The sequence below is a fragment of the Paraburkholderia gardini genome, assembly GCF_907164545.1.
Classification (GTDB): domain Bacteria; phylum Pseudomonadota; class Gammaproteobacteria; order Burkholderiales; family Burkholderiaceae; genus Paraburkholderia; species Paraburkholderia gardini.
On record NZ_CAJQZB010000014.1, the window covers coordinates 1 to 57,671 of the forward strand.

Here is a 57,671-nt window from a genome sequence, read left to right on the forward strand (position 1 = left end):
AAGTCGCGTTCGAGATCCAGTCGCGCTACCAGACGCCCGATGAAGCCGAAGCGGATATCCGCCGGCGCGTGGAGAACAAGGAAGTGGTGATCGGTTTCGGCCATCCGGTGTACACGATCTCGGACCCGCGCAACAAGGTGATCAAGGACGTCGCGAAGAAGCTGTCGAAGGAAGCCGGGAACCTGAAGCTCTTCAGCATCGCCGAGCGGCTCGAAACGGTGATGGCCGATGCGAAGAAGATGTTCCCGAATCTCGACTGGTTCAGCGCGGTGTCGTATCACATGATGGGCGTGCCGACGGCGATGTTCACGCCGCTTTTCGTGATCGCGCGAACCGCGGGCTGGAGCGCGCACATCATCGAGCAGCGCATCGACAACAAGATCATCCGACCCAGTGCGAATTACACCGGTCCGGACAATTTGCCGTTCGTGCCGCTAAATAAGCGAAAATAGCGTCCGCTGTGCGCTCCTGAAGCGCGTGCAGTTCAAACCTGGCGGTTGCGTGGTTCGCACCGTCCACCGTTTAACTGATATTAGATAGAAAGGTTTCTCCGATGAAAAAACTGCTGATCGCCGCCATCGCTGGCGCGCTCTCCACGACGTTGCTGGTCGCCACCCCCGCCGCTTTCGCGCAGACCGCGACGGCTACCACGAAGGCCAAACCGAAGGCGCCGCAACCGAAACGCCTGATCAAACGCAAGCCGAAGGCCGCCGCAGTAGCGAAGGTCGATCCGGTACCGGATGGTTCAGAAAAATGGTCGTGCAGCGATGGTCTGTCGTTCGACATGAAGGGCGACATGAAGCGCGACCAGATCGTCACGGTTCACTGGGGCTCGAAGAACTACAACCTGCCGCGTGAAGTCACGACGACTGGCGCCGACCGTTTTCACGACGCCGCTACCGGCATGGATCTGGTCGTGATCCCGACCAAGGCCATGCTGTTCTCGGACAAGGACAGCTCGCGTCTCGCCGACGAATGCAAAACCGCTGCGATGCTGCAAGGCGCGCCGGCTCCGACGCAGTCGAACGAGCTGAACAAGACCAGCAAGTAATTATCTTCACCAGGAAGCCTCGATGTCCGCACCGATCTCCAACGTCCGGCCCGAACCGGATCAAGTTCTCGTCGATATCGTCGATTACGTGCTCAACTACACGATCGACAGCACGCTCGCGCTCGAAACAGCGCGTAACTGCCTGATCGACACGCTCGGCTGCGGACTCGAGGCGCTCACCTACCCCGCCTGCACGAAGCTGATGGGACCGGTCGTGCCCGGCACGATCGTGCCGAACGGCGCGAAGGTGCCGGGCACGTCGTTCCAGCTCGATCCGGTGCAGGCCGCCTTCAACATCGGCGCGATGATCCGCTGGCTCGACTTCAACGACACGTGGCTCGCCGCTGAATGGGGCCATCCGTCGGACAACCTCGGCGGCATTCTCGCCACCGCCGACTGGCTCTCGCGTAACGCCATCGCCGCGGGCAAAAAACCGCTGACGATGAAGGACGTGCTGGTCGGCATGATCAAGGCGCACGAAATCCAGGGCTGCATCGCGCTCGAAAACTCGTTCAACAAGGTCGGGCTCGATCACGTGCTGCTCGTGAAGCTCGCCTCGACCGCCGTGGTCGGCCAGCTGATCGGCCTCACGCGCGATGAGCTGATCAACGCGGTGTCGCTCGCGTTCGTCGATGGTCATTCGCTGCGCACCTACCGTCACGCGCCGAACACGGGCTCGCGCAAGTCGTGGGCCGCGGGTGATGCGACCTCGCGCGCCGTACGTCTCGCGCTGATCGCGAAGACCGGCGAAATGGGCTATCCGTCCGTGCTGAGCGCTAAAACGTGGGGCTTTTACGACGTGCTCTTCAAGGGCAACGCGTTCCAGTTCCAGCGTCCGTACGGCTCGTACGTGATGGAGAACGTGCTGTTCAAGATCTCGTTCCCGGCCGAATTCCACTCGCAGACCGCGGTGGAAGCGGCGATGACCCTGCATGAAAAGCTGCGCGCAGCCGGCAAAAAAGTCGAGGACATCAGCAAGATCACGATCCGCACGCACGAGGCGGCGATTCGCATCATCGATAAAAAGGGTCCGCTGAACAATCCGGCCGACCGCGATCACTGCATCCAGTACATGATCGCCGTGCCGCTGATTCACGGTCGCCTGACGGCAGCCGATTACGAAGATTCGATCGCCCAGGACGCGCGTATCGATGCGCTGCGCGACAAGATGGAATGCGTCGAGGACACGCAGTTCACGCAGGATTATCACAACCCGGAAAAGCGCTCGATCGCGAACGCGCTCACGGTCGAATTCAGTGACGGTTCGAAGTTCGACGAGGTCGTCGTCGAATATCCGATCGGCCACAAGCGGCGCCGCACCGACGGCATTCCGCTGCTGGTCGAGAAGTTCAGAACCAACCTCGCCCGACGTTTCCCGGCGAAGCAGCAACAGGCGATTCTCGACGTGTCGCTGGATCAGGCAAGGCTCGAAGCCACGCCGGTCAATGAATACGTCGATCTGTATGTGATCTAGTTAGTAGAAACGTAGCAACGTCATTTCCTCGAAAACCCCAGGAAAAAATCATGGCCCACAATCTCCACAAAACGCTCAAGGAATTCGACAGCGGTTCCGGCAAAGCCAGGTTCTATTCGCTGCCGCAACTTGGTAAGGCACTCAACGTCAAGATCGACCGTCTGCCGGTCTCGATCCGCATCGTGCTGGAATCCGTGCTGCGTAACTACGACGGCAAGAAGATCGCCGAAGAACACATCCAGCAACTGATCAACTGGAAGCCGAACGCAGCGCGCGTCGACGAAATTCCGTTCGTCGTGTCCCGCGTGGTGCTGCAGGACTTTACCGGCGTGCCGCTGCTCGCCGACATCGCTGCCATGCGCGGCGTCGCAAAACGCGTCGGCAAGGACCCAAAGTCGATCGAACCGCTGGTCCCGGTCGATCTGGTTGTCGATCACTCGGTGCAGATCGATCACTTCCGCGAAAAGAACGCGCTTGACCTGAACATGAAACTGGAATTCCAGCGCAACAATGAGCGCTACCAGTTCATGAAGTGGGGCATGCAGGCATTCGATACGTTCAAGGTCGTGCCGCCAGGCGTCGGTATCGTTCACCAGGTGAACCTCGAATACCTCGCACGCGGCGTGCACAAGAAGACGGACGGCAACGACACCGTGTACTACCCGGATTCGCTCGTCGGCACCGACAGCCACACCACGATGATCAACGGCATCGGCGTGGTGGGCTGGGGCGTGGGCGGCATCGAAGCGGAAGCCGGCATGCTCGGCCAGCCAGTGTACTTCCTCACGCCGGACGTGGTCGGCGTCGAGCTGAAGGGCAAGCTGCGCGAAGGCGTGACGGCCACCGACCTGGTGCTGACCGTCACCGAACTGCTGCGCAAGGAGAAGGTCGTCGGCAAGTTCGTCGAATTCTTCGGCGAAGGCACGAAGTCGCTGTCGCTGCCGGACCGCGCGACCATCGGCAACATGGCACCGGAATACGGCGCGACGATGGGCTTCTTCCCGGTCGACGAAAAGACGATCGACTACTTCAAGGGCACGGGCCGCACCGACGCCGAAATCTCCGCGTTCGAGAACTACTTCAAGGCGCAAGGCCTGTTTGGTATTCCGAAGGCTGGCCAGATCGACTACACGAAGGTCGTCACGCTCGACCTCGGCACGGTTGCACCGTCGCTGGCGGGTCCGAAGCGTCCGCAGGACCGTATCGAAATCGGCAACGTGAAATCGAACTTCACGGAACTGTTCTCGAAGCCGGTCGGCGAAAACGGCTTTGCGAAGAAGGCCGCTGACCTCGACGCGCAATACGTCACGTCGAACGGCGTGAACGTGAAGAACGGCGACATCCTGATCGCCGCGATCACGTCGTGCACGAACACGTCGAACCCGAGCGTGCTGCTGGCCGCCGGCCTGCTGGCGAAGAAGGCCGTCGAAGCCGGTCTGACGGTGGCACCGCACATCAAGACATCGCTCGCACCGGGATCGCGCATCGTCACCGAATACCTGACGAAGACGGGCCTGCTGCCGTACCTCGACAAGCTCGGCTTCACGCTCGCTGCTTACGGCTGCACGACCTGTATCGGTAACGCCGGCGACCTCACGCCGGAACTGAACGAAGCGATCACGAAGAACGACATCGTCGCGGCAGCCGTGCTGTCGGGCAACCGTAACTTCGAAGCGCGTATTCACCCGAACATCCGCGCGAACTTCCTGGCTTCGCCGCCGCTCGTCGTCGCTTACGCGATCGCCGGCAACATCACGCACGACCTGATGACGGAACCGGTCGGCAAGGGCAAGGGCGGCAAGGACATCTACCTGGGCGACATCTGGCCGACCAGCGACGAAGTCAATGCACTGCTCAAGTTCGCACTGGACGCCGACGCATTCCGCGCGAACTACGCCCATCTGACGAAGAAGGGCGACCTGTGGAGCAAGATCGAAGGCGAGGAAGGTCAGGTCTACGACTGGCCGAAGTCAACGTACATCGCTGAGCCGCCGTTCTTCGGCAAGGACTTCTCGATGACGCCGGCTGCGAGCATCGCCGCGGTCAAGGGCGCGCGCGCACTGGGCATCTTCGGTGACTCGGTCACGACCGACCACATCAGCCCGGCTGGTTCGATCAAGGAAGACTCGCCGGCAGGCAAGTGGCTGAAGGCAAACGGCGTGCAGAAGGCCGACTTCAACAGCTACGGCTCGCGCCGCGGCAACCACGACGTGATGATGCGCGGCACGTTCGCGAACGTCCGGATCAAGAACCTGATGATCCCGGTGAAGGCAGACGGTACGCGTGTGGAAGGCGGCCTGGCGATCCACCAGCCGTCCGGCGAACAGATGTCCATCTACGACGCCGCGATGAAGTACATCGCAGCGGACACGCCGACCGTCATCTTCGCGGGCGAAGAGTACGGCACGGGCTCGTCGCGTGACTGGGCAGCGAAGGGTACGCAACTGCTGGGCGTCAAGGTCGTGGTCGCGCGCAGCTTCGAGCGGATCCACCGTTCGAACCTGGTCGGCATGGGCGTGCTGCCGCTGCAGTTCAAGGGCTCGGACAGCGTCCAGTCGCTTGGCATCACCGGCGAGGAAACGTACGACATCGAAGGCCTCGGCAGCGACTTCAAGCCGCAGCAGGAAGTAACGCTCGTGATTCGCGGCAAGGACGGCAAAGAGAAGCGCGTGCAGGTTCTGCTGCGTATCGACACGCCGATCGAAGTCGACTACTACAAGCACGGCGGCATTCTGCCGTTCGTTCTGCGCTCGCTGCTCGCAGCGTAAGCGTTGCATTAGCGGAAAGCTTTTGCAGGTGCCGCGGCCCTTCGGGGTTGCGGCAATTTATGAAGCCCGACCTGGTCGGGCTTTTTTTTCGGTTATTCGCTGGATTCCGCGCGCCACGCGTTCGTCCTGCAAATGGGCGCTGCTTTCAAGAGCATCGGCCTTGTCGCCATTGCGACTAGAACTGTGCCGTCGCCTGCACGCCCACGGTCACACGCGAAGTTGAAAATCCCTTGGGCTTGTAGATCGGCGTACCCGCGAACAGGTCATAGGAAACACCGACAAAGCGCGACGGCAGACCACCGCGGATGCCGATCACTGCGCCCGCCAGTTGCGTCCCGGCGAGAAACGCCGTGTTCGGGCCGAACACGCGGCCATAGTCGATTCCCGCGTACAGTGCCTGTCCCGTCTGTCCGATGGGTAGTTGCAGCTCGTTGCGCCAGTAAAAACCTCTCTCTGCAGCCAGCATGGTTTCACCGTCGAAGCCGCGCACGGTGTAACGGCTGCCGATGGTCAGGTCGTCCAGATAGAACAGCGTGTCGTTGGTGAACTGGCCGTGTACGGTCGTCACGTAGCGGAAGTTCTGGCTGGCGACCGCAAACGGCACCGACAGGTTCGCATCGAGCACAGCCATGTGGTAACGATATGTGGGGCCGTCTGGATACGGGTCGGATGTCGCGCCAAGCCCGCCGATCCCCTGGCGGTAAGCAAGCGTGCCGTCGAACTGCGACGCGCCGAAGTAATGCCGGTCGGTCAGGCCCGCTTCGATGAACGTGTTGTTGCGCCGCTGCTGCGGTATGTCGGTGTCGTCAATGAAGCTCTCGCCGAAACGCTTCGATAGCTGGAATTCCACGCCGAATACATCGCTCTGGCTGCGCCTTAATACGCGCGCGAGCCTGAGTGCGGCCGTCTGAGAATTGCCGCTGGACACGAACGTCTGGTTCACGCCCGCGATATTCTGGTAGTAGGTGTTCGTGTTGCCGGACAACGTGGCCGTCCAGTAGCCCCATGGCACGGAATACGAGCCGTTGAAGCCGTGCGAACCGAGCGACTTGTTGCCGAACGAAAGGTCCTGGTTCGCGCCGACCGTGAACACATCGTTCAGACCGAGCGGATTGTCGATGCCGAGGCTCATGTTGCCTTGCCACTTGCCGGTCGCGTCCGTACCCGAGTTATCGACGGATGCGACAAAGCTCCACGGCTTCGAGCGCTTCACTGTCACCACGACATCGCTTTCGCCGGGTGTATCGGTCGGCTCGATCTTCATGTCCACGTCCTGCGACGTGACGCGCTTCATCTGCTCCAGCCCCTGCTCAAGGTCGCGCAGGTCCAGCAGGTCACCGTCGCTTACCGGGAATGCGGATTTCAGGGTGCCGCGTGTGTCAGGGTCCGCAAAGCGGAGCTGGTGCACGATGCCGGGGACGAGCGCTAAGGCCAGCGTGCCGCTGGACAGGTCCTGCTGCGGGACGAGCACGCGCGTCGTGACATAGCCACGGCTCAGGATCGCCTGTTGCAGTCCCCTGGTCAGCGTGTCAATGCCGGACTTGCCAACGCACTGGCCCCGGTAGTGGTCGAGCCATTCACCCGCAAAGGCAAATGGGTCCAGTGATAGGGCCGACGCTCCCTTGCTGCGCATCGCATCGGGCAGCGTCGTGGGAACATTGAGCGCGAACCTGCCGATGCGGAAGCATGGCGTCTCGACCGGCAGCAGTGGATGGTCCTCGAATGTGGGGACGGTCGAGCGCACTGCGGGAGCCTGCACGGTCGCGTCACGCTGCTGTGCGTCACGCTGCTGCTGGATTTGCTGGTTCTGCCCGGCGTTGGCCCGCGCGGCGGCGGCTTCGTCCGCTGGCGTGGGCGCATGCTGCGCGTTCGACGCGAGCGATACCAGGGCTGTGAGCGGCAGCGCCGCCAGCCTCGTTCGAATTTTCATAGTGGATTCAGCCAAATTTCGAAATTTATCTACGGCCTGCTAATCACTCGACTTCTTTTTTTCACGAGACCGACGAACGCATTCCGAAACGCTACCTAAGATCAACATCATGCCCAAGCCTGGAACGAGGCTCGCATAATCTTGTGAGGGTGCAGTCGCTGCACCGAACAGAAAATTAACGAGGAACACAATGCCGATCCAAGGGCGAAGAGCATATTTCACGGCGACATGAGGCGCCTCTGGCCTTGAAATAAGACACGCGATAACCGTAAAAAACAGCGACAACCCAGCAAAAAATTCGGCTCGCCCCTTGCCCATAACATACGCAATTGCGAAGTAGATTGCATACATAATCAGCAACTCGGCGACATAAATAGAAGCGACGCGAATCACGCTTTTAGAAGAATTCATTTCAGCCCATGCATTAACGAATTTAACGGGGGCACCACAATGGTAGTGGTGGTTGATTTACCTGCCCCGATCCCCGCACCGAACCCGATTCCGGGGAACGCGGACATAGGCAGCGCACCGCCTATTCCCCCGATGGTCTTGTCGTCGTTAATAGAAAAATTAGCGCCAGCCGCCGCGCCAAAGCCGCCATCCAGTTCAACGTATCCGCCTGTACTCACACCGCTGGTTAACGGTCCGTTAGTCGTACTACGCCCGAGGCTTCCGCCCACCCCGGCATATACCCCGGCACTCACCATACCATTCGCTTGAAACTGGATATAAGGCGATGTCCCGCCTAATGTACCGTCGGTTGAAATCCCCACGTTAACCCCGCCTCCGCCGCCGACAAACGGAACCATGATGGTTCCGCCTAAACTCGCCGAGTATTGTGTGTAAGCCTTGGTTGTCGAATCGTACGTGAGACCGGACGCGTTCTTTGTGATGTAGCTTTGTAGATCGGCATCGCCGGAAGGCAACGACTGCGCCCACACCTGTTGCCCGGCCTGATTGACGCCGTACGGAACCCATGTTGTGCCATCGTTCGGCTGACTGCCCACTGCAACACGGACGCTGCCTAGCTCAGTCTGACTTCCTGTAGTCAAATTCATTTGAGCCATTTGCTGCTCAATCTGCTGTTCCGTGTATCTGCCACCACTCTTGTCTGCAAGTTGCTTGGCGACTGTTTTTTCTTCCGGGTGCAGTTGTCGGTTGAACCGGTCCACGTTGTATCCCGAGAATGCACCCGCATCACCGCCCACCGCCGCGCCCGCACCCGTGGCGATCGCGTTTGCCACGATGTTGCCGAGCGCCTTGTTCATATCCGAATTGCCGGTCGGGTCCGAACCGGCAATCGCGTCGCTCAGTTCGTTCAGCCTTCCGCCGGCGATTGACGCGATGCCAGCGCCGGCCGCGCCGCCGAGCGCATTGCCGCCCGCAAGGCCAGTCACCAGCGCCGCGCCTGCCGCCTGCATTGCTGCACGATATGTACCACCTTCCTTCCACTCGCCCCCGTCGCCACCAGCTTCCTTCGCCTTCATGTTTGCGTAGTCACCGATGCGCCGCGAGACTGCTTCACCGGCTGCGCCTGCCGCCGCCATCATGTCCGCCTGACGGTCGAGCAGGTTGTTCACGTCCGGCAGTTTTGCGACCGTGCCGTTCGTGTTCGACGTGTCACGGTTCAGGTTCGCGATGTCCTGCGTCTGGCTGGCCGCATCGTTGACGCTGATCGTGCCCGCACTGATGCCGCTACGCGTGGTCGCACTGTCGCTGCCGCTGTCGTTCTGGCTCAACATCGGCGCCGGACCACCCGCATTGGGGCCGTTTGCCGTTGAACCAGCGCCATGCGTACTGTAGTTCACGCCGCCGTCACCGGTCGTCACGCCCCCGCCGAAGCCACCCGAATGCGCGTCGTAGCTGGACTGGTTCTGGATATCGCTAAAGGTCAGTGTACCCGTGGACAGGTTGTTCTTCGACGCATCCGCGTCGCTCGCAATCACCGCACCCTTGAGGTCGGTGTTGCCCCTAACATTGATGTTGAACCCGCCGTCACCCGCCTGGATGCTGGCCTGTTCATTCACGCCCGCGTAGCTGCCGTTCGCGTTCGCATTGGTGTGGCTGAAGCTCGCGCTACCACCACCCTGGCTGATGCTGAACCCACCGCCCATACTCTCCTGATGGGCGGCGCTCGACATCGTGTCCTGCACGCTCGCGATGTTCAGGTTGCCGCCGACATCGGCGTTCACCTGGCGACCGTTGACGTTCGAACCGATGATGTTCGTATCACCACCCGAAATGATCGTCGCCGTGTTCGCCGCCGTCACATGCGTGTTGTTCTGCATGGCGGCATCGCTGTTGCCATTGCCGTGCGCCTTTGACATCGACGCATCGACACCGAAGCCCTGCGTGCCATAGGAGATACCCACGCTCGCGCTGCTGGACGCGTTGCTGCTGCGCGTCAAGTCGGTATCGGTCGTGTTCACGAGATTGACCTGATTCCTTGCCGCCAGGATCACGTCGTTCGCGTTCACGTTCGACCCTGCGATCGTCAGGTTGCCGCTTCCCGCGCCATTGCCAGATGAGCCGTCGCCGGTCGCCACAAACGCGGCCGTGCCGCCTGCCGTGACGCTTGATCCACGATTGGTTGTGCTGTCTTCGGTGTAGGTATTCTTGCTGTGGCTGCTGCCGTAACTGAGTTCGACCTTTGCTTCCGGCTTCTCGCCGTCAGCAAGCGCGCCCGCTGCGGCCCCGCCTGCGCCGATTGCATCAACCGCACCGCTTGCCGCCGCCATGCCGTGCAATGCTGCCGCGCGATCATCCTGGCTATGGCTCGCTGCATGTGCCTGGTCAACCGTGTTGGACACCGCGTCAATCACCGGGGCCTTGATCGCGAGCGTAAAGCCGCTCTGTTTGACCTCATGCGTCTCATCGTGGTGCATCGTATCGACGGCAGAATCAATCGTGACGTTCGCCCCGGTGCCTGTCACGTTTTGCGCCGCGACCAGATCACTGCCCGTGACGTGCAGGTCCTTGCCTGCGGTGATGTTCAGACTGCCATTCAGCGAGCCGACCGTGCTGCCCGTGTTCGTTACCTGTGTGGTGTTGGCCGTGTCAGTCTGCGTCCTGCTGCCCACCGAAATCCCGATCCCGCCGCCCGTACCCAGCCCGGACTCCCGCTTCTGGTAGTAGCTCGATGTGCTCTGCGTGTCCTGCGAGGTCGTGATATTCACATTGCCTGCCGCCGCCAGATTCACGTCATGGGTGCCTGCGATGGTGGAACCCTTCACGTTCAGGTCGCGGCCCGCGTTGACCGTGACCGTATCGCCGGATACGGTGCTACCCACGCCGATGTTCGCCTGCGTGTTCTGCATCGTGTCGGTGGTCGAGCCATGCACGAAGCTGCCACGCTTCGATTCGGTAGCCGAGTACGAATCGTGTTCCTCACGGCCTTCGTTGATGTCCACGTTGCCGGTGGCCGCAATGGTCGCCGCGCCGCTACCCGCCGCCAGCGACGAACCCGTGAGCGTGACATCACCTTTGCCGGGATTGGCGCTCGGCGCCGCGAGCGTCGCATTGCCGCCTGCGCTGATGGTCGTCCCGACTGCCTGTTCGTCGTAGCTGCGGTCGGCCTGCTTGCGGGTTTTGTCGTCCGTCGCGACGTTGTTGTAGGTGGCCGTGTTGGTAACGGTCGTTGCCGTCAGGTTACCGCCCGCGACCACGGCCATGTCGCCACCCGCGCTGACCGTCGCGCCCTTGAGCGTCGTATCGTTACCGCTCTGCATCGCGAGACTGCCACCGGCGCTGATGTCGCTGGTCTGGTTGAGCGTGCTGGACGCTTCCCAATGATGGTCGGCATTCTTCGTCACCAACTGCGACGTGTCCGACTGCACGGCATCCACCGTAATGTCGTGCCCTGCCGCGATCTGCGCATTGCCGCCCGCCGCGATGCTCGCGCCGTGAACCGAAAGGTCATTGCCTGCCACCACCACCAGGTCCCCCGTCGATGCAATCGTGCCCTGTGCGCCGAGCAGACTCTGGCTGACCTTGCTGCTGCCGATCGCCGAACTGAAGCCCACCGTATCCACCAGTGTCGTGTTCACAATGTCATGACCGGCAAGCACGGCCACCCGGTTGCCGGTGATCCGGCCCGACGCGTTCACCACATCGTTGGTCGCGGAAACGACCGTCGTGCCGTTATCTGCGCTGCTACCGATGGAGCCGCCCCGGTTCAGGATGTTGGTCGCAGCAACGACCGTCTGCGTACCGCCCCTGATAACGCCTGAGTTCGTCGCGCTACCCGTGGCGTGAATCTCCACATCATCGGCAGCAATCAGTGCACCGGTCGGCTGCAGGTCGTTCGCGTGGGTCTGTGCCAGATAGACAACCGGGGCCAGCACCTGCTGGGTGCTGCCGTCCGGCAGTGTGACCATCTGGCTGACCAGCCACACGATATCGCTCGTGAGCGCATCCATCTGCGCGGCAGTGAGCGCCAGTCCCGGTTCAAGGTTGAATTCCTTCGCGACGTTCACACCGTTGTTCATCAGTGCGCGATATTCGTCCTCGTTGCTCGTGTAGCCCTGCAGATAGACGCGGCCCGTGAGTTGCGTGATCTGGTTGCGCACCATCTGTTCTTCATACACGCCATCGCCCAGCCGCTTGATGATCTTCGACGGGTCGAGTCCCAACGCCCCCAGCATGTAGTCGCTCGAGATGAAACTCGTGTAGCTGGTCAGGCGCGGATCGGTGACGACCAGATACGACGCGCCCTGGGCCGTGTTGAACGTGTACAGGCCGCTCGATGGCAGCGTGATGCTGAGCGCGCCGGTTGACCCTATGACGGACTGCGGCGTGCCACCGGCGATACCGGCCGACTCACCATTCGCCCCGAGTGTGCCGCCTGTCGCGCCAGTCGCGGAGTTTGCCGCTGCCACGTTCGTATTATTGATGTCGGTCGCGCTGATCTGCACTGAATTGTTCGCGATGATCGTGCCGCCCGTGCCGCCGATAGCGACCGGGGACAGGACAATCGACGGCTCGACCACCGTACCCACATCGCGCGAAATGTTCTCGTTCCACGCGTAGGTCGAAACGATGTCCTGCTTCTGATACTGGTAAAGCGTCTGGCCGGTGTTGTTCACCAGCGTGCCACCGTAGTTGCCACTTGCCACATCGCCACTCGCGTCGGCGCTGCCAATCTGGATCGAGCCACCCGCGCCGATGGCGCTGTACGCGTTGTTCAGCGTGCCCACGTTCGCGAGCACCATGTTGCCGGCCGCCATGATCTGCGCCTGCTGCGCCTGCGGGCCGGTTACCTGGTCCTGCTGGGTGGTGGTGGTCGTGTCGCGCGCGATCTCGACGCGCTGGTAGCCCTTGTGGGCATCGTTGCGCGATGCGTACTCGGTGGCGGGATCGTAGTTGACGTGCGGATCGTAGCCGTCCCAGTAGCTGACGGTGATCGTGCCGTCAGTGTTGGTCGTCAGCGTGTTGTACCAGATCGTCTGGGGCTGGCCGTTGACGTTCACTACCAGCACCTTGTCGCTAGCATTCGGCCCGGTGGTCTGCGACACGACATCCGCCCCTGACCACGTGGCGGTGATTGGCGCGATATAGCCATCGTCCCACATGGCCTGCGTACAGTAGCCCTTGTCGGCGTTCCCGGTCGTGCAGGCCATGTACTTGCTGCGCTTGGTCTGGTGGACCGTATCGACATCAGTCGTCACCGTCTCGACCGTGGGCACGGGACGCGTGTTGGTCAGCGTCTGCGTGGCAATCTCGATGTTGCCCTGTGCCTCGATGGTGGACTGGTCGTTGGTGACGGAGTTGCTGCGGTTCGTGAGCACGCCATTCACATCGCGCGTGCCATCCGCCGCGATGTTGATGTCACCGAGACTGAAAAGATTCGCGCCGCCCATGTTGTAGATATCACCCGGCGCATACAGGTTCACGACCGACGCCGCCGCAATCGCAGCAGCCGCGCCCGTGTTGGCGATGGAACCTGCGTTCAGCGTGACCGTATTACCGACGATCGTTGCGGTGTTGGTCAGCGACGCGCTGTGCGTTGTCACAGAATCGCCTTCAATGCGGCCTTCATTGATGATGGCATTCGCCGCGTTCACCGTCGTGTCTGACGCGTTCAGGTCCGCGCCGGTCTGGTTATCGACGTTCGTGGCGTTCACCGTTAGAGCATTTACCGCGCCGAGCGTGCCCTGGTTCGTGAAGGTGCCCGCTGTCGTGAAGGTCAGATCGTGGTTCGCCTGTACATGATTGGTGCTGATGAGCGTGTAATCGCTGTTGACCGTTATAGCGCCATCGTTACCCGCGACAATCCGCCCATCGCCAGTAAGCTGATTCGTTGTAACGCTCAGGTTCTGCACGCTGCCAATCGAGCCGTTCTGGTTCGTGAGCGTGCCGGCACTGACGGACACCGAGCCGCCGCTGCCCGTGCGCCCCGAAGGAAATCCCCCTGGGGGATCGTTGCCGATGCGGCCAGACGTGTTGTCGAGCGAGGCCGCGTTCAGCACAATCGCCCCGTTACCGTGGATCGAGCCACCCGCATTGATGACGCCTGCATTGGGCCCGTCGAGCGTGACGTTGTTTGCGCCCGAAAGCGTTGCGTTGGTGTTATCCGCAAGCTGGGCGATGTTCAATGCAATGTCATGGCCCGACACGAGCTGCGCACCGTTCGTATTCGACAACGTGCCTGCGTTCACAGTCACGTCGCCATTGCCGCCGATGGTGCCTGCGCCCGCGACGCCGCCCGCATTGCTGTTGGTGACGGTGACCGCACTGACTGTCGTTGCACCGGAGCCGGTGTTCGCGATACGGCCGTCCGTGTTGTCGAGCGATGCACCTGTCACCTGCAAGGTGGCATTCGTGCCATCCGCCTCGATCTGCCCGCCCGTGTTGTCGATAGCGCCCTGCGCCGACACTGACACATTGCCGCTGCCCTGGATCAGGCCCGCCCGGTTGTCGAGCACGCTGGCGGACTGCACCATTGCTGCGCCGCCTGCCGTGACCATGCCACCTGTGTTACCGATGCTGCCGCCCGATACCGACACGTCGCCGTTGCCGCCGATCAGGCCGTCGCCCGTGTTCGTAATCGCGCCACTGGCGGCAACGGTCGTCGTACCTGTGCCGCCGTTCGCGATGGAACCGCCATCATTGGCAACCGACTGCGTCGAGACCGACAGCGTGCCGTCCGCCTGGATCGTGCCGCCCGCGTTATTCAGTGCGCCCGTGCCCGTCACCGACACGACCCGCGCACCGATGTAACCCCCCGCACTATTCTCGAGCGACGCCACGTCTAGCGTCGCGATCGTCTGCGCCGCGAGCGTACCTCCGCGATTCGATACCGCACCCGAATGGACATCAAGCGCCCCGTTCGCGGCGATCGTGCCGCCGTTGTTCGAGAGCATGCCTGCGTTGACCGACAGCGTTGCCGTGCCGGAACTGGCAATCGTCCCGTTATAGTTCGTCAGCGTTCCGGTCGCGCGTGCGTCGAGCGCGCTGCCCGCGGTCACCGTCGCATCCGACAGATTCAGGTCGCCGCTCCTCGCCGCGAGCTGGAGTGAACCATTCGCAGACGTACTGCTTCCAGCAAGATTGACTGCTGCGCCGCTCAGGGTCACATTGCCGCCCGCCGCATTGCGGCCAGTGGCAACGAGCCCGCCGCTCGCCAGCACCGACAGGTCGCCCGACGGCGCAAGGCTGCCGTCTCCATTCACACCCGCACCGAGAATCCCCGTCGAAGCGACGCTGCCGGCGCCGGTAGCCACATCATGCTGCGCGGCGAGTACCCCGCTGTTCGTGAGCGTGCCTGACGTGTTCGCGCTGACGTTCTGCAGTGCGTAGGTCGTCCCGCTGTTGTCGATGCCATCGCGCCCATACACGGCGATGTTGCCGCTGGCATTCGTCTGCCCGGCGAGCGTCAACTGGCCGTTGGCACTGAGCACAAGATCGCCCGCCTGCGCAGCGAGCACGCCTTTATTCGACACTCCGACACCGTTCTCAGTACCGACGAGCACGATCCGGTTCGCGTACATGCCACCGAGATTGCTCACATCGATCGACACGCCTGGTGCGGGACCCTTGCCGGCAACCGGTGTCGCGTCAAGCGTGTCATGGTCGATGCGGTTCGCACCGGTCACGGCGTTCAGGTTCTCCGCATGGATCGCCGCGTTCACCTGTACCGCGCGCGCGAGCAGATCGACCTGGGCGGCATCGCTCGCACTGAGTCCCGCGCCTCCGATCGTGATGTTGCCACTTGTCACGTCAAAGCCCGCAAGCGAGCCGTCCGGCGCGAAGTTCGGCGTGCCCGTCGTCAGGATTGCCCTCGATGTATTGATGAAGCCGCCGCCGTTCACGGAAATCCCGCTTCCGTTAGCGATCACGACCTCAGCGCGCTGGCCGGCGACTTCGACATAACCATTGATCTGGCTCGCCGCGCTGCTATTGACCTGGTTGACAATGACGCGAGCAGACTGGCCAGCGCCGAAGTTCGGATTACCGTTGATCATGCCCGCCTGCTGCGTCTGCACGATCACCGGCGAGTTGTTCAGGATCGCGCCGCGTGGCTGCACGTCGAACCGGCCATACGTGTTGACCGAGACGCCCGCACCCGATGGCCGTTTGATATTCACCTGCGGCAGGCCGTTCTGTGTCTGGACGACTGACGGCGCGTGCGCGCCACCCGCAACGATCTGCGCGCCTGACCACGCGGGCAGCGCGCCGAGTAATGCGAGCGCGGTCAACGCAATCTGCCGGAGCGAAAACAGTGCTGCAGGATCTCCGGCATCGCAGCGACTGCAAATCGTGGTCTGTCCGGCCTTCTTCCCCGTTCCCGTTGCCGTCCCCTCGACCGCGACAATCATGTTTCTCAGCCGGCTGAATACCAGCCGGTAGTTGTTCTTGTTCATTTCCTGGATTCGTTATACGAAACAATTAATTTTTCGTAAACTAACCCGGGTTGCATCGATTGACATCAAGAATTGTAAAGATGCGTATTGGCGCAGCGAATACGGCCGATTCAAGTCTTTCTGGTGGTCAATGTCCGATTATTTTTGACCTTGTGCGAGGGATGCTACGGCCCCAACGAAGACGCAAAATAAATTGCGCTCATACTTTTCTTCGTCCCTGCGGCCTGCTGCGGGTATCCCTGAACGGCTCCAATGAACACTCCCCGAACACAAAGCAGAGGCGCGCTCAAGATCAAGGCAGGCCGTCGCGCCACGCATCGACCTGCGCCTCCATCGCCCTGACCTGCGCGACGATGCCGTCGAGCGCCTGCATCATGAAAGCCGGCGAAGCAGCACCCGCGTTTTCGAGCAGGGTCATCACGCCTCGCGCCTTGAACACGCTCGCCGAGTTACCGATGCGATGCAACAGCTTGCGCACCGCGTCAGCATCGTCGCACGCTCGCGCGGCGACGAGATGCGCCAGATCCTCATCGAGCACGCGACGCCAGTCGCGCACGAGCGCCGGCACGTCGACTCCACGGCTCGCGAGCGCGTCGAGTTCGCTGAAGTCGAAGGTCGATACCGGATCGTCCTCGTGCAAGCGGTCCGGTAGCGGCACCGACGGCCCGCGGGCCGCGCGCGGCAGCAATTGCCACAGGCACGCATGGAGCATATCGAACCGGCTCTCCTTGATGAGCACGGCATCGAACGGTGACCCTGCCGTTGCCGCGGCATGACGCATGTCCTCGCGCCCCGTCAGCAGCACGAGCGGTATCGACGACACGTCTCGTACACGCCCGGCCAGTTGCGTGCCACTCATCCCGGGAAGATGCAGATCGATGATCAACAGGTCGAAATGTTGACGTTGCAGCACACCAAGCGCTTCTTCGGCGGAAGCAACCGCCACGCACGACACGCCCCATCGACCCAGCTGCATCTCGATCGCACGGCGATTGAACGCATGGTCCTCGACAACCAGCACGCGACCAGAAAGCATTCCAGCCGGCGCCGCGCGATTCACGATCATGCGCGCGTGCTCAGTCGATCAGCTTGTGGAGCGCGGCGAACTCGATCAGCCCCGCAAGCGATGACAACCCAAGTTTTTCCTGCAGACGTGTCTTGTACGTGCTGATGGTCTTGTCGCTCACGCACAGGCGGTTGGATATTTCCTTGTTGCTGATGCCGCGTGCGAGATACTGAAGCACCTCGACTTCGCGCGGCGACAGGCTGTCGAGTCCACTGCCGCCACGTGACGAGCCACTGGCATCAGCCGGGAAGCAGTCGTAGCCGAACAGCACGGTCTTGACCGCGGTCATCAGTTCGCCGATCTCGCGGCCCTTGCTCACATAGCCGTTCGCGCCGGCAACGCGCGTGTGACTGGCCATGACCTGCTCCGGTTTGGCCGACAACACCAGAATGCGGACTTTCCCGTCCTGCATGCGAATGCGGCGAATCAACGAAAGACCGTCGAGCCGCGGCAGATCGAGATCGAGAATCGCCAGATCAGGCGCTTCGTCGAGAATCAGCTTGAGCCCTTCCTCGCCGTCGCCCGCTTCGCCCACCAGCTCCAGATCGGCATCCTCGCGAAGCACGCGAGCCAGTGTCCCCCGAATGATCGGGTGGTCGTCAATCACAGCGATTCTTTTCATGGATCTATCTATTTATTGATATGACTGGCTGCCGTCGGACGTCTCTCGCCGTCCTGATCGTGCGCATAACTGAAGATATAACGCAATCTTAGCGGTCACTCGATTAAGAAATTTCCCAATCAATGTCGGATCATTCTGTTTACGTGTCAGATTTGTCCTTCATCCACGTCAGAATTGTGCAAAAGCAGAGCGCGGATGGATGCGATCGCCGGACACGGCACGTACCCGGCGATCGCACGTTCCGGCTTAGTCCGGAGAACCCGGCACGACCTGCGTGGCCGGTCGGATGCCGTTGCTGCTGCGCATGAAGTCCAGCTCGACGCGCCGGTTCGGCGCAAGACATGCGATCAGCGCCTGATGATCATGGTCGTGACAGTCCGCGACCGGATCGTCCTTGCCGAGACCGTGAGCGGTCATCGGCACCGTCACGCCGCCGGCCTGCAGATACTGCTGCACCGTCCGCGCACGCTTCGTCGACAGCGTGCGGTTGTATGCGTCACTGCCGAGGCGATCCGTGTAGCCCACGATGTTGATGCCCGTCACGTCGCCGGCCAGTTTCAGGTCCTTGACCAACTGGTCGAGCTTCGCCTTCCCGGCAGGCGACATCCCCGCCAGATCGCTGCGATCAAAGCTAAACGTCGCGTCGGCCTGCAGCGTCATTTTCTCGGGAATCCGCGCAACAGGCGCAGGCGGCGGTGGCGTGCAGGACTTCAGCACGCCGGCGATATCGGGCGCACCCTTCGCGACCCCATCCGCGATCCGCTGACTTTCATGGAAGTTGCGCGTCCACGCTTCGTGGCCTGCGTGAATCAGTTCGACTTCCGAGCATGCCGTCAGCCGTTGTGCTTCCACGCACGACGCAAAATCCGGCGATGCCTTGGCACCGAGCACGAGCCGCCACAGATCGGGACGCACCACAGCCGAGGTCCGCAGATCCGGGTTGTCGACCGTCAGGCCGTTGCCCGTTTCCAGCGCCGTCGTCATGCGGCTCGCTTCGTGCAACGCTTCCTCGACGAAGCCCCAGCCGTCATGCTGCCTGCGCTCGTCGAGCGCGGCGTTCAGCCAGCACTGGGCCTTGTAGCCGAAGTAGTTTTCCTTGCGGGCGCCGAGTGCGTTCAGCCGTTTCTGGACATCGCGCATCACCGGTCCGGCGTCGATGCTGCTGTACGTCCCGATCCATTGCGGCGTGACCGCGCCCGAGGCCCGGTCCTGCCCTGCACTGAAGCCGTTCTGCAGAACCGTGGGGTTCTGTATCTGCAGGCTGTCGCGCGTCGCGGACGACGAACAGCCGGCGACCATCGCGGCCAGCGCGATGGCGATGATTGAATACTTCATGATTGTTTTCCATCAGAGATGGGCCGCACGGAATTGCTCCGTGCGGCCCGTTCCAGCCAGCGTCCTGAACGACTTCGTTCAGTTGCCGAGCACGATGCCAACACCAGCGCGGACGATGGTGCTATTGCCGCCGGCGGTCGATACGCCGAGGTTGTAGTTGACCGTCCCCTTCTCGTTCCAGCGCGACACGCCCAGACCGAGCGCCGCCTGGCCGCGGTAGCCCGCGACACCGGCATTCAGCGTCGTGCGACCCGGCAGGTAAGGCGTGACGATGTTCAGCGCGGAGGCCGATGCAATGCCTCGACGGTTGTCACGATCCATATCCTGCATGGACTTGTAGACGCCGTTCACCGCAGAGTTCATCTGGTCGAGGTTGACCGCATCGGTCGGCGCCGTACCGGCCGCCACGTTGGTGATCTGGCGCTCCGCGCCGGCGGAACCCACCGACACCGAGTTGGCCCGGTCCGCCACCGAGTTCGCGCCGAGCGCCACGGCGTTGGACGCCGACGCCGTCGAGCCCACGCCCAGCGCCACGGACGAATCGCCCGTCGTGTTGGTGCGTGCGCCGATGGCGATTGCCGCCGCGCCCGATGCCGACGCGCCGTTGCCGATCGCGATCGCATCCGTGCCACTGGCAATCGCCGGCGTGCCGCCCGACGAATCCCCGCCGCCATCGATGTTGATGTACGTGTTGCCGCCATCGCCACCCGACATGTTCGCCACCTTGTTTTCGAGGCTGGAGAACTGCGAGTAGTTGACCGCATCCGTTGCATTCGTACCGGCGGCAACGTTCGTCAGCGTGACCGGATCATGACCTGCGCCACCCAGCGTGACGACGTTCTTGCTGCTGTCGTCGTAGGAGACCGCATTGGCGTTCCCGCCGCTACCGCCACCGCTGTAGTTCGCGACATACGTCTGCATCTGGCCGAAGTTGACCGCGTCGGTCAGGTCGGTGCCCGCCGCGATGTTTTTCAACTGCGTCGCCTTGCCGCCGCTGTTGAACGTGACCGTCTCCTTCGACTGATCGTCATACGCGACGAATGCATTGGTCACGCCACCCGTCGACGGATCGACGACGATGCCGGCTTCCTTCAGCTGCCTGAGGTTGACCGCATCGGTGTCGGTCGTCGCGTTGGCGACGTTGCGCAGAACCACTTCGCTCTTGCCACCCGGGTTGAGCGTGATCATGTCGTGCGCGGACGTGTCGTACTTCACGCCATCGGTCGAACCGGTTGCGACCTTCGCGTCCACCGCCGCGATCGCCTGGCCGACGTCGTTGTAGGTGGTGCCGTCGAGCGTGTAGGCCGGCTTCGAGACCTTGCCGTCCGCGCCAACGGCTGCGCTGCCGCCGAGCGCGGCCGCCACGCTGCTGGCCGTACCGTACAGTTGCGCACCGTTGACGGCGTCCGTACTCGACGACGCCACCTTGCCCGCCGCGACGTTCGTCAATGCAACCGGTGCCGATGCACCCACGCCACCCAGCGTCAGCCTGTCGTGCGCCGACGTGTCGTACACCACGGCATCAGGCGAACCGCCACCGGTCGACGCCGCCGCGGCCGTGATGGCCGCGGCCACATCGTTGTAGGTCCGGCCGTCCACCACGTACGTCGGGTTCTGGATCGTGCCGTCCGTGTTGACGGTCGCGCCGCCGCCCATCGCCGCCGTCACGCCCTTCAGCTGCGAGACGTTGACGGCATCGGTATCGCTCGTACCCGCGGCCATGTTGATCAACTGACGCTGCGCCGTGCTACTGCCGATCGACACCGCATTGGCGCGATCCGCGATCGAATTGGAGCCGAGCGCAACCGAACCGGCCTGCGTCGCCGACGAATAGGCGCCAAGAGCGAGCGCCTGCGTGGCGTCGTCCGACGTAAACGCGTTGTCGCCCATCGCAACGGAGCTGTCACCGCGCGCCGAGACGTTGGTGCCGAGCGCAAGCGCCTGTGCGCCATAGACCGCGGCCAGATGGCCGATCGCCACCCCGTCCACCGCGTCCGTGCCCGTCGAGGCGTAGTTGCCAACCACGGTCGAGTTCTCCGCGATGGCGGCCGCGCTTGCGCCGACGGCCGTCGCGTTGTCGCGGGCGGCGAACGATCCTGCGCCGACCGCGAGCGATTCCGCACCGATCGCGCTCGCCATCGGACCAACCGCCATGGCGTCGATCTTGTCCGGATCGACGTGTGTTCCTTGACCGCCTTGCGTGACGATCGGGCTCACGGCGATGTAGTCCGTGACCGGAGCGGTCGCGCCGAGCAGCATCGTCGATTTGACGTTGCTCACCTGCTTCGTCAGTTGCTGCTGAAGCGCGGTCAGCTGGCCGTAGGTCGCTGCGTCGGTCGCGCTGGTGCCCGAGGCGACGTTGGTGATACGGCGTTCGGCGCCGGTATCGCCGACCGAAACCGTATTCGCCTGGGTTGCCCGTGAATTCGCGCCGAGCGCGAGCGAGTTCTGCCCCATGGCCATCGCGCCCGCGCCGATCGCAACCGCCTTGTTACTGCCGGCGAACGCGCCGCCGCCAATTGCGATCGTGTCCGGCAACGATGCCTGCGCTTCCGACGCTGTCGATGTCACCTTGATGTACTTCGTCGCCATCGAGATGTTCGTGTTGATCGAATCGACCGTACCCGACACCGCGCTGATTGCAGAACCCACGTCGTTGTAGGTCTTGCCGTCGACGGTGTACGCCGGCGCCGTTACGGTGCCGTCCGCGCCGACCGACGACTGGCCGCCCAGCGCCGCTGCGACGCTGTTCGCCGTGTTGTACAGCTGCGCGCCGTTGACCGCGTCGCGGCTGGACGCGGTCACGGCGCCCGCTGCGAGGTTGGTCAGCGTGACTGCCGGTGCGCCCACGCCCGCGCCGCCCAGCGTCACGAGGTTGTGCGTCGTGGAGTCGTACTTCACTGCATCGGCGGTGGCGGCTGCCGAGCCGGCCTGCACGGCCGTCTGCAACTGGCTGACGTTCACCGCGTCGGTGAGCGCCGCGCCTGCGGCGACGTTCGTCACGCGACGCTCCGCACCCGCCGAGCCGACCGACACTTCGCCCACCGGCGTCGCGCCCGCGATCGTACCCGTGCCCGGGTTATAGGCTGCCTTCGAGAGATCGGCGGTGGTCGTGGCGTTCGCACCCAGCGCGATCGAGTTGTTCGCGGTGGCTTTCGCATTGCCGCCAATCGCCACGGCGTTCGTACCCGTTGCCGACGAATCGGCCAGCGTCGAGTTCGAGTGGAAGTACTTCACGCCACCGCCATTGGTGATGTTGTTCACCGTACTGGAGATGTTCGTGACGTTACCGGCCACGTTCGCCACGTTCTGGTTTGTCGCAAAGAGCTGCGAACCGTTGACCGCGTCCGAACTCGTCGCGGACAGCGAACCCGCCGACAGACCCGTGATCGTCGTACCGCTCGTTCCCTTCAGCGTGATCGAGCTGAGCGTGGAGTCGTCGTACGAAACGAAGCTGCCCTTCACCTTGCCGTTGCCGTCGATGATCGCGCCCATGTCCTTCAACTGCGAGACGTTCACCGCGTCGGCGTTGTTGACGCCCGCTGCGACGTTCGTCAGCGTGACGGCCGGTGCGCTCGTCCCGCCAAGCGTGACCTGCGTATGCGCCGACGTGTCGTACTTCACGGCATCTGCCGCAGCCGCGCTCGAGCCCGCCGTCACAGCCGCCTGCAACTGGCTGACGTTGACCGCATCGGTCGCTGCAGCGCCGGCTGCAAGGTTCGTGATGCGACGTTCATCGCCCGACGAACCCAGCGACACCTCGCCCGTGGCGGTCGTGCCGGCCAGCGTGCCGGTGCCCGGGTTATAGGCGGCGGCGGAAAGGTTCGCGGTGGTCGTCGCGTTCGCGCCGAGCGCGATCGAGTTGTTCGCGGTGGCTCTCGCATTGCCGCCAATCGCCACGGCGTTCGTACCCGTTGCCGACGAATCGGCCAGCGTCGAATTCACGTGGAAATACTTGACGCCCGTGCTGCCGTTCGTGATGTTGTTGACCACGTTCGTCAGGTTCGTCACGTTGCCGGCGACGTTCGCGACGTTCTGGTTCGTGGCAAAGAGCTGCGAACCGTTGACCGCCTCCATGCTGTCCGCCGACAGCGTACCCCCCGTGAGGTTCGTGATCTTCGTGCCGGTCGCGCCGCCCAGCGTGACGCTGCTCTTCGACGAATCGTCATACGCGACGAATGTGCTCGTCACGTTGCCGTTGCCGTCAATCGAAGCGCCCATGTCTTTCAGTTGTTTCACGTTCACCGCGTCGGAGTCCGCTGCGCCGGTCGCGACGTTCGTCAGCGTGACGGGCGTGGTCGAACCCGTGCCTCCCAGCGTGACGCTGGTGTGCGACGTGGTGTCGTACGAAACCGCATCGGACGAACCGGCGCCTGCCGCGGCGACGAGGGCCGAACCGACGTCGTTGTACGTCTTGCCGCCGATCGTGTAGCTCGGTTTCAGGATCGAGCCGTCCGTGTTGACGCCCGCGCCGCCGCCCATCGCCGACGTGACGCCCTTCAACTGGCTGATGTTGACCGCGTCGGTGTCCTTCGTACCGGCCGCCATATTGATGATCTGACGTTGCGCCGTGCTGCTGCCGACCGAGACCGTGCTGGCGCGATCCGCCACGGCGTTCGAGCCGATCGCGACCGAGTTCGCCGCCGTGACGGACGAACCCGCGCCGAGCGCCATCGACTGGGTCGCGCTGCTCGATGTGAACGCTTCATTGCCGATCGACACGGAGCTGTCGCCGAGCGTGCGGGCGTTCGAACCGATCGACACGGCGTTGGCTGCTGCGGTGCGCGACAGCACACCGATCGCCACACCGTTGTCGGCGTCGTTCGTGGTCGACGCCTGCGCGCCGATCACCGTGGTATTCACCGCGCCGGCGGCCGCGATATAGCCGATGGCCGTCGAGCCGTCCTGCGCGGCAAATGCGCCTGCACCCACTGCCAGCGATTCGTTGCCGATCGCGCTCGACACCGGACCGATCGCCATTGCATCCGTCTTGGTGGTGTCGACGTGCGTACCGTCGCCGCCCGTCGTCACGATCGGGCTCACGGCGATGTAGTCCGTCACCGGCGTGCTGGTCGCGCCGAGCAGCGTCGATGAACGCAGCAACGTGTTCTGCTTCGTGAGCTGCTGTTGTAACGCGGTCAGCTGGCCGTACGTGGCGGCGTCGGTTGAGGACGTACCGGCCGCGACGTTCGTGATGCGACGCTCCGCACCTGGGCCGCCGACCGACACCGTGTTCGCCTGATTGGCCATCGAGTTGGCACCCAGCGCGATCGAGTTCGCCGCCATCGCGGTGGCCCCTGCACCGATTGCGGCCGCACCCGTAGCGCCAGCGAACGTGCCGCCGCCGATGGCGATGGTGTTCGAACCGGATGCCTGTGCTTCCGACGTCGTTGCCGTGACCTTGATGTACTTCGTCGTGTTGCTGATGTTGTTGTTGATCGTATCGACGGTTGAGCTCATTGCATCGAGTGCGGAGCCGACGTCGTGGTAGGTCGTCGTGCCGATCGTATAGGCCGGGGCCGAGAGCTTGCCGTCCGCGCCGACGGCTGTGGTGCCGCCCAGTGCGCTCGCGACGCTGCTGGCCGTGTCGTAGAGCTGGCCGCCGTTGATCGCGTCCTTGCTGCCGGTGGCAATCTGGCCTGCTGCCAGGTTGGTCAGCGTGACGGGGGTGGTTGCGCCGGTGCCGCCGAACGTTACCTTGTCGTGCACCGAGGTGTCGTATTTGACGCCATCGGCGGAGCCCGTCGATGCCTTGGCATCCACTGCAGACAACGCTGTGCCCACATCGTTATACGTGTTGCCGTCGAGTGTGTAGACCGGTTTGCTCAGCTTGCCGTCGGCACCCACCGTGGTCGAGCCACCAAGCGCATCCGCAACGCTGTTCGCCGTGCCGTACAACTGCCCGCCGTTGATCGCATCCCTGCTGCTCGCTGCAACCTGACCCGCCGCCAGGTTAGTCAGCATGACAGGCGTGGTCGAGCCAACACCGCCAAACGTCACCTTGTCATGCGCGGAGGTGTCGTATTTGACGCCGTCTACGGAGCCCGTGGATGCTTTCACGTCGACTGCGGAGATCGCTGCACCGACGTCGTTGTACGTACTGCCATCCACCGTGTACGACGGCTTCGAAATCTTGCCATCCGTGCCGACGGTCGAATTGCCGCCGAGCGCATCCGCGACGCTGCTCGCCGTGCCGTACAACTGCCCGCCGTTGATCGCATCCTTGCTGCTCGCTGCAACCTGACCCGCCGCCAGGTTAGTCAGCATGACAGGCGTGGTCGAGCCAACACCGCCGAACGTCACCTTGTCATGCGCCGAAGTGTCGTAACGCACGCCGTCAGCAGAGCCTGTCGATGCCTTGGCATCGACGGCGGCCAACGCTGTGCCCACGTCGTTATATGTGTTGCCATCGAGGGTGTAAGCCGGGTTACTGAGCGTGCCGTCCGCGCCAACAGTCGAGTTGCCGCCGAGCGCGCTCGCGACGCTGCTCGCCGTGCCATGCAGCTGCGCGCCGTTGATCGCATCCTTGCTACCCGCGGCAACCTGACCTGCTGCAAGATTGGTCAGCATCACAGGCGTGGTCGAGCCAACACCGCCGAACGTCACCTTGTCATGCGCCGAGGTGTCGTAACGTACGCCGTCCACGGGACCCGCTGCGGCCTTCGCATCGACCGCGGTAATCGCCGAACCGACGTCGTTATACGTACTGCCATCCACCGTGTACGACGGCTTCGAAATCTTCCCGTCTGTGCCAACGGTCGAATTGCCACCGAGCGCATCCGCAACGCTGTTCGCCGTGCCGTACAGTTGCGAGCCGTTGATCGCATCCTTGCTGCCCGTTGCAACCTGACCTGCTGAAAGATTGGTCAACGCGACCGGCGTTCCGGAACTCGCGCCGCCCAACGTGACATGATCGTGCGTCGCCGAATCGTACATCACGGCATCGGGCGAACCGCCGCCCGACGACCCCGCAATCGCCGCATTCATCTGGTCCAGATTGACCGCATCGGTGCCGGCCGTGCCCTTCGCCAGGTTGATGATCTGACGCTGCATCGTGCTCGAACCCACCGATACCGCGTTACCCCGGCTTGCGACCGAACCTGAACCGAGCGCAACCGATCCGACGCTCACCGCATTTGCCCCCGAACCGAGCGCGACCGACTGGTCCAGCACCGCGTTCGAATTGGCACCCAGCGCCACCGAACCCACACCCATCGCACCGGCCCCGCGCCCGAGCGCTGTCGAGGTCGCGCCGCCCGCGAGCGCCCACGGTCCGGCTGCGACAGAGTCGCTGCCCGTGGCGCTGGCATCGCTTTCCGGCGCGTCAGAGATTGAATTGGCCTTGAAGTAACGCGTGTGTTCGTATAGCTGACCGTAGTTGATGGCATCGTTTGCGTCAGTGCCGTCGGCGACGTTGACGATTTTCGTGCCGCTCATGTCGGCGCCGGCCTGGAACGTGGCGGTACCGGTGGTGGTCGTGTCACCGCGCAACGTAATGCCGCCGGGTCCGTACAGCGTGACCACGCCCGCTCCGTTGTAGGCCGTCTGTCCCACGGTGATGTAGGCGCTCGATCCGCTTACGCCACCGTTTCCCGAGTTGTACTCGCTCATGACGACACCCGAGCCGCCGCCGCACTCGCCTTCGCCCATCGAGCCAATCGCGCCGCCCCATGCCTCGCCGTTCCACGAGGAGCCGTCCGCCGCATTCATCCACTGGCTGCTGGCCGCATCCGTTCCATTGCCCGCGCAGTTGACTATCGCCCCGGCAAACGCGGCCGGCGCGACCGACACCGCGCCCGCACCCAGCACGACCGCCGCAACCCGCGCTCGCCGCGAGGACCCCTTCTTCTTCGCCGTGCTCAGTTCGGACGCGGCGACCCACGCGCCCACCGACTCATTCCAGACAGACTTATGTACCTTGTTCATCGCCTATTACAACCTCAAAAATTGCCAATGGATTCTTTTCACTTTTGCAATGCGTAATGCGCCATGCAAAAGTCCTCTTCGGGAACCGGATATAACGATTGTCTAAACGGCTTCTCGCCGCACACAGGGTGGCAATCCTGTTTATCGCGCTGCAACTTTATCGGCTGGTTCGATCCGGTTATATCGGGCGGTACTGAATCGACGTAGGAATTTTCGTCAACACCCGGTACTTTCAGGACGTACCAGAACCGGAAACTGGGAAGCGTTTCCGGGCACTGATCAGAACCGGGCGAATTCGCCCTGACTCTTTACCGGTCGGCATCGACGGGGAATAAGCGAAAGACGGATCGCGTAGAAGATTGGGAAATTTCCGCAACCGGACATCAAGGCATTTTTCTATAATTCCAGCCCGATTCGATTAAACGGATCGTGGCGGTAAATCAATTATCTGGATTTATTTATTTGCGTATCGCGGTTTTTTTAAACGGCGACGCATTTTCAATCAGCATTAATACCAGACATATAAACCATGCAAATTTCCCAGCTTCGCATTAAAAGCCGTCAACGCGGCCAGGGCATGACCGAATACATCATCATCGTCGCGTTGATCGCGGTTTCGGCAATCGGTGTTTATTCGCTTTTCGGCCAGACGATCCGTAACCAGACGTCGGGGCTCGCGCAGGAAATGTCGGGCAAGAACGCTTCTGGCGATATCCAGAATGCCCAGGACAACGCCGACTCTGCCTCGACCAACGGCAACCAGAAGAAAGACATGGGCACGTATAACGCGAATAACAACGGGGAAATGCAGAACCACTAAGTCTGCAACCCACCATGAACCGCTCTGCCCGCACGGGCAGGGCCAGGGTCGCCGGCGCCAGCGGGCAGGCGCTGGTCTCTGCCCTGATTTTTCTTCTGGTCGGCGGCATTGGCCTCTTTGTCGCCTTCAATTCCTTTCAGATGACAAGCGCCCGCATCAAGCTGCAGAACACCGCCGACGCCGCTGCGTACAGCGCCGCAGTGCTGCAGGCGCGCGACTACAACTTCGCCGCGTACACGAATCGCGCAATGGTCGCCAACCAGGTCACCGCCGCCCAGGCCGGTGCGCTGAAATCGTGGATCGACGACCTGGAGGCGACGTACGGACCGTCTGGGGTCGATGACACGGTTAATGTCTACGCCGATCATCCCGTGCTCTGGCAAACGCCCAAGCAGGCCGGACACGCCGAGATCGCACCGGTACGCGCGACGCTCGACGCGCTGCTGCCCACAGTAGCCAGCGGTATTGGCCGCATCACGCGCGCGCTCAGCGACGCGCAGCTCAACTATCACGCCGCCACGCTCGTCACCGCGCCGCAAACGGCGGACGCCGTCGCGCAGCAGAACCAGCCCGACACGCACGTGACGGCCGGCTATTTCACAAGCGCGCGCAACGCGACGCAGCTCGCCGCGTGGACGAACTACACGCAGATCGTGACGCCCGCAGGCTCGTCGGGCGCGGATCATTTCGCCGATGTCGTCACCGATGCCGACACACTCGATGCCTTCCTGAAAGACCGTTCCGCGACGCGCAGTACAGGCCCGCAATACCAGGAACTCGACGACTCGGGCGGTACCAGATGCCGCTTCAGCCCCAACGCGACCGTGAGCGTGCGTGCGTTTCACAACGGCGGCACGCAATTGCGTCAGGACAAGAAAGGCTGGGAGGCGATCGATGCGACGATGGCGTCCGTCTACGTCAGTTGCCTCGACATGACGTTGCCCGTTATCGCGGGAACCGGAGGCAGCGTAAACGGCGACGTGCGGGTGCAGGGTGTCGAAAGCTATCTGAAGTCGCCGCCTTTCGTCGCATGGTCCGACTGGCAGGGCTATGGCGGCTATTACAACTTCGGCGATCACACGACCGGCACACCGGGCCTCGGCGTATCCGAGGGCCTCGCGCAAAAAATCGGCGACGGCCCCGGCACATCGCTCGATCTCTCGAATGGCGGGCTGCTGCCGTACCAGGACATCAACGGCGCGCCGGTGACCAGCGCGGCACCGCGCATCACGATCGAAGTCGAGCGCGCAAGCGAGACCCGCGTCAAAACGCAGGGTCTGCAAGGCGGCGGCCGGATGGCCGTGACGCCTGCCGACGCAGGCGGCGTGATGCGCGCGCTCGCCAGCGCGAACGCGTATTTCGTGCGCCCCAACCCGGGCGCGCTGGACGCGACGATCAGCGGCGCCCTGCTTCACGCGAAAGACTGGCTGCGCGCGGACGGCAAGACCGAATTCCCCGACACGTTCAGCCCGTACTGGCAGGCCACGCTCGCGCCCACCAGCGACGCCGAACGGGACGCCGCGCGCACCGCGCAGATCCCGGCAAGCGAGGCGGTCCAGCCATGAAATGCACACACTTCCGACGGCCGCAGCAGCACGGCCAGGCGATGACCGAGTTTCTGGTCGCCACTGCGCTCGTCATGGGCGTACTGCTTCTCGCCGTCGCGACGCTCGGCAAGTTCAACGACGTGCGCAACAAGACACTGATGGGCGCGCGCTATGTCGCGTGGGAACGCACGGTCTGGGGCAACGGCGCGACGATGGATTCGTCGCCGGCGACATCCGGTGACGACGACTGGTACAGCCAGTACGGTTCCGGCTCGCAGCAACCCGCCAAGAGCGACATCGAACTGCAACGCGAAGTCATCCAGCGCATGCTCGCGCAAAACGGCGCGCCGATCGCGGGCGACGACCGGTTGAACAACCGGCTGCCCGCTGTCGCGCCGGCCATGTGGGAAGACCATGGCGGCCACGCGTTTCTCGGCGCAACCGATGACGTCGTCGTCAGCAGCAATCGTGGCGAAAGCCCGGCGGCGAATCTCGCGCAGTACAGCGCGGAACCGTTCGGCTCGATGTCGACGTCGGGTAGCGGCACGTTCAATGCATCGATGAATCTGGCCACGCGCAATCTGCAGACGGGTACGCTCAGCGTATCGATCGCGAAAGATAGCGACGCACTCAGGAATATCTGGCCGGGCTTCGGCGGCCTGACGTTCAGCGATACGAACGTGGTGCTCGCCAACACGTGGCTCTCCGAAGGCGCGGCGAAAGGCGAGCATCTCTTCACCGCGGCCACGCCTGCGGCGAATGCAAGCCTCGTCAGTCCATCGCTGTATATGGGCCTGAAAAAGTACGCGCCCGAAATCGACACGCTGCAGTTCGGCCGTATCGAACGTGACGTGGTTCCTGCCGACCGTCTCTCGCCATGACGATGATCCATCCGGTTCTTCGTGCTGTGGCGTTGACCTGTGCAGCACTGCTGGTGCATGCCGGCAATGCGCACGCCGCCTGCGACAAACAACCCGTCAAGGCGGAACGCGTCCAGGCGATCGGTCTCGACATGCTCGTCAACGGTGTGCCGACCTCGGTCCGCACGCTGGACTTCGCCGGAACGGCCGACGATGTGTCCAGCGCATTCCGCGAATTCTGGACGCAGGAGGACGTTCCTGCAAAAGGCGTACGCGGACCGGACGGACTCGTGCTGAGCGCACTCGACGACGCGTGCCTTTACGTGCTCACGATCCCCAATGCGCAGGAGGGTGCGCCCACGAAAGGCACGCTGAGCATCATGCAGATCAGCGAGCAGAAAGCGTCGCACGCGATTGCCGGTTCGGCGATCCCGTTGCCTGAAGGTACAACGATCAGCGATGTCGAAAGCCGCGATCCTGGTCAGGCAGGACGGACCTGGCTCATCCAGATGTCCGGCAACGCCAGCGACAACGCACGCCGCTATGCGAGTCAGCTCGCACAGCGAGGCTGGTCGACGGTTGCGCAGGCGCCCGCGTTTCAGCTCGACGGATCAGGGCGCGTGCTGGGTAGCGCGCTCGCGATGCAGCGCGGCAACGACCGGCTCGATGCGATTTTCACCGCGCGCAACGGACAAACCGAAGCCGTCATCAACGCAACAAGGAATCGTTGACATGAAACACCCCGTGCATCCAGTCCGCGATCAGCGTGGCCAGGCGAGCGTCGAATACGTCGTCGTCACGGCATGCATCGTGTCGGCGCTGCTCGTCGCGGGCGATATGCCTCTGTCGCCGATCGACACACTCACCGCAGCGTTCAGGTCGCTGTTCAGCGCCTACAGCTTCGCCCTCTCGCTTCCCTGAACGTCAGGGTTCACTCATTCGCCATGTTCAAAAGAATCAAGATTCGCTCGCTCCTCGGCAACGCGTGGGTGCTTTTTTTCTGCGCCGTACTGGTCGCGGGCGGCCTCACGTTCGTGCTCTATCGCTACCTGAACGATCGCGAAATGCGCATCAAGGCTGAGGCCGCGGGGCATCAGCAGCGCGCAGGCGTCGAAGTCGTCGTGCCGCGCCGCGACGTGCCGGTCGGCACACCGCTTTCGAGCGGCGATTTCGTCGCGCGTGAAGTCGCGGCGGACCTCGTCTACGACGACATGATCCGCGTCGCCGACTTCGACACGTACCGGACCTCACATCTCGTGAAGGCCGTGCGACGCGGACGTCCACTGCGCGCCGGCGATATCGACGCGCTGCGCGGCCGCGATTTCGCCGACATCCTGCCCGCGGGCCAGCGTGCGTTGACGCTGGAAATCGACACGGTGAACTCCACCGCGACAATGGTGAGACCCGGCAATCGCGTCGATCTGTACTGGGTCGGCAAGAATCCGGACCCACAACCTGTCGCCGTTCAATCGGGTTTGTCCAGCACGTCCGTTCAATCCGGTGACGGCAAGGCGATTCGTCTGCTGATGCCGAACGTGCTGATTCTCGCGACCGGTCAGGACATCCGCCCACGTGACGCCGGCGAGGCGATGGAACGCGCAGGCAATCCGCAATCCGTCGACAACTACAGCACGGTCACCGTGCAGGTGCCCATCGCGGACGCGCCGCGCATCGTGCTCGCGCAGAAGGTCGGTTCGTTGCGCCTGATCCTGAAGAACGCCGACGACGCCACGCCGGACGTGCCCCAGAAGCTCACGGAAGACAAACTGTTTGCGAATGCCGGCAGTGGCGGCGGTAACACATCGCTCGTCGAAATCATCACGGGTGGCGGATCGACGGCGACGACGCGGGTGCCCGGCGGGCCATCGGACGCGGCGCCGGCCGCAGCGGGTGCATCGCCGCGAGCCCGCAATCCGGTTGCATCGGCTCCGGACAATCCGCTATCAGGCGCACCTCGACCGGGCGCCTACGAACAGGCGAACGCGATCGCTCAACAACTCCAGAAACTCGATACGCGCACGACGTCGGATCGCAACTGAAAGCACACAGCAGGTTCAGAATGAAAGTCCCCCATCGTTCGACGATGTTCCGTCGTCGCGTTATCCCTTTGCTGATTGCCGGCGTCATCCTGTGCGAAGCAGCACCGGTCGCGCTCGCGCAGCGCGTCGATACGTCGCTCAACAGCGATGCAACCAGCGAGAGCAGCAACACGAGCGTGCTCGAACTTTTTCGCGGCGAAGTACACGTGATGCGTCTGCCCGGCACGATCAAACGGATCGCGATCGGCAACGGCAAGATCGTGAGCGCGAGCGTTGTCGATGGACGGCTCATGCTGCTCGCCGAAAGCGCCGGCGTGACGTCGCTCGTCGTGTGGAATGAAAAGGGCATCGCGCTGCAAACCATGGTGCGCGTCGGCAAAGGCGAGGTGAACGCGTCTGTCGAGCAGTTGCGTCGCGTGCTGCAATCCGTTTCCGGCCTGCGCATTCAGCCGGTTGGACCGAACATCGTGCTCTCGGGTGTCGTGCACCGCGACATGGTGCCGGTGATCCAGTCCGCGACCGCCGATCTCAGCAACGTCATCAACACGACCACGGTCGACGAAGGCGACGCGCTGAAAAAGACGATCCACTTCAAGGTGCAGATCATGGAAATGACGCGCACCGGCCAGGAGAGTCTCGGCATCGCGTGGGACAGCCAGTTCAATGGACCGCAGGTCGGCGGTCAGGCGCTGTTCGGCACAGGCGGCGCGGCTGCGGCGGCAACCGGCGCGACGAACTTCTTCCTTGCGGGCATCGCGTCGAACATCACGTCGAAGATCAACTTCGCGATCAACAACGGCGACGCCTATATTCTTGCGACGCCCGAACTGAACACGAAGAGCGGTGGCGTCGCGACGTTTCTCGCCGGCGGCGAAGTACCGGTGCCGAAGGCCGGCGCGCTCGGCACAACGGATGTCGACTACAAACCGTACGGTATCAAGCTGAACATCAAGCCGGTGGTGGACGCGAACAACATCATTTCGGCGAGCCTCGAAACCGAAATCAGCCAGATCGACCCTTCGGTTTCGTACGGCGGTTTTCCGGGCTTCCTGACGCGCAAGACGACCTCCGATATCTCGCTGCGTGCCGGCGAAACACTCGCGATCTCCGGGCTCGTGAGCTCGGATGCACTCGACTCGACGAACGGCATGCCGTTTCTCGGCCAGTTGCCGATCATCGGCAGACTGTTCCGCTCAGACGCCTTCCGTTCGAAGAAGAGCGACCTGGTGATCTTCGTGACGCCGCTGATTTCCGATCCATCCCTGTCGCCGAATACGGACATGCTCGCGCGCGCGGATCGTTTCGATCAGCGCTTCCGCGATCGCTATGGCGATCCGAGCCCGCTTGCGCCCGTTCAGGCAGAAGGCGCGCCTCCAGCACCGCGACAACCGGTTGCGCCCACGCCCGCACTGCCGCCTGCGCCGGTGCGCAACGCGCCGCGGCAGGCTGCTGCGCCGCAGATTGTTTTGACGCCGGCGCCAGTGCCGAACCTTCCGCCCGCTTCGAACCCGATCGGACTCGCTGAAGCTATCCGCATGCTTGATGCGCCTCCGGTATCCCAGGGCGCTACGCGCTGATCACTTCACGGACAACGCACCTCATGATCCATCTTCACGTGCAGCCGCGTAACGCACCGGCACGGACATTTCAGACCGACAGCGGCTGCTCGATCGGCAAGGACCCGGCATGCGACATCGTTCTCAAGGGCATGCTGATCGGCAAGCTGCACGCACGCGTTATCAGGGAACACAACGCGTGGTACATCGAGGACCAGGGCGGCATTCTCGCGACGCTCGTCAATGGATCGCCCGTCACGCGCTACGGGCCGCTACTGGATACCGACCAGATCGAAATCGGCACGACGGTACTTCGAATCGTCGCGGCACCCGCTGCATCGCCGGCAGTTGCCGTGACGACGGTTGCCGCGCCCGCGCCCGAAGAAGCAACACCGCTGGCCTTCGTGGCGCGAGTGGAAAACACGGCGCCCGTACACGCTCTTCCTGTTCACGCCTCGCCGCCGACAACGCCTGCGAGCATCGAACGGCCAATACCCGTCAGCGAATCTGCCCGCCCCGCGTCGCTCGCTACCCAACCGCCTTCGCTGACAAAACCGTCGGAACCCCCACGCACGCAGTTTTCGCGTACGAAAAGATCCGCGGCGCCGGCACTCGAAGTTTCGCCGATCAACAGCCCGAACGGCATTGAACTGCGAAAGCGCGCGCATATGAAGGTCATCGCGACGCTCGATCTGCGTCGCCTTAACGTCTCGCGCATGGAAGACGACGAACTGCGCCGCACTGTCAACGCCACGCTCGACGACATCCTCGGCCACGATACCAGCCTGCGCTCGCCGGACATTCCGCTCGAGGTGTTGAAGAAAAGCGTGTTCGACGAAATCATCGGGCTTGGTCCGCTCGAAGAACTGCTTGCGGATGCAAGCGTGTCGGAAATCATGGTCAATTGTCATGACGAGGTATTCGTCGAACAACACGGGCGTCTCACGCGTTCCCCGGTTGTCTTCACCGACGATCGTGCGGTGATCGGTGCAATCGAGCGGATCGTCGCGCCGATCGGCCGGCGTATCGACGAAAGCTCGCCAATGGTCGATGCACGCCTGCCCGATGGGTCACGCGTGAATGCAGTCATTCCGCCGCTCTCACTCAAGGGCCCGAGCATCACGATCCGTAAATTCTCGAAGCGCAAGCTCACCGGCGAGGACCTGATCCAGTACGGCTCGATGTCGCCGGATATGCTGGAGTTTCTGCGAACCGCCGTCGAGCAGCGCGCGAACATCGTCATTTCCGGCGGCACGGGCTCCGGCAAAACGACGCTGCTCAACGTGCTATCGGGCTACATCCCTGACGACGAACGCATCGTGACCGTCGAAGACGCCGCCGAGCTGCAGCTCTCGCAGCCGAATCTCGTGTCGCTCGAAGCACGGCCCGCGAACATGGAAGGCAAAGGCGCGATCCCGATTCGCGATCTCGTGAAAAACTGCCTGCGGATGCGTCCCGACCGGATCGTGGTAGGCGAATGTCGCGGCGGCGAAGCGCTCGACATGCTGCAGGCGATGAACACGGGTCACGACGGCTCACTCACCACGACCCACGCGAACGCGCCGCGCGACTGCATCGCGCGCCTTGAGGTGATGACCCTGATGGCGGGCCTTGATCTGCCTGCGCAGGCGATCCGCGAACAGATCTGCTCGGCCGTCGACATCATCGTCCAGCAAAGCCGCTTTTCGTGCGGCTCGCGACGCGTCACGCACGTGACCGAAGTGAACGGCATGGAATCCGGCGTGATCCAGTTGCAGGACGTATTCATCTTCAAGGAAGAAGGCTTCGGTATCGATGGACGCATCCAGGGCGAGTTCGTTTCGACCGCCTATATTCCCGACTTCTATCAGGATCTGATCCGCCGCCGTATCCCCGTGAATACCGACATTTTCACGCGTACGGACTAGCCTCGCGACCATGACCCTCGCACTTATTCTCGCGCTCGTCTTCACCGGCATCCTGGCCGTGATCTGGCTGATCGCGCGCAGCGGAAAAACCGCGCTGGCCGCGCGCTCGCAACATATGGCAAGCGAACTGGAACAGCAGCTCGCCGATGCGTTCGTGTTCGTGAACCGGCAGAAAGTCGCGACGTGGACCATGATTGCAATGGTCGCGCTGCCTGTCGTGACGTTTCTGCTAAGCGGTAGTCTGCTGGTGGGCAGCGTCGCATTGCCGCTTGCGTTGACGCTCCCGAAAAAGGTCATGGCACGCATGCGCGCAAAGCGTATCGTCGCGCTCGAAAAGCAGTTGCCTGACGCACTCCTGATGCTTGCGGGCGCGTTGCGTGCTGGTGCAAGTTTTCCGGTCGCACTCGAAAGCGTGGTCCATGAATCGACGCCGCCCATCTCCGAGGAATTCGACCTGCTGATGCGCGAAATCCGTCTTGGCATCGATCTCGACGTGGCGATGCGCAACGTCGAAAAGCGCATCCCGATTCCCGACTTCATGATGGTGACGGCGGCCATCACGATCGCGCGAGAAGTGGGCGGCAATCTCGCCGAGGCGCTCGAATCGGTTGCGCGCACGCTGCGCGAAAAGCTGCAGATGGAAGGCAAGATCCGCGCACTGACTTCACAGGGGCGCATGCAGGGCATCGTCATGACGTGTCTTCCGCTGCTTCTGATGCTCGTGCTGCGCTTCATGGAGCCCACCGCGATGGCGCCGCTCTTTGGCGAGCCCGTCGGCTGGGCCACGCTCGGCGTGATCGCCGTGATGGAGTTTCTCGGCTACAAGTCCATTTCGGCCATCACCCGTATCGACGTCTAACCATGCTGCTCTTCATTGCATTTCTGGTCAGTTGCGGCGCGGTGATCGTCGCATTCCTCGCCTTTCGCTCCGTGTCGGGTCTCACCCAGGCAGTACCCGACGAAGACCGTACATGGCTTGATCCCTTGCCCAAACCGCTCCGGCTGTTGTGGCCCGTCGTCAATTTTGTCGACCATCACTTCGGCGCATTCTTTAGCGACCGGCACGTCGCAAGAATCGAAGCGCAACTGCGGATTTCATCGCTGCTGTTTCTGATGAGCGCGCGGCAGTTTCTTGCGTTGTCGCTGCTCTCCTCGGTACTCGCCACGCTGGCTGCGCTGCTGTTGATGCTGGCGCTGCACGCGTTTTCCGTCTGGGTTCTGGCTGGCGTCGTGGTGCTCGCCTTCTTCTACCCGCGTGTGTGGATCAAGGATCTGCGCAAACGCCGCGTCTCGCAGATCCTGCGACATCTGCCGATCTACCTGGACTTTCTGACGCTCGCCGTCGAAGCGGGCCTGAACGTCAATGGCGCGATCCAGAAGGCGGTCGAGAAAGGTCCCGATGGCCCGCTGCGTCGCGAATTCGAACACGTGCTGCGCGATCTCAAGTCCGGGCTGAGCCGTACCGAAGCGCTGCGGCGTTTCGAGGACCGGCAGCGCATCAAGGAAGTATCGAACCTGGTCGGCGCCATCGTGCAGGCCGAGCGCATGGGTTCCGGTCTCGCGAAAACATTGCGTTTCCAGTCTGAACAGCGCCGCTCGGAGCGCTTTCAGCGCGCGGAAAAGCAGGCAATGGAAGCGCCCGTGAAGCTGATATTTCCGCTGCTCTTCTTCATTTTTCCGGTCACGTTCATCGTGCTCGGATTTCCAATCGTCATGAAATTCGTACAAGCAGGCATGTTGTGAAGAAGGCTCAACTGACGAGGGCCGGTGTGGATATGGGCATCCGCGTATCGATCGCAGACACGCCGCTAGAGCGCATGCGCGGCCTGCTGGGCCGCGACGGTCTCGCGCGCGACGAAGCGTTGCTGCTGTGTCCGTGCCGCTCGGTGCACACGTTCGGCATGCGCTTCGCGATCGACGTGCTGTTTCTCGACCGCCACGGCCGGCTTGTGGCGCTCCACGCCGACACGCCGGCGCGGCGCCTGCTCTTTAATTTCCACGCGACGCAAACGCTTGAAATGCCGGCAGGCACCGCGCACGGACAAGCGATCAAAACCGGCGACGTGTTTGCTTTCGAGGCTCTCCTTTGAACCCGCTTTCCTTCCCGCCGCGCGCACGCGCGGCCCGCGTCCGCCTGATGCGCCATCAGCACGGCCAGTCGATGACCGAGTTTCTCGTCATCGCACCGTTGCTGCTGTTCTTTTGTCTCGCGACCGTGCAGTTCGCCCTGCTGTATCAGGCGAAGTCCACGCTCGATGCAGCGACGCTCGAAGCCGCCCGTGAAGGCGCCGTCACGCACGGGTCGATGACGGCGATGCAGGATGGCCTTGCGCGCGGCCTTGCGCCGCTTTACGCGCGCCACGCCAGCGCCGACGGCGCGCAGGCCGCGCTGCTGAACGCACAAACCGACGTCATGACGGCAAGCCACATCACGATCGTCAGTCCGACTGCCGACATGGTTAGCGATTTCGCGCCGGCGACCTCGTTTGCCACGCAAGGCACGGCCGTCGCCGAGATTCCGAACGACACGCTGATCTATCGCAATACCGTGACAGGTCCGCGCTCGGGCGTGAACATTCAGGACGCGAACCTGCTGAAGATCCGCGTCCATTATTGCTACGACATGTACGTACCGCTGGTGAACAAGGTCCTGTATTACGCGGCGAACGTGATCGGCAATATCGGCCCCGACGGCATCCTGCCGCGCGAACCGGCCGACGGCGGTGAAGACCCGTATGGCGATCCGCAACAGCCGGACACGTGGTGCAGGGTAAAGCTCGCGGACGGCATCGCGACGGGAAAATGGCCGCTGGCGCTGGAGTCCGAGGCGCTCGTGCGGATGCAGTCCAGCTATCGCCCCTCCGCTGCAAACGATGCGACCGCAGCACGCAGCGCACCCCGACCATGAAGACGCCGCGGTCGACGTGCAACAGCATGTGTCGTGTTCGAAGTGGGTTGCTCGTGTGGGTCGTACTCATTGCGGGCGCGACCGGCATGCCGCGTTCCGCGCAGGCTTCGGACGTGGTTGTGATCGCAGGCGGTTTGAGCCACAACGACGATCGCAGTCCTGACACAAGCCCGCTCGCTGTTGTCGTCGAGCCTGCGAACCGGCAGTTGCCCTCTGTCGCGGCGCGGGATTCGCGCATCATGGCGCTCGCGCCGCTGATCAACGAAGCGGCTTACACCACCGGCATCGATCCAGCGCTGCTGATGGCGGTGATCGACGTCGAATCCGGCGGTAACGCACAGGCGGTTTCGCCGAAAGGTGCAAGCGGATTGATGCAACTGATGCCTTCGACCGCCGCGCGACACGGCGTGCTGAACGTCTTCGATCCGAAGCAGAATATCGCCGCTGGAGCGCGCTATCTGGCCCAGCTATTGCGGCAGTTCGGCGATCTGCCGCTCGCGCTGGCAGCGTATAACGCGGGCGAAACCGCTGTGCGGAAATACGGTCGCCAGATTCCACCCTTCGCGGAAACGCTTGCCTATGTGCCGCGTGTCATCGACCGGTATCAGCGTTACCGGAGCGTCGAAGAACCGCAAGGCCGCTTTTTGCTGGTGCGGCGTGGCGGTGTCCAGCAGAGCGATTGACGCGAGAGATTTCAGGCACCGGTTTGCAAAACGGTAATGTCAAACGCGTGAGCGATCTGCACGGGGCAGATTCGCAAGCCACGTATCCATTCTTTCGACCTCGTGCTCCACGCTCGCGAAGAGCACGGCTGCGCGCGCCGCGTCTCCTGCCGCGGCCGCGAATTCCATCTGCGACGTCTGCTCGACGAGTTTCCTGAAACCGATCAGTCGCGCGGAACCATTGATCCGGTGTGCGGCGCTTGCCGCCTCGCTCCACGAACCGGTATGCAACGCTTCGCGCAACGTCGCTAGCGTCGTGCAATTCGTGTCGGTCAGGATACGGACGAGTTCGCGAGCAACAGCGACGTCGCCAGCGGCCAGTTCGTGGACTTTCCTTGCGAGCGCGTGTCGATCCATGTCTTCACGCAATGCGGCAACGCCGGGCGAAATCGACCAGCTCGACGAGCGTCTTGACGCTGACTTTCTTCATGATGCGAACCTTGTGGCTACTGACTGTCTTGTTGCTGATGAACAGCACCTCGCCGATGGTTTTATTCGACAGACCTCTCGCGAGCATCCGCAGGATGGCGAGTTCCTTGTCGGATAGCAGCGCAAGCCTTTCTTCATCGGTCATCGTCTGGGTGCCTGTGCGTGCACCGGTATGATGCCGCGCGGGGAACGCGGTGTAGCCTCCGAGGACCGATTCGATATGACGTCCGATGCCGTTCAGGTCCAGCGATTTGCTGACGAAACCGCGTGCGCCGGCGCGCATCGCGCGCGGCGCGAATGTCTCGGGGTCCCCGGCGGACAGCACGAGCACACGAATCCCGGGACGAATGAGCTGCAGCCTCGAAACGACATCGAGGCCGCTGATGCGCGGAATGTCGAGATCGAGCACGACGAGATCGGGTGCGTGCCGCCGGACCATGTCGATGGCATCCTGTCCGTTGTCCGCTTCGAGCACTTCGGCGACGCCGGGAATTTGCAACGCATGAGTCTTGATCACGAACCGGAATGCAGGATGATCGTCGACGATCAGGATAGTAGCCAACCGTAATTCCCTCGATGAACGCGGCGTCGTTCGGCACCGGTACAGCAAAACGTGAAGCCCGGAATGCGTCCGCTAAAAAAAGCCGTGAGATGGTACAGCAGCGGATTCATTTACCCTCCTGAAAACCTGGCCTGCGCTGTCCGCGGTGCCTGGCATTCGGAGCGGCCGGGTGTTTGACAGACTCGGCATCGACCACGTCTTGCGCTTGCGCCGGCGACGCCGGTGCGCTGCTGTGTTGCGTCGAACACGCGAGCGTGGTCCTGGCCGACGTGCGCAACAGGTTCTCCGCAGTCGCCACGCGCGCCTCGGCCTCGCCGAAGCTGCGACGCCATGCATCATGACCCGCGTGCATCAACGCGACCTCCGCGCACGCGAGCGGCGCGGCGGCATCCGGACACGAGGCAAACGCCGGATCGCGCCGCACTACGTCGACGATCGCCCACAGATCCAGACGCACCGTCACGACGGTTCGCATCGCGGGTCGCCCGGCCGGCATCGCGGCGCCCCGCTCCATGCTCGCGTACAGGACGGCGGCGCCGATCGTTTCTTCGACAAAACCCCATTGATCGCCCGCTTCGAACGCCTCACGGCCAGCTTCGATCCAGCATTGCGCCTTCGCGTGAAAGTAGTCGTCACCGACGATGCCGTCGAGCTTGTGCTGCACGCCGGCGAGCGCCGCACGACGATTCGTGACCGGCGCGTACGTATCGATCCACTGACGGTCAGGCGCGCCCGCGGCGGCATCCTGTGTCGCGCCGAAGCCAGTTTGCGTGATAGCGGAATCCTGAATGCCGAGTCGCGCCCGCGCGGCCGGATCAGCGCATCCAGCAAGCAGCCATGCGCACGCAAGCATCGTGAACGGGAGTTTCATGACGAACCGCAATGAGGGAGGTATTTGACGAAGAACCGCAGGAGGATAGATGGGAAGGTCCGCGCAAGGGTGCGGAATTTTCCGCACTCATCGGCGGATGTTTCCGCAAACGGCATTCGCCGGGCACGAAACCGTGCAAGTGGTGTCGCGAGTTTAAAGCGCCGGTCCAGATCCCGCCCCGCGCGATCCGTCGTCAAAACATGGCGCGCGAATGAACGTTGATGAACGTTGCGCCCGGACGGGCGCTCGCGGCCGTGCCGCCTGACGCGACGACACGGCGACGCGTGCCCGGTCAGGCGATAGCGCGTGCCGCGTTGCGGCCGCGCAGCCATTCGAGCGCGAGCAGCAGACAGGTCGAGAAAATGATGAGGATCGTCGCGAGCGCGGCGATCGTCGGGCTGATGTTTTCGCGGATGCCGGTGAACATCTGACGCGGCAGCGTGGTCTGGTCCGCGCCCGCGAGGAACAGCGTGACAACCACTTCATCGAACGATGTCGCGAAGGCGAACAGCGCGCCCGAGATCACGCCCGGTGCGATGACGGGCAACGTGATGCGGAAGAACGTCCTCACCGGATTCGCGCCCAGCGACAAGCTCGCGCGCACGAGGTTGTAGTTGAAACCCTGCAACGTGGCGACTACCGTCGTCACGACGAACGGCACGCCGAGCGAAGCGTGCGCCATGATCAGCCCGATATACGTGTTCGCGAGCCCGAGCGGCGCGAAGAACAGGTACATGCCGACGCCGACCACCACGACCGGCACGATCATCGGCGAAATCAGGATCGCCATCAGCAGCGCCTTGCCGCGGAAGTTGGCCTTCGTGAGGCCAATCGCGGCGACGGTGCCGAGGACCGTCGCGAGAACCGTGGCCGAGGGCGCGACGATAAAGCTGTTTTTCGCGGCCATGCGCCATTCGTCGGAGGCGATCAGGTTCTGGTACCAGCGCAGCGACCAGCCCGGAATCGGATACACGAGGAACGTGCTCGACGAGAACGACAGCGGCACGATGGCCAGCACGGGCATGATCAGATACAGCAGCGTCAGCACGGCGAGGCCGCGCAGCGTGAAGTACCACATGCGTTCGACCAGCGACGTATGGGGCGCAAAGAGCGGTTTCGCGAGTTTCATCATGAGTCTCCGTGAACGCTCAACCGAGGCTCAACGAGGAACGCGTGAGGCGTCCGTAGATCACGTACAGCACGAGCGTCGCGGCGAGCAGCAGGCCGCCGAGCGCACACGCCATGCCCCAGTTGATCGTCACGTTCGTGAAGTACGCGACGTAGTAGCTGACCATCTGGTCGTTCGGGCCGCCGAGCAGCGCGGGTGTGATGTAGTAGCCGATCGCGAGAATGAACACGAGCAGCGCGCCCGCGCCGACGCCCGGATACGTCTGCGGCACGTACACGCGCCAGAACGCGGCGAATGGATGACTGCCGAGCGAAATCGCCGCGCGCTGGTACGTCGGCGGAATCGACTTCATCACGCTGTAAAGCGGCAGGATCATGAACGGCAGCAGGATATGCGTCATCGAAATATAGACGCCGGTGCGGTTGAACAGCAGCGCGAGCGGCGCATGGATCAGGCCGGTGCCGAGGAGCGCCTTGTTCATCAGCCCCTCGCTTTGCAGGATCACGATCCATGCGGCTACGCGCACGAGGATCGAGGTCCAGAACGGGATCAGCACGAGGATCATCACGAGATTCGCGCGACGTTCGGAAAGCGTGGAAATCCAGTACGCCAGCGGATAGCCGAGCAGCAACGTGAAAATCGTGACGGCCGCGCCGATCACGAACGTGCGGCTGAATACGGCAAGGTAGATCTGCTGGTCAGGATCGGTCTGCTCGATGTGACCGAACGCATCCTGTTTATGGTCGAGAGAGGCCAGCACGTAAAACGGCGAATACTGGCCGCCGTTTTTGGCGATCGCCTGCCAGTACGCAACATCGTTCCAGCGTGCGTCGATCTCGACGAGTTTCGCGTGAACCTGCGCGGGTGCGAGCGCGTGGCCGGCGTCATCGTTGAGCGGCATCGCGCGTGCGGTCTTCGCGACCATCGAGCGATAGCCGGGAATTTCCGTGTTCAGACGGCGTGCGAGCGCGCCCATCGATTCGCCGTCCGCGACCACGGTGAGGTCGGTGGCGAGTGCGGCGTACGCGGCGTCCGGCGGCACCGACTTGCGGTCCCAGTCATGAAGCACGCTCACGGTGTGCGGCAGTGCGGTGGCGATTTCCGGATTCTGTACCGCGCGTGTCAGCAACGCGCCAATTGGCACGACGAAAATCAGCAACAGGAAAATAGCCAGCGGCGCGATCAGCAACAACGCCATTGCGCGCTTTTTCGCTTCCGCGGCTCTCAGCTCGCGCTTCAGCCGGTTCGACGATTCCGGCGTGGAATCGGCGGTGATCGTCATGGTGGTCACACCTGTCTCCATGCAAGTTTTTATTGCTGTATTGTCCGCGTCGCTTCGAAAGGCGCGTCATGCTGCCTCACACAACATCACGACCCCGCGATCCATCTTTCGATGCGGCTCCGCTTCGCATGGCGAAGCGGAGCCATCGCGGCTTTACCGCACCGCTACCACTACCCGCTTACTTCGCGGCCCACGAAGCGAAGCGTTGCTCCAGTTCGTCACCGTGGTCGGTCCAGAAACCCGCATCCTGCAGCACGGCGTTCTTGCCGTTAGCCGGCGAGTTCGGCAGATTCGCGAGCGTCTTCGCGTCGAGCGCCTTGATCGCGGCGTCGTTCACCGGGCCGTACGCGATGTGCTTCGCGTATTCCTGCTGCGGCTTCGACGACACCGTGTACGCGATGTACTTCTCGGCCAGATCCCTGTTCGGCGAGCCCTTCGGAATCGCCCAGTAGTCGAGGTCATAGATGCTGCCGTTCCACACGACCTTCAGGTTCTTGCCTTCGCGCTGCGCGGCGTCGATCCGGCCGTTGTAGGCTGTCGTCATCACCACGTCGCCGGCGACGAGGAACTGCGGCGGCTGTGCGCCCGCTTCCCACCACTGGATGTTCGGCTTCAGCTCGTCGAGCTTCTTGAACGCGCGGTCCTGGCCCGCCTTCGTGGCGAGCACCTTGTAGACGTCCTTCGGCGCGACGCCGTCAGCCATCAACGCGAATTCGAGGTTGTAACGTGCGCCCTTGCGCATGCCGCGCTTGCCCGGGAATTTCTGCACGTTCCAGAAATCCGCCCAGCTGGCCGGGGCGGTCTTCAGCTTGTCGGCGTTGTAGGCCATCGCCGTCGACCACACGAAAAAGCCCACGCCGCACGTTTGCGGCGATTCCGGCACGAGGTCCGACTTCTTCGCGATCTTCGACCAGTCGAGCTTTTCGTACATGCCTTCGTCGCAGGCACGGCCGAGGTCGCCCGATTCCACTTCGACGACGTCCCAGTTCACGTGCTTCGCCTCGACCATCGCCTTCACCTTGGCCTGCTCGCCGTTGTACTCGACGGCCGTGACCTTCGTGCCGGTGGACGCTTCGAACGGCTCGTTGAACGCGACTTTCTGCGCGTCGCCGTTGGCACCGCCGAAGTTGACGACCGTCAGCTCAGCAGCCATGGCCTGCGCGGAACCGAGTGCCAGTGCAAACGCACCGGCGGCGACAGCACAGCGTGATTTCCCGAACTTCAACATGATGTGTCCTCTCTCTTCTGGTGGTCTGTCAGGGTTGTTGTCGTACTCAGGCGAACACGCGCAGATGCTCCGGCGCGAATTCAAGTGCGACCGGGGAACCGGGCGCGAAGGTGTCGAGCATTTCAGTGCCGAGCGGCACCTTGACGAAACACTCGTCCTGTTGAGGCAACCCGCACCGCATGCGTACGTGGTCGCCAAAATAGATGAGGCCGCGCGCTTCGCCCGCGAGCGCGTTCGAACCGTTGCGCCCGGCGCCGCCCGTCAGCTTCATGCGTTCGGGGCGAATGCAGGCGACCGCCGGCGTACCCGCTTTCGCGCCGCCGATATTGCGGCCCTTGAGGCGCGTGCCGTCGGCAAGATGGAAATCGCAGAACTCGCCGTCGACGTTCGCAATGGTGCCGCGCAGCTTGTTCGAATCGCCGATGAAGTTCGCGACGAACTCGTTGCACGGCGATTCATACAGACGATCGACGGTATCGAGCTGCTGCACGATGCCCTTGTCGAACACCGCGACGCGATCGGACATCGTCAGCGCTTCGCCCTGATCGTGCGTCACGTAGACGAACGTCACGCCGAGCTTTTCGTGCAGCGATTTGAGTTCGTACTGCATGTGTTCGCGCAGCTGCTTGTCGAGCGCGCCGAGCGGCTCGTCCATCAGCACGAGCTTCGGTTCGAATACGAGCGCGCGCGCCAGCGCGATCCGCTGCTGCTGGCCGCCCGACAGCTGTGCCGGATAGCGCTTCGCGAAGCTGTCCATGCGGACCATCTTCAGTGCGTTGTCGACCTTGTGGGCGCGTTCTTCAGCGGAGAGCCTGCGCACCGTCAGCGGATACGCGACGTTCTGCTCGACCGTCAGATGCGGGAACAGCGCGTAGTTCTGAAACACCATGCCGATGTTGCGCTTGTGCGGCGGCACGGTATTGAGCAGCGTGCCGTCGAGCCAGATCTCGCCGCCGGTCGGAAATTCGAAACCGGCAAGCATCATCAGGCAGGTGGTCTTGCCGGAACCGGATGGCCCGAGCAGCGTCAGGAATTCGCCATGGTAAATGTCGAGGTCGAGCTGTTTGACGACGAGCGTCTCACCGTCGTACGTCTTGCGCACGCCTCTAAAGCTGACGATCACTTCTTCGGTTTTCATCGTCTACGTCTCCTTCTCCATCCACGCTGGTTCCCCCGAAAGGGGCCATCGCATTGAATCGCGTGATCCACTATAGCCGGTTCCGGTTCTACAATATGGAACCATTTCATTATTCCGGATAGAACCACTTGGACACCGTCATTCTGTCGGACTGGCTTGCCGCGCGGCTCGACCGGGCGGCTGCCGAACCCGTCTACCGGCAGGTCCTGCGGCTGATGCAGCAGGCCATCCTGACCGCGCAGTTCCCGCCGGGCGCCAAGCTGCCGAGTTCGCGCACGCTCGCGGGCGAGCTCGGCATCGCGCGCAATACGGTGCTGCACGTGTATGACCAGCTGACCGCCGAGGGCTACGTCATCTCGACGACCGGAAGCGGCACCTATGTCGCCGATACGCGGCCCGACAGCGCCGCGTTCAGCGCGCGGCGCACGACACCCAGGGTTGCCGGTGCGCCCGGCAAGGCCGGTGCGACGGCGACTGCCGCGACCGACGCAGGCGACACCGCATCGTCACGGACAGCATGCGAGCAGCGCGGCCTTTCCTCGCGCGGCAGCCGGCTGATCGACAAGGCGGGCGTGTCGCTCAAGCAATGGGGCGCGTTCATGCCCGGCGTACCGGACGTCGCCGAGTTTCCGGCGCGCACGTGGAGCCGCCTGCAGGCGCGTCTGTGGAAAGAGGCGAATCCCGATCTGCTGACGTATGCGCCAGGCGGCGGCTACCGTCCGCTGCGCCGTGCGCTGTCGGACTATCTGCGGGTTGCGCGTTCGGTGAACTGCACGCCAGACCAGATCATCATCACTACGGGTATTCACCAGTCGATCGATCTCGCGGTGCGTCTCCTGACCGACGTCGGCGATCGCGCGTGGGTTGAGGAGCCGTGTTACTGGGGAGCGCGCAGCGTGCTGGAATCGTCGGGGCTCACGCTCTCGCCCGTGCCGGTCGACGACGAAGGTCTGAACCCGCGCGAACAGGATCTGCGCGATCCGCCACGCCTTGCGCTCGTCACGCCGTCGCACCAGTATCCGCTCGGGATGGTGATGAGCCTCGCGCGCCGCCGCACGCTGCTCGAATACGCGCGGCAGCACGGCGTGTGGATCATCGAGGACGACTACGACAGCGAGTTCCGCTACGGCAGCCGGCCGCTCGCCTCGCTTCAGGGGCTCGACGAGGCGGGTCAGGTGATCTATGTCGGCAGTCTCGGCAAGATGCTGTTTCCGGGTCTGCGGATCGGCTACATGATCGCGCCTGAGCATCTCGTCGATACGTTCCGCACGGGTGTCGCGGAGCTGTATCGCGAGGGACAGCTGATGCAGCAGGCGGTGTTGACCGAGTTCATCATGGACGGCTACCTGACCTCGCACGTGCGGCGCATGCGGGCGCTCTACGGCGAGCGGCGGCAAATCCTGATCGATGCGATCACCACGCATTTCGGCGACACGCTGCCCGTCATGGGCGACGAAGCGGGCCTGCACCTCGTGCTCGGGCTGCCGGACCACGCGAACGACCGCGAAGTGGTCGCCACCGCGTACGACGCCGGCGTGATCGTGCGTCCGCTCACCGCGTACTACAGCGGTGAAGGCGCGGTGCGGCGCGGGTTGCTGCTCGGTTACGCATGCGTGCCGAACGAAAAGATCGGTCCGGCGTTCGCCACGCTCGCGCGCGTCATCGAGCAGACGGCGTTGCGCAAGCCCACGCGCGCCGCCTGATTCCGGCGCGCGCCGGCGCCGCGAAACCGGCCGCGAAAACAGACGGCGAAACCAGCGTCTATTTCAGGCCGAAATCGACGCGCGACGCCGTGCCCTTGTCCTTGATGCCTTCGGCGGTCAGCTTCGGCGCGACGATGAAGACCCGGCTGCTGTCCACCTTCCCGTCGAAGTACTGCTGCACCGCCTGCGCCCGCCGCTGCGCGAGATTGCGCAGCGCTGCGTCGTCGATCGGCGCGTGTTCGGCGATCGCGTTCTTCATGTCGTCGTCGGGCATCGACTTCGTCAGGCCGATGAAGTTGCGCGGCTTCTTGAAGTCCGCATCCTTGTACGCTTTGGTCAGGTACTTGTCGTACTCTTTCGGGTCGACCGTGATCGTCGATGTATCGACGCTCTCACCGTTGCCCACCGTGTCCTTGATTTTCTGCGCCTTCACCAGCCGGTCGACGTACAGCGTGCGCAACGCGGGCACGTCCGTCGCGGGATCGACGCGCCCGATCAGGTCGATGCGGATCGAAGGCTTGTCTACAAGCGCTTTTGCGATCGTGTCGAGCTTCGCCGTGGACGCGTCCGTGAGTTTCGCCGAGCCCGGATCGAATTCGACGTAACCCAGTTCCTCGCTATTCCCGCCGAACGCATTCGCAAGCAACGAGAACGGCGCGGTCACGGCCTTCTCCACCAGGTTCACGATCGCGCTCCAGATCAGGCCGCCGAGGCTGAACTGCGGATTCGCCAGCGACCCGGACACCGGAATGTTCACGTCGATCTCGCCGCGCCGGTTTTTCAGCAGCGAGATCGCGAGGCGCACGGGCAGTTTCGTCGCGGTGTCGTTGTCGACGTGATCGCCAAACGTGAGCTGATCGATGAACAGATGGTTGTTCGCGGTCAGCTGGTCGTTGTCGAGTTTGTAATGCAGATCGACGTTGAGTTTGCCCTTCGTGATCGGGTAGCCGGCGTACTTCGTCGAATACGGCGTGAGGTTCGTCAGCTCGACGTCGTGCGCGCTCGCCGTCAGATCGAGCGCGGGCTTCGGGATCAGCGGATTGACCGTGCCGCGAATCGAAAGCGGTCCGTTCGCCGCGAGCTTCGCGGCGACATCGACCGGCGCGGGCGTGGTCGACTGCGTGCCGAATGCGCCGATCGTCCCCTGTATCGCGACGAGATTCGCCGTGAAATTCGGTTTGATGAAGTTGTCGGTGTACGTCACGCGGCCGTTTTGCAGCACGAGCTGGCCGAAGCGCAATTTCACCGGGCTCGTGGGTGCGGTGGCCGCGGTAACGGTCGCGGACGTCGAAGCAGGTGCGGGCGCTGAAGCCATCGCGGCCTCGGATGCCGATTGCGGCGTCAGCGGAATCGGCTCGCGGCCGCTCTTGTCGCGCGTCAGCGATTTCGCGGCGCCCGACTGCTGCGCGACCACGTCTTTCAGGTTCAGCCTGCCTTGCGCATCGAGCAGCACGCGGCCGTAGAAGCCGTTGAACGTCACCTTGCCGGCATCGACATCGGTGCCACGCGCGCCGTAGTTCGCCTTCAGTTTCGTGAGCGCCAGCGAGCGCCAGCCCGCGAACGGGTCGGACGTCGCCTTGTCGAGCATCCGCACGTCGACGAGCGCCACATCCCCCTTGTATGAAGCGCTCAGCGCCTTGTCCGTCTTGCCGGACTGGCTCAGCGCCAGGTCGCCCGATGCGTTCAGCAGCGCGCTCGCAATCGTCGCGTTCAGCTTGTTGCCGAAATACGGTTCAAAGGCCGCGGCGTCGAGCCGGCTGGCGTTCACCTTCAGTGCCAGCTTGAGCGGCGTCGCGGTGATGTCGCCATTCACGCCCAATGTGCCTTTGCGATTGAGCGTGGCCTGCAGGTCGACGGGTAGCGGTTTCGAGAGATCGTCGCTGATCTGCCGCACTTTCAGCTGCAACGGCGCGACGTTGAGTTTGACGGGGTGCTCAGTCGAGTTGTCGGTGAAACTGGCCGCGCTGTCCTTCACGTTCAGTTCGCCGATCTGATAATGCCAGGCCGGCCCCTGTTCCTGCACCTTCTGAACCTTGCGCACTGCCGTGTGTTCAGCGAGCGTCTCGTGCGGACCGGCGAGCGCGGCAAGATCGATGCTGCCGTCCTTCAGGCGCTGCGCCGTGATGTTCAGGCCGGTCAGATCGACGCCGGTGATCTCGGCTGTACGGCCGGACACGTCGACTGCCTTCACCAGCACATGCCCCTGCGCCAGCGCCACAACCGGCTCCTTCGTACCCTGCGCCACGAGCTTCAGCGACTGCAGGTCCAGTTCGGATTCGCCGACCTGCACGACCGCCGGCGACTTCTCCCAGTTCGCACTGACGTTCGCGTTCAGGCTGAGCGTGCCGTCGACGACCTGTGCGGCCGTCACGCCATTGATATAAGGCTGAAGCAGCGGCAGATGCGCAGACTTGAGATTGATCTTCGAATCGGTGGTTTTCGCGGCAAGACCGAACGTGCCGGCCGCATCCAGCGAACCACCATCGACGAATGTCGTTTCGAACGTGTATTTCGCGGGCGGCTTGCCGAGCGTCGTGAAATCGGCGAGCGAAACGTGGATGCCCTTGAACGCCAGCGAGACAGGTTTGGGCACGCCCTGATCCAGCAACTGCACCTCGCCGTCGTTCAGTGCAAATGTCTTGATCGACAGATCGAGCGGAGACGCGGCCTTTTCCTGCGCGGGCGCGGGCGCGGTTGCTGCACCCGACGCAGCGGACGCAGCGGAAGGTGCGCTGGCCGGCGCCTGCTTTTGCGCCGATGCCTCGCCGGGCGCCGCCGTGAACATCTTCTGCACGCTCAACACGCCGGACTGATCGCGCGACAGATGCACGTTCGGCCCGTCGAGCCGGATGTCGTCGAAGCGGAACACGCTCTTCAGCGGCTCCAGCGAGGCCGCGGCGACATGCAGCGCGCGCGCCTTGAAGAACGGTGCCTTGTTTGCGTCGACGACGTCGATATCGGTGAGATCGGCGGTGCCGGTGATGCTCAACGTGGGTGTATCGTTGGACATCACGAAATGCAGTTTCAGGTCGCTCGACAGCTTGCCGGCCTGCACGGTCACCGGCAGCTTCGCCGGCACGTAGGACAGGATGCGCGGCACGTCGAGGCCGTCGAAGCGCAGCGCCACTTCCGATTCACGCGATGCCGCGAACGGCTTGGTGCGGCCGTCGATGGCGAGCGGAGAGCCGTCGATGCGCGCGCGCAGCATCGGCTCGACGAAGATGTCGGTCTTCGACGGCAACGTCGCGATAAACGGAATGCCGATCGACACGCGGTCGACCAGATGCTGCACACCGAGCAGTTTGTCGTCGAACTCGATGCTGCCGTTCTCGACGCGGATATTCGATACCGAGAAGAGCGTCGGCTTGCTGTTCGGCTTCGACGGCTGCTTCGCGAATTTCTCGATCAGATCGGTAAAGTTGAACCGTTGCGCGTCATAGCGAATGATATGAAAGCGCGGCGAATCGACCTTTACTTCGTCGATAACCGGCGCGCCGCGAAAGATCGATGACCACGACGGCTGCACGATCAGACGCTCGATATCGATGAAATTGCCCGCGCCGCCACGCTCGCCGATATGCACGCGATCGGCTTCGAAATTGAGCGTGTACGGATTAAGCGCGATGCGGCCAATGGTCGACGGCCGGTCGAGTTGCCTGCTCAGCTGCTGCCCGGCGATATGCCGGATCAGCGGCGGCGCGGCAAAAAAACCGGCCAGACCGAACAGCACCAGAAAGATCAGCAGGCCAATGACGACCCGCCGGGCGCGGCGTCCGTTCGCGACGTCGCGAACGGCCTTCAGGGAAGATGCGAGAGATGCTTTGTTGAGGCTTGCCATGCTCGGTCGCAGGTGATGCGGCGGCGGCCCACCGCGATGACGAAAATCAGACTGCGGAAAGTATATGTCCTCGATCCGACATACGGAACAAACCTCGCGAAACGTTTAACACCCGCACGCGGCCTGTTGACATGACGTATTCAATACGCATCAGGTGCGGCCGGTATGGATTCCGGCCGACACCGTTGTTTCCGCCACCTTCAGCACAGCCGGCACTGCAGGCAAACGCGCTTATTGACGCACGACTTCTGGCGGTTGCCACGAACCGTCGCTGGCCTGCGGTTTCGGCGCATACAGGCGCATGACGAGCTGAAAATCGCCGCGCGGCACCGGCAGCCAGTTCACGGCCCTCACGCGGACTGCCGAAACCGTCACATCCAGCGAGCCGTCGCGATTCCGCTTCGCGCCGTTGCGATCGCCGACCGACACGCGCGGCGGCTTCGTTTCGCCGAGTGCGCCATCTTTCGTGTAGGCCGTGACCGACCAGAAACCGCGTACCGGCGGCACCTGGTTCGGCGCGAAGTGGATCACATAACGGTTCGCGCCGTTCAGCGCCTGACCGTCACTGTCCTGCGCGACGGTGGCGCGAATTTCATCGTCCTTCGTGCCGATGCCCGGCTGCGTGTACGCCGCGTAGGCGCGCAACGCGTAATCCGGACCATAGTTGCCGACGCCGTCGCCAAACCAGCGCCAGCCGTTGGCGGTCAGCACATTCGTCGGCGCGCTTGCCACGCGATCGCGCCCGTCCGCGAGACCGGCGGCAATGGCGTCGCTGGCGCGGGTGGGCAACTGGACCGGCGCGCCCGGCGTCACACCAAGATCGGCGAGCTTTTTCAGCGCGTCGGGATCGTCGGGCGCGGGAGGATTGTCCGCCAGCGCCTGCGCGAGCCGGTCAAAGAAGCCCGTGGCGTCGAGCGCGGCGACCTTTGCGGGCGACCCGCTCGCCACGCTCGTCTCGGGTGGCATCGTGCGCGTCACGACCGTGGCCGCGCGCGTTTCGCCGTTAAAGACGCTGAGCGGCGCCACCCGGATGCCGCGCTGAAGCTTGCGCACCGCCGTGATGTCACGCGAGCCGTTCGTCTGGATGCGCGCGCTGAACCACACGTAGCGCGTCGAAACCTCGACGCGTTTCGCGCCGGCCGGCAGATCGCCCTGCCAGCCTTTCTGCACGAACGCGATGGTCTGCGTCCTGATGCCCGCCGCGCGAGCGCCCGCTGGTGCGCGGAGCAAGGCGGTCGACCAGACCACGTTCGTCCACATGTCGAGCGCGCGGGCGTCGAGATAGCGGCCGTGCGAGTCGGGCAGCACGACAATGACAGGTTCTTCGCTGACGTCGAGCCAGCCGGTCGAATCGAGCGTATCGAGACTCGGCGTGGTCGGACGGCCCGCGCCGACAGGCGGCAAAGCCTGCGCGTGGCGCAGCGTGTTGACGGGCGCCTGGCCCGGATCGGTGCCCGTGGCCGCCTCGCGCGCGACATCCATCAGCACGAGCGGATAGCCGAATACATAGGAATCCGCGACTTCGTCCTTGATCCAGCCGGTGGATTTCGGCGAGGACACCGGCGTTGCAGCGCAACCGGCGAGGAACGCAAGGCCTGCAAGCGACGCGCAGGTCCACTGAAAAGAAAACAGTTCTCGTCGATTTTTTATCATTCGTTGATCTTGCGGAACAGGCGGTCCATTGGGTGCCGACGATCATGCGACCCTGCTCTCAGGCACCCCCCGGGTCACCTGTGAAGCCGCGCGAATCTGATCCCGACAACGGGTTGTATCGTATCCTTGACAGCCAGGCAAGCGCAAAGGCGCGCAGTGACGCGTCCCGTGCACGCCAGTCCGGTTTTCGCACCCGGTCAGGCGCCCTTTCGATCATTCAAAAAACATCACCATCCGCCCGGAGCGCCGCATGTACATCCCCGCCCATTTCGAAGAAAACCGCCCCAAGGTGCTGCATGGCCTGATCGAACGGCATCCGCTGGGCGCGCTTGTCACGAACGGTCCGGACGGGCTCGACGCCAACCACGTGCCGTTCGAGTTCGATCCCGCGCGCGGGCCGCTCGGGACGTTGCGCGCGCACGTGGCGCGCGCGAATCCGGTATGGCGCGAAGCGGCGGACCGGCCCGACGCACTGGTCATCTTCCAGGGCGCGACGGCGTACATCTCGCCTACGTGGTATCCGGGCAAGCATGAGACGCACCGTCAGGTGCCGACGTGGAACTACATGGTGGTGCATGCGCATGGCCGGATTGTCGTACGCGACGATGAAACTTTCGTGCGCGGCCTCGTTGCAAGGCTCACGCGCAAGATGGAAGCCGGCGAGGCGAAGCCGTGGAAAATGGGCGACGCGCCGCCGGACTTCATCGCGCAGATGGTCGGCGCGATTGTCGGCATCGAAATCGAGGTCACGAAGCTCACCGGCAAGTGGAAACTGGGCCAGAACAAGGAATCCGTCGATCGCGTGGGCGCCGCCGATGCGCTGCGCGCACATGGCAGCGACGCGCAGCGGGACGTGGCCGACGCGATGCTGAACGCGCCACCCGCGATCTGATTTTCCCGGGCCGGAACCGGGCGAAAGCCCCGGCCGGCGCCCGCGAGACGCCCAGCCAGCGCGCAGGCGCTTCGCAGCGGGCTTCGTGCCGGTGTGGCAGGATGGGCGCAATCTGTCCTTGACCTTCCCATCATGGGAATGTCGATACTGGATTGATCGGGCAGCAACCTTGCGCCCATCGAACCCGGACTCAACCATGACCGACCTTTCCACTCCAGAGCGCATCGCGCCTGCCAGCATCGAGCTCGACATCGGCGGGATGACGTGTGCATCGTGCGCGAACCGCGTCGAGAAAGCGCTCGCGAAGGTGCCTGGCGTACACCGCGCATCCGTCAACCTGGCGACCGAAAAAGCCACCATCGAAGCCGGCCCGGCCGTCGCTGCCGAAGCGCTCGTCGCCGCCGTGACCAAAGCGGGCTACGAAGCGACGCCGGTTATCGAAGAAACCGCCGCCGGTTCCAGTCCGGCCAGCAGTTCAACCAGGCGCAGTCGTGATGCAACGCATCGCGAGTTGTACGCCGTGCTGTTTTCCGCGCTGCTGACCTTGCCGCTCGTCGCGCCGATGGTCGGCGAATGGTTCGGCGCGCACGCGATGCTGCCCGCCGCGCTGCAACTGGCGCTTGCGAGCGTCGTGCAATTTGTGGTCGGCGCGCGTTTCTACCGCGCCGCGTACCGGGCGGTGCGCGCCGGCGCCGGCAACATGGACCTGCTGGTCGCGCTCGGCACGTCGGCGGCCTGGGGGATCAGCGTCTATCAGCTGATGACGAACAGTGGCGACGCCGCGCATCTGTATTTCGAGGCGTCGGCCGTGGTGATCACGCTGGTCCGCTTCGGCAAGTGGCTCGAAGCTCGCGCCAAACGCCAGACCACCGACGCCATCCGCGCGCTGAACGCGCTGCGCCCCGACCGGGCGCGGGTTCGCGTCGGCGCCGAGGAGCGCGAAGTGCCGCTCGCGCAGGTGCGGGTCGGCACCGTCGTCATCGTGCGGCCGGGCGAGCGTGTGCCGGTCGACGGCGCGGTGCTCGAAGGCCGCACGCATATCGACGAATCGCTGATTACCGGCGAAAGCCTGCCGGTCGCGAAGCAGCGCGACGACACGGTCACCGCCGGCTCGATCAACGGCGAAGGCGCGATCGCCGTCATGACGGGCGCGATCGGCGCGGAAACCACGCTCGCCCGGATCATCCGTCTCGTCGAATCGGCGCAGGCGGAGAAGGCGCCGATCCAGCGGCTCGTCGATCGCGTGAGCGCGATTTTCGTGCCGGTGATCCTCGTGATCGGCGTGCTCACGGCCGGCGGCTGGCTGCTCGCGGGCGCGAGCTTCGAAACCGCGGTCCTGAACGCCGTCGCCGTGCTGGTGATCGCGTGCCCGTGCGCGCTCGGGCTCGCGACGCCCGCCGCGATCATGGCCGGCACCGGCGTCGCCGCGCGCCACGGCGTGCTGATCAAGGACGCCGAAGCACTCGAAACGGCACATCGCGTGAACATCGTCGCGTTCGACAAGACCGGCACATTGACCGTCGGCCAGCCCTCGGTGAGCGCGTTCGAAGCGATCGACCTCCCGCACGACGAGGCGCTCGCGCTCGCCGCCGCCGTGCAGCGTCACAGCGACCATCCGCTCGCGCGGGCCGTCATGAACGCATATGGACAACGGCCGGCAGACGCGCGGGAAGTGGCATCCAGCGGCGCCCGTGCCGTGCCGGGCCGCGGCGTCGAAGCGGAAGTCGACGGTCGCAGGCTTGCGATCGGCAGCGCCCGCTGGCTCACGGAACTCGCCATCGCCGTGCCGGACGCGTTCACGCAGCGCGCGCGGCAACTGGAAGCCGAAGGCAACACGGTGTCCTGGCTGATGAGCGTCGACGCGCCTGCCACGGCGCTCGCCCTGATCGCATTCGGCGACACGGTGAAGCCCACTGCGAAGGAAGCCATCGCGCGCCTCAGGCAGATGGGCATCCGCAGCGTGCTCGTGACGGGCGACAACCGCGGCAGCGCGGCCAGCGTCGCCACCGCGCTCGGCATCGACGAATTTCATGCCGAGGTCCTGCCGGATGACAAGGCCCGCGTGATCCGCGATCTCAAGATCCGCACGACCGGTATCGTCGCGATGGCGGGCGACGGCATCAACGACGCGCCCGCGCTCGCCGCCGCCGACATCGGCATCGCCATGGCGACGGGCACCGATGTCGCGATGCAGGCGGCCGGCATCACGCTGATGCGCGGCGATCCGGCACTGGTGGCCGCCGCGATCGATATTTCGCGCCGCACGTGGCGCAAGATCCAGCAAAACCTGTTCTGGGCGTTCTTCTACAACCTGATTGGCATTCCGCTGGCGGCGTTCGGCCTGCTCAATCCGATGCTGGCGGGCGCGGCGATGGCGTTTTCGAGTGTCAGCGTCGTGACGAACGCGCTCCTGCTGCGCACCTGGCGCAGCAAAAGCTGAAAGAATCGCGCGCCGGGAACGCCGTTTATTACAGAAAGCTAAAGAATTCCGGTCTACGGCCGATAAGCGGGGATAGTTGTAATGCCGTCGTGCGCGTCGCGCAGCTAACGGCACCCTGTCCTCCTAACGCCTACCATCCATGGATATTCTCTCTCTTCGTCGCGCAAGCGTCGGCGCCAGGCTTGCCATGCTCTCGTGTGCGCTCGTGGCACTTATTTTCGCGGCGTTCACGTGGGCCCTCACCCGTTCGGCCGGCAACCAGATCAGCGAACAGGTGGTTGCCCGGATCGGCGAAAAAGACCGTTCGGTCGCCTCGATGATCGCGCTCTTCGACAGCAGTCTCGATGCCGAGGTCGGCCGCTCGATGAACCTCTTCGCCAGTTTCCTGCCCACAGACTATTCGGTCGACGAGACGCAGAAGGTGGACATCAACGGCGTCGCCACGCCGACCATGAAAGCCGGCGACAAGCCGCTCAACCTCGATTTTTCGATTCCCGACCAGTTTCTGGCGCGCAGCGGCGCCATCGCGTCCGTGTTCGCGCGCACCGGCGACGACTTCGTGCGCGTCACGACCTCGCTGAAAAAGCAGGACGGCTCGCGCGCCATCGGCACGCTGCTCGATCGCAAGGGCCCGGCGTACGCGGTGGTGCTGGCCGGCAAGACGTACACCGGGCTTGCCCCGCTGTTTGGCAAACGTTACATCACGCAGTACCGGCCCGTCACCGACCCCAGCGGCCGCGTGATCGGCGCGCTGTTCGTCGGCGTCGACGTGGAGCCGCAGATCAGGTCGATCGAGGATGGCATCCGTCAGCTGAAGATCGGCGACAGCGGTTACTACTTCGTGCTGAACACGTCGAACGGGCCGGATCGCGGCAAGTTTGTCGTCCATCCTGCCGCCGCCGGCCACGCCGCCGACGACGCCAACGCACCGTACAGACAGATGCTCGAGGCGAAGGAAGGCCAGCTTGCGTACACGTCCGCGGATACGACGCTCGGCGAAAAGAATGCACGCGAGAAGTACGTTTCCTTCGTCAGCGTGCCGGAATGGCAATGGCTGGTGGGCGGCGTCGCGCCGCGCGACGAGGTGATGGCCGAAGTCGCCGCCACTCGCAAT

At 63.4% G+C, this 57,671-nt stretch carries 37 protein-coding genes (1 of these 37 running past the window's edge); 21 read left to right on the forward strand and 16 right to left on the reverse strand.

The annotated features are described in order from the left end of the window. From LPA37_RS12030 to acnA, 4 genes are all read left to right on the forward strand, one after another. Positions 1-452, forward strand: a 452-nt coding sequence (locus LPA37_RS12030; protein WP_324251877.1) for a citrate/2-methylcitrate synthase, incomplete at its 5' end; no start/stop codon positions are given. A 101-nt stretch (positions 453-553) separates the two neighbouring features. Then, on the forward strand, positions 554-1,051 hold the full coding sequence (locus tag LPA37_RS12035; RefSeq protein ID WP_228978376.1) for a hypothetical protein: 498 nt from the start codon (positions 554-556) through the stop codon (positions 1,049-1,051). A gap of 22 nt (positions 1,052-1,073) precedes the next feature. Then, positions 1,074-2,525: a bifunctional 2-methylcitrate dehydratase/aconitate hydratase gene (locus tag LPA37_RS12040; protein WP_229012660.1), complete on the forward strand. Its 1,452-nt coding sequence runs from the start codon at positions 1,074-1,076 to the stop codon at positions 2,523-2,525. A gap of 50 nt (positions 2,526-2,575) precedes the next feature. After that, a complete protein-coding gene (gene acnA / locus LPA37_RS12045) occupies positions 2,576-5,293 on the forward strand; it encodes an aconitate hydratase AcnA (protein ID WP_228978373.1) in 2,718 nt (905 codons plus the stop codon). A gap of 175 nt (positions 5,294-5,468) precedes the next feature. Here the strand turns inward: acnA and LPA37_RS12050 are convergent, their stop codons facing one another. From LPA37_RS12050 to LPA37_RS12080, 7 genes are all read right to left on the reverse strand, one after another. Then, positions 5,469-7,223: a ShlB/FhaC/HecB family hemolysin secretion/activation protein gene (locus LPA37_RS12050; protein ID WP_229012661.1), complete on the reverse strand. Its 1,755-nt coding sequence runs from the start codon at positions 7,221-7,223 to the stop codon at positions 5,469-5,471. Between the two features lie 39 nt (positions 7,224-7,262). Further along, entirely contained in the window at positions 7,263-7,634 is a 372-nt protein-coding gene (locus LPA37_RS12055) for a hypothetical protein (RefSeq protein ID WP_229012662.1), read from the reverse strand. Further along, positions 7,631-16,084, reverse strand: coding sequence for a hemagglutinin repeat-containing protein (locus LPA37_RS12060; protein WP_229012663.1), 8,454 nt, complete (start codon positions 16,082-16,084; stop codon positions 7,631-7,633). The genes LPA37_RS12055 and LPA37_RS12060 overlap by 4 nt, the downstream gene beginning before the upstream one ends. Before the next feature lie 292 nt (positions 16,085-16,376). Then, positions 16,377-17,150: a response regulator gene (locus tag LPA37_RS12065; protein ID WP_229012664.1), complete on the reverse strand. Its 774-nt coding sequence runs from the start codon at positions 17,148-17,150 to the stop codon at positions 16,377-16,379. Positions 17,151-17,160: 10 nt separating this feature from the next. Beyond that, on the reverse strand, positions 17,161-17,772 hold the full coding sequence (locus tag LPA37_RS12070; protein ID WP_229012665.1) for a response regulator transcription factor: 612 nt from the start codon (positions 17,770-17,772) through the stop codon (positions 17,161-17,163). Positions 17,773-18,018: 246 nt separating this feature from the next. Continuing rightward, positions 18,019-19,107 (reverse strand): OmpA family protein, encoded by a 1,089-nt coding sequence (locus LPA37_RS12075; protein WP_229012666.1) that lies wholly within the window; start codon positions 19,105-19,107, stop codon positions 18,019-18,021. 78 nt (positions 19,108-19,185) lie between these two features. Beyond that, entirely contained in the window at positions 19,186-27,033 is a 7,848-nt protein-coding gene (locus LPA37_RS12080; protein WP_229012667.1) for a YadA-like family protein, read from the reverse strand. 529 nt (positions 27,034-27,562) lie between these two features. Between LPA37_RS12080 and LPA37_RS12085 the strand changes: the two genes are divergently transcribed. The 13 genes from LPA37_RS12085 to LPA37_RS12145 are packed head-to-tail and all read left to right on the forward strand — an operon-like array spanning position 27,563 to position 39,353. Then, the gene (locus LPA37_RS12085) at positions 27,563-27,853 is read left to right on the forward strand and encodes a Flp family type IVb pilin (RefSeq protein WP_228978364.1); all 291 of its coding nucleotides are present in this window, start codon (positions 27,563-27,565) and stop codon (positions 27,851-27,853) included. Between the two features lie 14 nt (positions 27,854-27,867). Next, positions 27,868-29,418, forward strand: a complete 1,551-nt coding sequence (locus tag LPA37_RS12090; protein WP_228978362.1) for a pilus assembly protein TadG-related protein — start codon at positions 27,868-27,870, stop codon at positions 29,416-29,418. Beyond that, the gene (locus tag LPA37_RS12095) at positions 29,415-30,281 is read left to right on the forward strand and encodes a type 1 periplasmic-binding domain-containing protein (RefSeq protein ID WP_229012668.1); all 867 of its coding nucleotides are present in this window, start codon (positions 29,415-29,417) and stop codon (positions 30,279-30,281) included. Before LPA37_RS12090 ends, LPA37_RS12095 begins: the two co-directional genes overlap by 4 nt. Beyond that, positions 30,278-30,991, forward strand: a complete 714-nt coding sequence (locus tag LPA37_RS12100; RefSeq protein ID WP_229012669.1) for a hypothetical protein — start codon at positions 30,278-30,280, stop codon at positions 30,989-30,991. The genes LPA37_RS12095 and LPA37_RS12100 overlap by 4 nt, the downstream gene beginning before the upstream one ends. 1 nt (position 30,992) lies before the next feature. Continuing rightward, positions 30,993-31,181: a hypothetical protein gene (locus LPA37_RS12105; RefSeq protein ID WP_228978356.1), complete on the forward strand. Its 189-nt coding sequence runs from the start codon at positions 30,993-30,995 to the stop codon at positions 31,179-31,181. 23 nt (positions 31,182-31,204) lie between these two features. Beyond that, positions 31,205-32,299, forward strand: coding sequence for a Flp pilus assembly protein CpaB (gene cpaB, locus LPA37_RS12110; RefSeq protein WP_228978355.1), 1,095 nt, complete (start codon positions 31,205-31,207; stop codon positions 32,297-32,299). 20 nt (positions 32,300-32,319) lie between these two features. After that, on the forward strand, positions 32,320-33,876 hold the full coding sequence (locus tag LPA37_RS12115) for a type II and III secretion system protein family protein (protein WP_228978352.1): 1,557 nt from the start codon (positions 32,320-32,322) through the stop codon (positions 33,874-33,876). Positions 33,877-33,899: 23 nt separating this feature from the next. Beyond that, positions 33,900-35,762 carry an ATPase, T2SS/T4P/T4SS family gene (locus tag LPA37_RS12120; protein WP_228978350.1) on the forward strand — a complete coding sequence of 621 codons (1,863 nt, stop codon included), beginning with the start codon at positions 33,900-33,902 and terminating at the stop codon, positions 35,760-35,762. A gap of 10 nt (positions 35,763-35,772) precedes the next feature. Next, positions 35,773-36,621, forward strand: a complete 849-nt coding sequence (locus LPA37_RS12125) for a type II secretion system F family protein (RefSeq protein WP_228978348.1) — start codon at positions 35,773-35,775, stop codon at positions 36,619-36,621. 2 nt (positions 36,622-36,623) lie between these two features. Continuing rightward, positions 36,624-37,505, forward strand: coding sequence for a type II secretion system F family protein (locus tag LPA37_RS12130; RefSeq protein WP_228978346.1), 882 nt, complete (start codon positions 36,624-36,626; stop codon positions 37,503-37,505). Beyond that, positions 37,502-37,852: a DUF192 domain-containing protein gene (locus tag LPA37_RS12135; protein WP_228978343.1), complete on the forward strand. Its 351-nt coding sequence runs from the start codon at positions 37,502-37,504 to the stop codon at positions 37,850-37,852. Before LPA37_RS12130 ends, LPA37_RS12135 begins: the two co-directional genes overlap by 4 nt. Positions 37,853-37,899: 47 nt before the next feature. Then, the gene (locus LPA37_RS12140) at positions 37,900-38,670 is read left to right on the forward strand and encodes a TadE/TadG family type IV pilus assembly protein (protein WP_228978500.1); all 771 of its coding nucleotides are present in this window, start codon (positions 37,900-37,902) and stop codon (positions 38,668-38,670) included. Positions 38,671-38,696: 26 nt separating this feature from the next. After that, positions 38,697-39,353 carry a lytic transglycosylase domain-containing protein gene (locus LPA37_RS12145; RefSeq protein ID WP_229012670.1) on the forward strand — a complete coding sequence of 219 codons (657 nt, stop codon included), beginning with the start codon at positions 38,697-38,699 and terminating at the stop codon, positions 39,351-39,353. 39 nt (positions 39,354-39,392) lie between these two features. On the opposite strand, the gene LPA37_RS12150 is transcribed toward LPA37_RS12145, so the two are convergent. The 7 genes from LPA37_RS12150 to LPA37_RS12180 all read right to left on the reverse strand — a co-directional run bounded on the left by LPA37_RS12150 (position 39,393) and on the right by LPA37_RS12180 (position 46,031). After that, complete coding sequence (locus LPA37_RS12150; protein ID WP_229012671.1) at positions 39,393-39,749, reverse strand: Hpt domain-containing protein; 357 nt, start codon at positions 39,747-39,749, stop codon at positions 39,393-39,395. Positions 39,750-39,753: 4 nt separating this feature from the next. Further along, complete coding sequence (locus tag LPA37_RS12155) at positions 39,754-40,383, reverse strand: response regulator transcription factor (RefSeq protein WP_228978337.1); 630 nt, start codon at positions 40,381-40,383, stop codon at positions 39,754-39,756. A gap of 106 nt (positions 40,384-40,489) precedes the next feature. Next, the gene (locus tag LPA37_RS12160) at positions 40,490-41,254 is read right to left on the reverse strand and encodes a hypothetical protein (protein ID WP_229012672.1); all 765 of its coding nucleotides are present in this window, start codon (positions 41,252-41,254) and stop codon (positions 40,490-40,492) included. 292 nt (positions 41,255-41,546) lie between these two features. Then, positions 41,547-42,383: an ABC transporter permease gene (locus LPA37_RS12165; protein ID WP_228978498.1), complete on the reverse strand. Its 837-nt coding sequence runs from the start codon at positions 42,381-42,383 to the stop codon at positions 41,547-41,549. A gap of 19 nt (positions 42,384-42,402) precedes the next feature. Next, on the reverse strand, positions 42,403-43,665 hold the full coding sequence (locus tag LPA37_RS12170; protein WP_228978496.1) for an ABC transporter permease: 1,263 nt from the start codon (positions 43,663-43,665) through the stop codon (positions 42,403-42,405). 178 nt (positions 43,666-43,843) lie between these two features. Then, entirely contained in the window at positions 43,844-44,893 is a 1,050-nt protein-coding gene (locus LPA37_RS12175) for an ABC transporter substrate-binding protein (RefSeq protein WP_228978334.1), read from the reverse strand. A 46-nt stretch (positions 44,894-44,939) separates the two neighbouring features. Further along, positions 44,940-46,031: an ABC transporter ATP-binding protein gene (locus tag LPA37_RS12180; protein WP_229012673.1), complete on the reverse strand. Its 1,092-nt coding sequence runs from the start codon at positions 46,029-46,031 to the stop codon at positions 44,940-44,942. Between the two features lie 128 nt (positions 46,032-46,159). Here LPA37_RS12180 and pdxR point away from each other — a divergent pair, with 128 nt between their 5' ends. Continuing rightward, a complete protein-coding gene (pdxR, locus tag LPA37_RS12185; RefSeq protein WP_229012674.1) occupies positions 46,160-47,734 on the forward strand; it encodes a MocR-like pyridoxine biosynthesis transcription factor PdxR in 1,575 nt (524 codons plus the stop codon). Positions 47,735-47,792: 58 nt separating this feature from the next. On the opposite strand, the gene LPA37_RS12190 is transcribed toward pdxR, so the two are convergent. Together LPA37_RS12190 and LPA37_RS12195 are read right to left on the reverse strand one after the other, a co-directional pair. Continuing rightward, a complete protein-coding gene (locus LPA37_RS12190) occupies positions 47,793-51,572 on the reverse strand; it encodes a DUF748 domain-containing protein (protein WP_229012675.1) in 3,780 nt (1,259 codons plus the stop codon). Positions 51,573-51,803: 231 nt separating this feature from the next. Further along, the gene (locus tag LPA37_RS12195; RefSeq protein WP_229012676.1) at positions 51,804-53,225 is read right to left on the reverse strand and encodes a DUF1254 domain-containing protein; all 1,422 of its coding nucleotides are present in this window, start codon (positions 53,223-53,225) and stop codon (positions 51,804-51,806) included. A gap of 250 nt (positions 53,226-53,475) precedes the next feature. Between LPA37_RS12195 and LPA37_RS12200 the strand changes: the two genes are divergently transcribed. From LPA37_RS12200 to LPA37_RS12210, 3 genes are all read left to right on the forward strand, one after another. Then, the gene (locus LPA37_RS12200) at positions 53,476-54,117 is read left to right on the forward strand and encodes an FMN-binding negative transcriptional regulator (protein WP_229012677.1); all 642 of its coding nucleotides are present in this window, start codon (positions 53,476-53,478) and stop codon (positions 54,115-54,117) included. 196 nt (positions 54,118-54,313) lie between these two features. Continuing rightward, complete coding sequence (locus LPA37_RS12205) at positions 54,314-56,557, forward strand: heavy metal translocating P-type ATPase (protein ID WP_229012678.1); 2,244 nt, start codon at positions 54,314-54,316, stop codon at positions 56,555-56,557. A gap of 139 nt (positions 56,558-56,696) precedes the next feature. Further along, on the forward strand, positions 56,697-57,671 hold the beginning of the coding sequence (locus LPA37_RS12210; protein WP_229012679.1) for a methyl-accepting chemotaxis protein. The gene runs 993 nt beyond the window's last position; the window shows 975 of its 1,968 coding nt (coding positions 1-975); it begins with the start codon at positions 56,697-56,699; the stop codon falls past the right edge of the window.

Excerpts from the sequence above, each read along its gene's own strand:
- LPA37_RS12140 (WP_228978500.1), top strand. The coding sequence starts at position 37,900 with ATGCGCCATCAGCACGGCCAGTCGATGACCGAGTTTCTCGTCATCGCA.
- LPA37_RS12130 (WP_228978346.1), top strand. The coding sequence starts at position 36,624 with ATGCTGCTCTTCATTGCATTTCTGGTCAGTTGCGGCGCGGTGATCGTC.
- LPA37_RS12080 (WP_229012667.1), bottom strand. The coding sequence starts at position 27,033 with ATGAACAAGGTACATAAGTCTGTCTGGAATGAGTCGGTGGGCGCGTGG.
- LPA37_RS12170 (WP_228978496.1), bottom strand. The coding sequence starts at position 43,665 with ATGACGATCACCGCCGATTCCACGCCGGAATCGTCGAACCGGCTGAAG.
- LPA37_RS12115 (WP_228978352.1), top strand. The coding sequence starts at position 32,320 with ATGAAAGTCCCCCATCGTTCGACGATGTTCCGTCGTCGCGTTATCCCT.
- LPA37_RS12070 (WP_229012665.1), bottom strand. The coding sequence starts at position 17,772 with ATGAAAAGAATCGCTGTGATTGACGACCACCCGATCATTCGGGGGACA.
- LPA37_RS12040 (WP_229012660.1), top strand. The coding sequence starts at position 1,074 with ATGTCCGCACCGATCTCCAACGTCCGGCCCGAACCGGATCAAGTTCTC.
- LPA37_RS12150 (WP_229012671.1), bottom strand. The coding sequence starts at position 39,749 with ATGGATCGACACGCGCTCGCAAGGAAAGTCCACGAACTGGCCGCTGGC.
- LPA37_RS12175 (WP_228978334.1), bottom strand. The coding sequence starts at position 44,893 with ATGTTGAAGTTCGGGAAATCACGCTGTGCTGTCGCCGCCGGTGCGTTT.
- LPA37_RS12205 (WP_229012678.1), top strand. The coding sequence starts at position 54,314 with ATGACCGACCTTTCCACTCCAGAGCGCATCGCGCCTGCCAGCATCGAG.
- LPA37_RS12180 (WP_229012673.1), bottom strand. The coding sequence starts at position 46,031 with ATGAAAACCGAAGAAGTGATCGTCAGCTTTAGAGGCGTGCGCAAGACG.
- LPA37_RS12065 (WP_229012664.1), bottom strand. The coding sequence starts at position 17,150 with ATGATCGTGAATCGCGCGGCGCCGGCTGGAATGCTTTCTGGTCGCGTG.
- LPA37_RS12075 (WP_229012666.1), bottom strand. The coding sequence starts at position 19,107 with ATGAAGTATTCAATCATCGCCATCGCGCTGGCCGCGATGGTCGCCGGC.
- acnA (WP_228978373.1), top strand. The coding sequence starts at position 2,576 with ATGGCCCACAATCTCCACAAAACGCTCAAGGAATTCGACAGCGGTTCC.
- LPA37_RS12035 (WP_228978376.1), top strand. The coding sequence starts at position 554 with ATGAAAAAACTGCTGATCGCCGCCATCGCTGGCGCGCTCTCCACGACG.
- LPA37_RS12085 (WP_228978364.1), top strand. The coding sequence starts at position 27,563 with ATGCAAATTTCCCAGCTTCGCATTAAAAGCCGTCAACGCGGCCAGGGC.
- LPA37_RS12195 (WP_229012676.1), bottom strand. The coding sequence starts at position 53,225 with ATGATAAAAAATCGACGAGAACTGTTTTCTTTTCAGTGGACCTGCGCG.
- LPA37_RS12090 (WP_228978362.1), top strand. The coding sequence starts at position 27,868 with ATGAACCGCTCTGCCCGCACGGGCAGGGCCAGGGTCGCCGGCGCCAGC.
- LPA37_RS12125 (WP_228978348.1), top strand. The coding sequence starts at position 35,773 with ATGACCCTCGCACTTATTCTCGCGCTCGTCTTCACCGGCATCCTGGCC.
- LPA37_RS12095 (WP_229012668.1), top strand. The coding sequence starts at position 29,415 with ATGAAATGCACACACTTCCGACGGCCGCAGCAGCACGGCCAGGCGATG.
- LPA37_RS12160 (WP_229012672.1), bottom strand. The coding sequence starts at position 41,254 with ATGAAACTCCCGTTCACGATGCTTGCGTGCGCATGGCTGCTTGCTGGA.
- cpaB (WP_228978355.1), top strand. The coding sequence starts at position 31,205 with ATGTTCAAAAGAATCAAGATTCGCTCGCTCCTCGGCAACGCGTGGGTG.
- LPA37_RS12050 (WP_229012661.1), bottom strand. The coding sequence starts at position 7,223 with ATGAAAATTCGAACGAGGCTGGCGGCGCTGCCGCTCACAGCCCTGGTA.
- LPA37_RS12105 (WP_228978356.1), top strand. The coding sequence starts at position 30,993 with ATGAAACACCCCGTGCATCCAGTCCGCGATCAGCGTGGCCAGGCGAGC.
- LPA37_RS12055 (WP_229012662.1), bottom strand. The coding sequence starts at position 7,634 with ATGAATTCTTCTAAAAGCGTGATTCGCGTCGCTTCTATTTATGTCGCC.
- LPA37_RS12120 (WP_228978350.1), top strand. The coding sequence starts at position 33,900 with ATGATCCATCTTCACGTGCAGCCGCGTAACGCACCGGCACGGACATTT.
- LPA37_RS12190 (WP_229012675.1), bottom strand. The coding sequence starts at position 51,572 with ATGGCAAGCCTCAACAAAGCATCTCTCGCATCTTCCCTGAAGGCCGTT.
- LPA37_RS12145 (WP_229012670.1), top strand. The coding sequence starts at position 38,697 with ATGTGTCGTGTTCGAAGTGGGTTGCTCGTGTGGGTCGTACTCATTGCG.
- LPA37_RS12165 (WP_228978498.1), bottom strand. The coding sequence starts at position 42,383 with ATGAAACTCGCGAAACCGCTCTTTGCGCCCCATACGTCGCTGGTCGAA.
- LPA37_RS12200 (WP_229012677.1), top strand. The coding sequence starts at position 53,476 with ATGTACATCCCCGCCCATTTCGAAGAAAACCGCCCCAAGGTGCTGCAT.
- LPA37_RS12060 (WP_229012663.1), bottom strand. The coding sequence starts at position 16,084 with ATGAACAAGAACAACTACCGGCTGGTATTCAGCCGGCTGAGAAACATG.
- LPA37_RS12100 (WP_229012669.1), top strand. The coding sequence starts at position 30,278 with ATGACGATGATCCATCCGGTTCTTCGTGCTGTGGCGTTGACCTGTGCA.